The sequence below is a fragment of the Halomonas sp. IOP_6 genome (assembly GCF_021151565.1).
GTDB lineage: Bacteria > Pseudomonadota > Gammaproteobacteria > Pseudomonadales > Halomonadaceae > Vreelandella > Vreelandella alkaliphila.
On record NZ_JAIRBO010000004.1, the window covers coordinates 400,688 to 458,358 of the forward strand.

Below are 57,671 nucleotides of genomic sequence, written 5' to 3' on the forward strand. Positions count from 1 at the left end.
AGTGCATGAGGTACGGGTAGACCAGCAGGTAACTAGCCTTTGCCACCAACATGGCCAGCGACAGCCCCCAGAAAAGCGGAAGTGAAGTGACCAGCGCGCAGGACAGACTCAGGCCGCCGGCGACGAGTTGGGTGCCCACCAGCAGCTGCAGAGTGCCGAACCGTCGGGCCAGCAATGCCCAGATAGGCAGTGCCAGCATCACCACCAGGCAGCTCATGGCCAGGTAGCCGCCGACGTGGGCGGGGTCAGTCACACCGAATCTATCGGCAAAAAACTGCGGGTAGAAGGGCAGTAGCATGGAGTCGCTGACCACCGCCACGGCGGTGACACTTACCAGCCAGGGCGTCGGTCTCATGCAGGCTCCGCGTCCATCGGTTCAAAGACGGCCTCGCTCGGAGCGCCGAAGTGCTGGTAGGCGATGCGCTTCTCGATGGGGTAGACCTCTCTACCGGTCAAGGCGCGGATGATGCAGGCATTGCGATAGGGTCCCATGCCCAAATCCGGAGCCACCAAGCTGTGGGTGTGCAGTTCGGCGTTCTGCACGAAGAGTTCGCCGCGCCCGCCGTCGATGTCATAGAAGCGACCTACGGCGTAGCGTCCGGCGGTGTCGAAGGCGATGCGTGAGGTGATGGGCGCTAAGAAGTCTGGCACATGGTAGCGGTAGCCGGTGGCCATGATCAGCGCTGGGGTACGGTGACGGTAGTGGCGCCGCTGCTCGGTGTGCCACAGGGTCAGGTCGTACTCGCTGCGCTCGGCATCATAGCGGCAGGTTTCCAGGTTGGTGTTGGTGAGCAGGTCGGAACGGACCTTGCCGCCCAGCTCCTTGGCGTAGCGCAGGTCGTAAATCGCATCAATCAGCTCCAGGTTGATGCCCTTGTAGAGACTCTTCTGGCGCTGCATTAACCCGTTGCGGGTGGCTTCGGGCAGGGAGTGGAAGTAATCGATGTAGTCCGGCGAAGTCATCTCCAGGGTCAGCTTGCCGTACTCCAGTGGGAAGAAGCGTGGTGAGCGGGTTATCCAGTCGAGGCGATAGCCGAAGCGGTCGATGTCAGCGAGCAAATCATGGTAGATCTCGGCGGCACTCTGGCCGCTGCCAATGAGGGTGATAGCCTCCTGGCGCTGCAGCTCGGCCTTGTGCTGCAAATACTCGCTGGAGTGCAGCGGGCGTGGGTCTACTTCTCGGCAGCCCTCCGGCAGATAGGGGCTAGTACCGGTGCCAAGCACTAGTCGCCGTGCCAGATGGATCTGGGCCTCGCCGCTATGGGTGTCGCGGCAGCTCACCCGGTAAATTCCCGCGGGCTCGTCATAATCGATGCGAGTCACTTCGGTGCCGAAGCGGATGCTGTCTAGTTGGGCGGCTGCCCACTGGCAGTAATGGTTGTACTCCTTACGCAGCAGGAAGACGTTCTCGCGGATGTAGAAATTGTAGAGCTTACCCTGTTGTTTCAGGTAGTTGAGAACGCTGAAGCGACTAGTGGGGTCGGCCATGGTGACCAGATCTGACATGAAAGGCGTCTGCAGAGTGGCATCTTCAAGCAGCATGCCGGGATGCCAGTCGAAGCCGTCTTGGCGTTCTAGGAAGAGGCCATCAAGTTCATCAATTGGGTCGGTGAGGCAGGCTAAGCCAAGATTGAAGGGGCCAAGGCCAATGGCGATAAAGTCGTGGACAGTCTGTGTCATGATCATATCTCGCTGGAATCAGGAAGCTACTGCGCGGGTTGGCGTCTGGGCATCGCACCATGCTTGGCCGTGGTGAGAGATACGCTCGATGATGGCCACCAGATCTTTGAGACTGGTATCCGGGTTGAGTAGGGTGAACTTGAGATAAAGCCGCCCTCCGACGCGAGTGGCGGAAATTACCGCTTCGCCGTTGCGGGACAGTGTCGAACGCACGTGGGTGTTGAGCTCGTCTAGCTCTGTTTCGAGTAGCTCTGCTTCGAGTAGCTCTGTTTCCTGCAGGCTCGCCGGGCGGTAGCGGAACACCACGGTGCTCATGGGAGGATCGAGCAGCACCTCGAAGTCTGGGTGGCGGACCAGCTCGTTGTAAGCCTCGCTAGCCAAGTCGATGACCTGCTCGAACATCTCGCCGAGCGCATCGGCGCCCATGATGCGCAGGGTCAGCCATGGCTTGAGGGCGTCAAAGCGCTTGGTCGTCTGCAGGCTCTTGTTGACCTGGTCAGGGGTGCCCGCCTCGGCTTGGCATTGCGGGTTAAGGTAGTCGGCGTGATAGGTCACGTAGCGCAGGTCGCTGCGACGCCTTACCAGGAACGCGCTGCAGCTCACCGGTTGAAAGAAGGTTTTGTGATAGTCGATAGTGACCGAGTCTGCGTGCTCGATGCCCGCTAAACGGTGACGGTAGCGTCGCGAGCACAGCAGCCCACCGCCGTAAGCGGCATCCACGTGCAGCCAGATACCATGCTCCCGGCAAAGTGCGGCGATCTCCTCAAGGGGGTCGATGCTGCCGAAATCGGTGGTGCCAGCAGTGGCGACCACAGCGATGGGAATCAGGTTCATCGCCACACACTCTTCTAGGCGCGTCTTGAGGTACTCGGGGCTCATACGGTAGTGGTCGTCGCAAGCCACCGGCATCACCGCCTGATAGCCAAGCCCAAGAATTGCCGCCGACTTTTGCAAGCTAAAGTGACTGACCTCCGAGCCGAGAATGCGCAGTCGCCGAAAGTCTGCCGACAGGCCCTCATGCTTATTGCCGCCGTGCCCCTCAAGAGATGCGCCGTAATGGTCTCGGGCGATCATCAACGCCATCAGGTTCGATTGGGTACCACCACTGGTGAAGACGCCGTCGGCGTCCTGGCCTAAGCCAATGCGGGCAGCGGTCCAGTCGATGAGCGACTGTTCGACGAAGGTGCCTCCGGCGCTCTGATCCCAGGTGTCGAGGGATGAGTTGATCGGTGAGAGAATCGCCTCGGCGAGGATGCCTGGTAGCACAACGGGGCAGTTGAGGTGTGCCACGTAGCGAGGATGGTGGAAGTAAACGGCATCATCCAAATAGAGCCGTGACAACTCTTGCAGCGCAGGCTCTAGGCTGCCAAGCGGAGCGTCAAGATCGATGGCCTGGAACAATCCGCGCAGCTCTTCTGGGCGAGTGCCGGTGAAGGGGCGGTCTACTTGGGCGACCTTGCGCCTTACTAAGTCGATGCAACGAGTGGCCTGTTGCCAATAGGCTTCTGAATGGTCGGCATTGAACAGTTGGTTTGTTGCCAGCGGAGCGAATGCGCTGCTGAGGGACTTGCTCTCGTCTAGAACCTTTGTCGTCATGGTGTCATCTCGTTTATCCGTTGCGCTGCAAGGCAGTAGGTTCGCCGGTAGCTATTGATTGCGTCTCTTGCTGTGGCGCCGAGTGTTAGTAACGCCATTAAATTTAATGAAATGATAATCATTACATTTTGTTCATAACACACGACGTATCAGCCGTCGCTTTCTGAACCGGCAGAGGCAATTTTTTTTGTAAGGTGGAGGGCGCCAGCGTCTAACGAGGAAAAAGAGGGCACATGAATATCGCGATCTATAGGCGTCAGAAGACGCCTACCTGGCCATCACGAGTAGGTGTTAATTGATAATTGCTAGAGGGGCTTCTTAAAAGAGTTTAGTTTAATATCAGCTTAACCAATGCATACATTACTTTCCTGGTCTTCAAATACCGGTATTGCGTCAAGTTTATCGAAGGCGCCCGTTAAACAGTTGCCTGTTTTAATATCAAACGCTGCGCCATGGGCACTGCATAGCAAACGGCTTCTATCTGACGAAATGATACTCTCTGACCGGTAATTTAATGGTAAGTATTGGTGGGGGCAGGCATTGACGTAGCAATAAATGACACCATTTATGCGCGTTACAATGACGGGGAAAGATTCATCGTTACTAATAACTTCTATGCAGTGTGCATTGCCTTCTTCTATAAGGCTAGAAGGACAAACAATCGCCCCCTCTTGGGGGGCGTTTGCATAGTTACGCCAAGCGTCTTGCACAGTGTTTCCTTTTCGTCAGCGCTAATCTTGTTATTTAGCGTTTTTGCTATTCTGCAGTACTTTGCAACACGCCTCGGTTAATTTGATCCTCTTCGATGGATTCGAACAGTGCTTTAAAATTGCCCTCTCCAAAACCATCATCGCCCTTACGCTGGATAAACTCGAAGAAGATCGGGCCAATCACCGTTTTTGAGAAAATCTGTAGCAAAATTCTGGTTTCGCCACCGCCCACAACGCCTTCGCCATCAATCAAAATGCCGCGGTTACGAAGTTTATCGAGAGGTTCCTGGTGATCTTTTACGCGCTCAAGTGATTTTTCATAATAGATGCTCGGCGGGCCAGGCATGAATTCAAGCCCCGCGTCAGCGATTAAATCAGTGCCGGTGTAAATATCGTTCGTTGCAATGGCGATATGCTGAATACCTTCGCCGTTATACTCGCGCAAGTACTCTTCAATTTGGCTGTGATCGTCGGCACTCTCGTTAATCGGGATACGAATTTTGCCATCGGGAGAGGTTAATGCGCGGCTAGTAAGACCGGTGACTTTACCGGTGATATCGAAGTAGCGTATTTCACGGAAGTTAAAGGTGTCGTGATAAAACTTATACCACGTATCCATATTGCCGCGAATAACGTTATGAGTGAGGTGGTCAAGATAGTAAAAGCCAAACCCTTTAGGCTTAGGGTTTACCTCATCTAACCACTCAAACTCATTTGAATAACAGCTGCCTTTTTCGCCATACGTATCAATAAAGTAAAGCAGCGAGCCGCCAATACCAACAACTGCAGGCGCATCGATGGATTTATTGCCAGTGAACTCTTCAGCCCCTAACTCAACGGCACGTTTTAGGGCGTGCTGAGCATCAACAACGCGCCAAGCCATGGCCGGTGCACAGGGGCCGTGCGCCTCAATAAACGCTGATGCATGCGAGTTAGGCTCGCTGTTAAGCAGATAGTTAATATCACCCTGACGATAAACGGTGATTGACTTATCACGGTGCTTTGCAACGGGGACGAAGCCCATTTGCCGAAACAGGCTGTCTAACTTTTCCGGCTCAGGATGGGCAAATTCAACAAATTCAAACCCATCGGTGCCCGCTGGGTTTGCATCGCTTATGGTTACTTTTGGCGCGTCATGAGGAAAAGGTCCCATCGCTGTCTCTCCTATTATTGTCTTGTAAGTGAACAAGCTCAGTATAGGGAAGAGGCGGTGCAATTAGGTTGCAAACTAACCTAAGATAACGCCAAATAGTGCACATCTTGTGCGCAACTGGAGTGTTCTATGCACGGGATTTCTTTGGATCGATATGATTTTGCAATTTTATCAGTATTGCAGAAGAACTCAGCCCTCACCAATTCAGAGTTGGGAGAACGTGTCAGCTTGTCTCCCTCTCAGTGCTCCCGGCGCAAAGCGCGGTTAGAAGCCGAAGGGGTGATTAAGGGGTATTCGGCGAGGCTTGATGCCTCCAGCCTGGGGTTTGGCTTGCGTGCGATCACCCGCGTTAATCTCAAAGCGCATGGTGAGAGCATGGATGATGATTTTGTAACGTTACTGACGAAGCACGCCATGGTGCGTGAGGCTTATTCTGTGTCGGGGGATGCGGACTATGTACTGCATGTGATCGCCAAGGACCTCACCGAGTTTTCAGACTTTATTCATCATCATCTACTCCCTCATCCTAATGTCACCCAGGTTCGCTCTGAAATCATACTGCGGAGTATGAAAGAGGAGCAGGGGCTGCCGGTGAGTGGTGGCTAGGCGATGTCCGAAATCACTGACTTTTCAGGCAAAGCCTAAGTAGCTACGTTAGTTTTGTGCCGTGAGGGTTCTATGCGTCTTAAATTTTATTGTCAGAATCGTATCGGTATTCTTCGCGATATAGTGGCCCAGTTTGCTGACTACCGCATAAATGTCGCGCGGGGCGAAGTTGGGGGCGAGCAGGGCAATACCATCTATTTGCATGTCCCGAAGTTGCTTAATGCTCAACTGAGTACGCTTAAGCCGGTGCTGGAAGCTATCCCAGGCGTTTTTGGCGTCAAACGCGCGAGCTTGATGCCCAGCGAGCGTCGTCATTTGGAGTTAGATGCATTGCTGTCTTCGCTGTCTGACCCCGTTATGTCGATAGATATGCAGGGTCGCATTGTAGCGGCCAACCGTATCGCCGTTCAGGTATTGGGGGTGCGCGTTCAAGAAGTACCTGGGCTCTCGCTGGATCGTTACCTTGACGAAGTCGACCTTCCCGAGGTGATTCGCCGCAATAACTCACGTATCAATGGGCTGCGGATCAAACTGAAAGGCGACACCTATCTTGCCGATATTGCGCCACTGCACACCGAAGACACGAAAGTAGATTCATTAGCTGGGGCGGTGGTGACGTTGCACCGTGCCGACCGTATCGGGGCACGTATTTATCAAGTGCAGCGCCAGGAACTGCGTGGCTTTGAGGCCATCTTTCAGTCGAGTTCGCGATTGGCAGCCGTGATCAATGAGGCGCGGCGCATGGCGCCACTGGATGCCCCGCTGCTGATTGTAGGGGAAACGGGGACTGGGAAAGAGCTGGTCGCCAGAGCCTGTCATTTGGCAAGCCACCGCGGGCAAGCGCCGTTTGTGGTGCTCAACTGTGCTGGGCTGCCAGAATCAATGGCCGAGACAGAGCTTTTCGGTTACGCGCCCGGTGCTTTTGAAGGCGCTCGGCCAGAAGGCAAGCTTGGCTTGCTGGAGCTTAATGAAGGCGGCACCGTGTTTCTTGATGAAGTCGGTGAAATGAGCCCGCGGCTGCAGACAAAGCTGTTGCGTTTTCTTCAGGATGGAGGCTTCCGGCGTGTGGGTAGCGACGAGGAAACCTTCCTGGATGTCCGGGTGATCTGTGCCACTCAACAGAACCTGCCGCAGTTATGTAGTGAAGGGCTGTTTCGGCTGGATCTTTATCACCGGCTTAATGTGCTGTTGCTACAGGTCCCTCCCTTACGCGAATGTTTGGATGGTATCGAGGAGTTGGCTGCCTATGTGCTTGATCGTGCGGCGCGTCAGATAGGCTGCCCTTTGCCTGAACTTTCACCTGCTGCGTTGGAAAAAATCATCCGCTACGACTGGCCGGGCAATGTGCGTCAGTTGGAAAATGTGTTGTTCCAGGCGGTGTCGCTATGTGAAGAGAAAGCCATTCAGCCGGTGCATTTGCGTCTTCCTCACAGTGAAGTATCGCCTGAGCTGGCGGGTATTCCATTAGAGGGAAGCTTGAGCGACATGTTAGGCGAGGTGGAAAAGAATATCTTGAGTACGCTGTATCAGCAGCATCCCTCCAGCCGCCAGTTAGGCAAGCGGTTGGGTGTTTCCCACACAACCATTGCGAATAAACTCAAGCGTTACGGTATTGGTGCTCAAGATGGCACTTGAAACCGTACCTGGAACAGCACGTTAAGCCGTATTCAAGACTCTACTTAAGCAAAATCTTAAAAAAGTACGTATAGCAGGTGAATTAACTGTCACGATTTGTTTACAGCTTGTCAGAAAAATACAACGGCAAGACACCACTCTTCGGCATTTTTTTCTGGGTGTAACGATTACTTTACAGTTTTATGCCGCTTCCGCGGGTAGCGCCTCGCCGAATGCGATTTAACCCCATTCCTGCCCTATGGCTATCTCCATAGACTCTTTATAGATTGCTCTTTATGACTGATTGACCGCAGTTGGTTGGCTTTTATAGGCAGTTAATCGCTCTTAAGTAGCTGTTCTAGCTGCTCATAATAAATAGCCTAAAAAACAATATAAATTTATAAGGTTTCCCAATGACAACGACAAATACGCCCCCCAAAACGCTGTGGCTGGGCCGCTGGGGGTTTGTGCTGGCAGCCACTGGCTCTGCAGTGGGCCTGGGTAATATCTGGAAGTTTCCTTACATCACTGGCGAGTTCGGGGGTGGCGCTTTTGTGCTGGTCTATTTGGCCTGCATATTGGCAGTAGGTGTTCCTATCATGATGGCTGAAATCAGCTTCGGGCGTCGCGGTAGGGGTAGCCCGATTGATGCTATCCGTCGAGTGGTACATGAGTCAGGGCGCGGCAGTTTCTGGTCGATCTTCGGCTGGATGGCCATGCTGTGTGGTTTCATGATTCTGTCGTTCTACGTGGTCGTCGCTGGCTGGTCATTTTCCTATCTGTGGAAAATGCTGAGCGGCGGACTGGCCGGTAATAGCGTCGATGATATGGCAGCAATTTTTGCCGCTAATAATGCCAACCCTTTCACGTTAGGCGCCTGGAGCACGCTAGTGACGGTGCTAACCATGTTCATCGTCGGTAAGGGCGTACAAGCAGGTATTGAAAAGAGTGTCAGTTGGATGATGCCAGGCATGGTGATCATGCTGGGCATACTGATTGGCTACGGTGCTTTTTCTGGTGGCTTTGCCGAAGCTTGGTCTTTTCTGTTTTCTTTTAATGCCGAAGGGTTAAGCAGTGAAGGGCTCTTAGCGGCACTGGGGCATGCCTTCTTTACCTTGTCGCTCGCGTCTGGTGCCATTCTTACCTACGGCTCTTACCTGCCAGAAGGGCACTCCATTGCGCGCACGACATTCAGTGTGGCCATTGCCGATACCGTTGTCGCGCTGATGGCAGGCTTGGCTATTTTCCCGATTATTTTCGCTAACGGAATGAATCCCGGCCAAGGGCCAGGATTGATTTTCATGAGCTTACCGCTGGCCTTCCAAGCAATGCCGTTTGGTACGTTGTTTGGCGTCCTGTTCTTTGTGATGCTGTCGATGGCCGCGCTTACGTCGTCGATTTCAATGATCGAAGCGACAGTGGCCTGGCTAGTTGCAAGCAAAGGGATGACGCGCAAACGGGCATCCTGGGGTGTGGGCATCGTGCTGTGGTTGGTAAGCACCTTGGCAATGCTGTCTTTCAATATGGGCGCGGATTGGACGGTGGCAGGCCGCACTTTCTTCGATTGGCTGGATTACCTGACCTCCCGTTGGATGATGCCATTAGGCGGTTTAGGTACGGCACTGATGGCAGGCTTCCTGCTGCGTACTGAGCTATTTAGAGAGGAGCTAGGGCTCTCCCGTACCCAACACACGCTGTGGCTGTTTATGGTGCGTTACGTCAGCCCGTTAGGCATCGTGTTAATTTTCATCGATGCGCTGGGCCTTGCCACCCTTCAAGTAGGCACTCAGTGGCCGTGGCTGCTAGCCCTGCTGGTGGTTATTACCGTGGTGGGAGAGTTAGCTAGCCCACGACTGCGGCATCAGGCTTCCTGAAGCAACTCATTAGAATAAGACATTAAGAAGAGTCATCAAAGCGCTCTCATCGATAGTCGATGGGAGCGCTTTGCGTTAGAGAGATACGTTGCTGGTATGTTAATCAACACGCTTCACTGTGCCGCTAAGGCATCAAAGGCATTGGCGTTAGGGCATAAGCGGCGGCACTCATCAAGCTCGGCACTTGCCCGCATCGCTTTCCAACAATCGCCAACGGCTGCGCAAGCGTTGCAGGTGTCACGCAGTGTACGATAGTCGGCATGATTTATCAGACCATTTCCATGAAGCTCACTCTCTTTAAGACCGAAGCGCTGCATCATAACTGGCATTAAGGTTTTGGCTGGGCTGAAATGAGCGGGTTGGCCTGCTGCTAGCTGCCTTGCCACTGCCTGCTCAAAGCGTGGCTCTAGCGGTCTTTCCAGGTCGTTGATAAGTGCATCATAGCTAGCGCCTGCTTGCTGGTTTATGTTGCGGGCTAACGTCGCGGTTGATGCTGTATAGCAGCGCTCTGTGAGGCGGCCCCACCAAGAGGTGGTATCTGTATGCTGGGCAGTATCCATGGTCATTCTCCCTCGGCGGTTCTTGATGATGACATCAGTATCAACCGACGAGAGATAAACTATCTTGACGCGGATCAAGTTGGTTTCAAGTGAAACAAACAGGCGGGGCCATGGTTGCTACTAAGTGACGATGATAGCGTTACGAAGATCTTATCCTACTTACCAGCTTTGCAAAGTGCGACTAAGCCTGCCTTAGACGCTACGCCTAGCTTGGCGTAGGCACGCTTGCGGTAGGTTTCAGTGGTTGAAAAAGCGATATCGAGTTTAGCCGCCGCTGTTTTGAGCGTGTGGCCACGTAGCAGATAGAGACACAGCTGACGCTCGCGTTCGGATAGCGGGGCCAGCGCGGCAGCTTCGCAAGAACTAAGCCGCTCGGGCCTGGCGGGGGCATTGCTGTAATGGCGGCGAATTAAACTGGTCATCAGCGGCGCTAAGCTATTTAAGCAATCCAGATTAGCTGAGGTGAAAGGGCCTCTCCGAGTGCCTCGATAGAGATTAAGATAATAAGCGCCCTCTTTGGCGGCAATGTTGAGTGATACCTTGTCAATAAGGTCTGGAAACGCAAATAGATGACTACGATATGCCGGCGACATCGCTTCTACCTGCATGGTAGTTAAAACGTCGGTAGGTGTATTTTCCGGCTGGCCTGCCAGTTTGCTTAGCTGCAGGTAATTCGGATCTTGTCGGAACAGGCCACTTACGTAAATGTGAGCCAGACGATCAGCAACGCGTGGAAGCTGATGATTGGCGGCCAGCAAACAATCGATCTCACCGCTCGTCGAGTAGCCAAAAATCATACATTGTTCGATACCAACGGCTTGATGCAGTAACGCGAGCAGTTGGCATTCGAAGTTGTCTCTTTCCACGGCCTCGATGCAGGTCGCCACGCTTGGCAGAAGGTTTCCCCATTCGGTTAGCTGAGTATTAGCCGTTTCTTTCATATATCCCCCCGCCATCACGAGATGAGTTAAAGCTAACGGTCAGTTATGTCCCGTTTTTTACGGGACAACTCCCCCGCAACCTTCATTGTAGGCTAGCGCTCTATACGGCCCATATACCCTCCGTAAAACATCAATTTTAAAAATAACAGTAATTAGGAGTATGTCATGCGACCAGCAGGCAAGGGTGAGCTTGACTCGTTGTATTTTGATTATCCGCATTTCCCCTTTGTGTGTCCCGCTGAATTGATAGGTGAGAGGCAACAGCACCGGGTTGCCATTGTCGGGGCAGGTCCTGTCGGCGTCGCCGCTGCGCTGGAGCTGGCGCGTCAAGGTGTTCAGTCTGTACTGCTTGATGATAAGGCGACGCTCAATGACGGTTCCAGAGCGATCTGCCTATCCCGTCATAGCTTGGAAATACTCCAACAATTAGGCGTCGAGCAGCAATTTATCGACAAAGCGCTTGACTGGACGCGAGGGCGCTCCTATTTCCATGATCAGGAAGTCTATCGTTTTGAGATGCCACACTCAGAACACGAACGCTTTCTGCCGATGTACAACCTTCAGCAGCAGTATATTGAGCAGTTTCTGGTCGATAAAGCGCTGGAAAGCCCCTTAATCGAAATGCGCTGGCAGCAGGCAGTTAACGATGTCACGCAGCATGACACCGGCGTGACACTGCGTGTTTCCACTCCGCAGGGGGAGTACCAATTGAAGGCCGACTATCTGCTGGCGGCGGATGGTGGGCGCAGTGTTGTGCGCAAGTCGTTTGATCTTTCGTTACACGGTGAGTCCTATGAAGGACGCTATGTAATTGCTGATGTACGCATGAAGTCTGACTTTCCGACCGAGCGCAGGGCTTTTTTCAGCCCTTCAGTAATGCCTGAATCTACTCTGCTAGTGCATAAACAGCCTGATGATATTTGGCGCATTGACTATCAACTGTTGCCGAACGAGAGCCCCGAGCAGGCTGTTACCGAGAGCGCCATTCGTGAACGCGTTGGTATGATCATCGAGATGCTAGGCGAAGAGGGGAAGTGGGAGCTTGAGTGGTGGAGCCTTTACAAAGCCTACACGCTGGCCCTCGACGATTATCGCCATGGCCGTGTGCTGTTTATTGGCGACAGCGCCCATTTAGTCCCCATTTTTGGTGTGCGTGGGCTTAACAACGGGCTGGCCGATGCGATTAATGCCGCCTGGAAGCTAGCCTGGGTACTCAAAGGCGAGGCTTCCGAGAAACTGTTGGATAGTTATAGTCCAGAACGGCGTGGTGCCACATTAGAGGTCTTCGCGAATGCCGGTAAGAGCACCCGCTTTATGACCCCGCCCAGTCAGGGGTATCGGTTGATGCGAGATGCCGCACTATCGTTGGCTCTACGTAACGACTACGCAAGCCGCTTTGCCGATCCTCGGCAAGTTACGCCCTACACCTATGCTGAAAGCCTAGTGACGGCAGAGGATGACAAGAGTTTTAGTACAGGTCCGATACCTGGCGCACCGTTAATCAATCGCCGATTAGGCGAAAACAACTTCTTGCTCGACCACTTGGGAACGGGGTTCAACCTGCTGTTGTTTAGTGAGGATGGTAGCGTCACGCCTGAGCTACAGGCCGTCTTAGTTGACCTTCAGAAACACTACAGCAGTCTGGATGTATTGGTGATTGCCCGTCATGCCAGCCCGGCATTTTTTACTACATTGATTGATCACCAGGGTGCTTGTTTTGATGGTTATGACGCCAGTTCTGGAAGCGCTTACTTAGTACGCCCTGATCGTCATATCACCGCCCGCTGGAAAGCAGTTGATGCTGCTTCCCTTAGCGCCGCCTTCAAGAAAGCACTAGGAGAATAATGCTCATGACAGCGATATCGACATCAACAGCCTCTTCACAAGCAGTTTTACCGTTTGCCGACCTTGAACAGGTTTATGAACAGCTAGCCGTCATGCTTGATTCGGTACCTGAGACGCAGCACACACTACTGCTTGCCCAACTGGCGTTAGCGCTTGCGCACCGGATACCCGATATCAATCAGGTAGTCGCGGCGATTAATGAAGCGCGCGAGGGTACCCGACTTGATGAGAGGAAAAGTAAAGAGGCAATTAGAAGCGGGGATTAGCAGTAGGTAAGAGAGAAGCAGAAAGAGGGGAAATAAGTGTTTCCCCCTCTTTCATAGAATAGAGCGTATTTGATAACGAGTGTTTGACGACGAGTGTTGGATAAAGAGTGCTTAGCCAAGCACGTTTAATAATAAACGTTTAGTAAAGAACAGCTCAGTGACTAACAACACTCGCTTCGATACGCTCTTCGGCCGCTGCATTGACTAACTGTTCATGAAAGAAGGCAAGTGCGGCAGGCGCGTCAACACCACGACTCTTTATCGACTCACTCCAGGCATCTTGTAAGTTGGTAGCAACGCCCCTCAGGTAATCAATGTCTTGTTCCGATGCTTGGGTAAAGGTTGCGCCATTTTCTTCACCAAACTCAACGCCGCGCTGGTCGGAAATATCCATCATGTAGCCAAACAAGCGTGAAAGCCGTTCACCTGATACGCTTTCAATCGCCGCGCGGTCTTCGTCCGACACTTGGTCCCAGAACATCGGGTTCATAACAATCGCAAAGCTGCCGCGATAGAAACCGCCGTCTACGGTAAGGGTGTGCGGGGCAACTTCAGCCACACGGAAGCTGCGCAAGCTCTCAAGCGTTAGCATCGCACCGTCGACAACGCCCTGGGAGGCCGCTTCGTAGGTGCCTGTCGGAGGAATGGAAACCCCGGTCACTGACATTGCCTCGGCTAAGCCACTCATCACTCCGCCGCCCACGCGCAGCCGTTTGCCAGCAAGCTCATCAATTGAGCTTATTTGGTCACGGGTAAATATTTGCCCTGGCCCGTGTACGCCCATCGCAACGACATCAACACCGCGGTGCTCATTGGCTTGCTGCAAATACTCTTGGTGGGTATGCCAATAGGCAGCAGAAGCATCTTCTGAAGAGAACTCCTCAAAGGTGGGGAATTCAGGTAACTGCGTGGCTAGAAAACGACCCGCCATATGGGCGTGAAAAATCCAGCTGGCGTCTGCAATACCATCAGCAACGATCTCCATTTGTGCGGGAGGAGGCCCCATATCGTGTACCACTTCTACCGTGACACGGTCATCAGTGGCTTCTTCAATCCACGCCTTCCAGGTCGGCCAAACAATGGTATTAATTCCGTGATTCGGCCCACCCCACGTGCTAACGGTGATCGTTGCCTGGGCAAATGAAGACATGCTGAACGCCATGCTGGAAAGCGCGATAGCACCCACGAGTAAGCGAGCTGGTTGTTTCATGCGGAAACTCCAAAACGACGTTATTAACGTCTGTGTTGTTATTGGTAACGCCTAACACCGAGCAAGTAGCGCCTTCTCAGGAGGCGTAAATCACAACGCTTACCTTGCCTCTAGATAGTTTCAATAGCAACTAATTTAAAGTTGGTTGAGTTGATACTTAAGTCTTAATTTTGAAGTTTTGGAGGTTCATTCTAACGGGCAGTAAGGCTTGGTGGTCTCAATCGGCTGATTCAACGAATCGGGATAGCGGTCTCTTCTTTGATATTACGCAGCACGAAATTGGAGCTGACCTGGGAAATGCCCTCCAAGGTGAAGAGTTTTTCATTCAGAAATCGGTCGTAAGCCGCCATGTCCTCGATCACTACTCGCAATACGAAATCGGCGTTGCCGGTGGTGGCATAGCACTGCAGCACTTCTGGATATTGCAGAATGCGATTTTCGAACTCGACGGTGTTGTCGATGTGGTGGCGAACCAACGTCACCATGACCAGTGCTGATAGTGGTTGGCCCACTAGGCTGGGTTCCACCAACGCTGCAAAGCGGCGGATAACGCCACTCTCCTCCAGGGCTTTTACGCGTCGCCAGCAGGCAGCGGGGGAGAGCCCGATCTGTTCGGCGAGTTCATTGTTGGTAATACGCCCCTGTTGCTGAAGCAGGGTAAGAATGCGCTGATCATGCCTGTCTAAGGTGATTTCTTTGGTTACTTCTTTCATGGTGCCATTTCATTTATTTGTGGTTTATTGAATATCATTGCGTCAAAACTAAAAAAATGAAAGTAATGATTAATAACCAGACGTTTGAAGAGTTAATTAGCAAGCACCTTTAGTGCGCTCTTGGCTAGACTCAGATGTATTACAACCATAACTCTTCAACCGTACTGGTGAACTCTCATGACAACCCCCTCAATTGCTGAGCAGGCGGGTTCTATTACCCAGCCTCTCGAGATCGCACTCGATAATTATCAGCTGGCCGACCGCTATAGCCGAGGCGAAGGCCGTATTTTTCTTACTGGCACCCAAGCCTTGGTACGCATCGCCTTACGTCAGGCGGAGCTTGATCGCCACAATGGCCGCCAGACGGCAGGACTTATCAGTGGCTATCGTGGCTCGCCCTTAGGCGGTGTGGACCAAGAAATTTGGCGGGCGAAAGCCGCTATGGAAGCGCATCACATCGATTTTGTCCCTGCGATCAACGAAGACCTGGCCGCTACCATGATGCTGGGTTGCCAACAGGTAGAGACAGATCCTGAGCGGCAAGTCGAAGGCGTCTTCGGCATGTGGTATGGCAAAGGGCCAGGTGTTGACCGCGCGGGCGACGCGTTAAAGCACGGTAATGCCTACGGTAGCTCACCGACGGGTGGTGTGCTGGTGGTCGCGGGCGATGATCATGGGTGTGTGTCGTCCTCCATGCCACACCAGTCGGATGTCGCCTTTATGGCCTGGTTTATGCCGGTCGTAAGCCCTGCCTCATTGGCGGAATATGAACGCTTTGGGCTATGGGGCTATGCACTTTCACGCTTCTCTGGTTGCTGGGTGGGGTTCAAAGCCGTTTCCGAAACCGTAGAAAGTGGCGCATCGGTGGACGTGCCACCTTTGCCGGAATATGTCACGCCGGATTTCGAAATGCCGGAAGGCGGGCTGCACTACCGCTGGCCTGACCTGCCGGGACCGCAGCTTGAGACCCGCCTTGAGCACAAGCTGGCCGCCGTTCAGGCGTTTGCCACCGCTAACCCGATTGATCAGTATTTATTTCGCCAAGAACAGGCGACATTTGGGCTGGTTACCACAGGCAAGGGCCACCTGGATTTACTTGAGGCGCTGCGTTTGTTGGGGCTGGATGAAGCGAAGCTGCGTGAATTGGGGGTGGAAATATACAAAGTTGGGATGGTGTGGCCGCTCCATCGCCCCGGCATTCTTGAGTTTATTCATGGCAAGCGCGAAGTGCTGGTCATTGAAGAGAAGCGCGGCATTATTGAAAGTCAGCTTAAAGAGTACATGTCCGAACCCGATCACCCTGGCGAGGTGATCGTGACCGGCAAGCAGGATGAAACTGGCAAGCCCTTGATTCCCTTTGTTGGGGAGCTGGGCCCGCGTCTCTTGGCAGGCTTTGTCGCCGAGCGTCTCGCGCGCTTTTTCAACATTGATTTTAGCGACAAACTGGCAACCGTTGACGCTTGCCAAGCCGGCGTTAAGGAGCTTGGTGGTGTGCGCCGCATGCCGTATTTCTGCTCCGGTTGCCCACACAACAGCTCGACCAAGGTGCCGGAGGGCAGTAAAGCCTTAGCGGGCATCGGCTGTCATTTTATGGCGTCGTGGATGGGCCGCAACACCGAATCGTTAATTCAGATGGGTGGCGAAGGAGTTAACTGGGTGGGCAAGAGCCGCTTTACCGGCAACGGCCATATTTTCCAGAACTTAGGTGAAGGCACCTGGTTTCACTCGGGCTCAATGGCGGTGCGCCAGGCAGTGGCTGCCAACGTCAATATTACCTATAAAATCCTGTTCAACGACGCGGTTGCCATGACGGGCGGTCAACCCGTGGATGGGCAAATCAACGTGCCGATGATCGCCCGGCAATCGCTGGATGAAGGTGTTCGTCGGGTAGTGGTGGTCAGTGATGAACCCGAAAAATACCGTGGGCATGAAAAGGAGTTTCCTAAGCAGGTAACCTTCCACGGGCGCGAAGAGATGGACACGCTGCAGCGTGAACTGCGCGAAATTCCTGGCTGCACCGTGTTGATTTATGACCAGGCATGCGCGGCTGAAAAACGCCGTCGGCGCAAGCGTGGTTTGATGGAAGACCCCGCCCGCCGGGTGTTCATTAACCATCATGTTTGTGAAGGTTGTGGTGATTGTTCTGTACAGTCCAACTGTTTATCGGTGGTGCCTCGCGAGACCGAACTAGGTCGTAAGCGCAAAATCGATCAGTCGTCCTGCAACAAGGATATGTCCTGCGTCAGTGGCTTTTGCCCCAGTTTTGTCACTGTTGAAGGCGGCGGGCTGCGTAAAGGCCAAGGCGTCACCGCAGATAATGCCTTTTGGCAACGTATAGCGCATTTGCCTAACCCTGCCATTGCCACTTTGACAGCCCCTTATGACTTACTGGTGGGGGGCGTTGGTGGCACAGGCGTGGTGACTGTCGGGCAACTGATCACCATGGCAGCACACCTGGAAGGCAAGGGCAGCAGCGTGCTCGACTTTATGGGGTTTGCGCAAAAAGGCGGGGCAGTCCTTAGCTATGTGCGTCTGGCATCACAGCCTAGCGAGCTGAATCAGGTCCGTATCGAAGCCGGTCAGGCCGATGCGATGATCGCTTGCGATATGGTCGTGGCGAGTTCGCAGAAAGCACTGAATGTGCTGCAGCCGACCACGCGTATCGTGGCGAATCTGGCCGAGCTAGCCACGGCGGATTATGTCCTTTATCGCGATGCGGATATGCAGCCCAGTAAGCGCCTTAACATGTTGCGTGAAGCGGTAGGAGATGAACGCTTTGCTTCTCTGGATGCCAATCGCCTAGCCGAACAGCTGCTAGGCGATACGGTATTTTCCAATATGATGATGCTGGGATTTGCCTGGCAGCAGGGGCTGGTGCCACTTTCTGAACCTGCGCTGCAGCGTGCGCTAGAGCTTAATGGCGTCGCCGTTGAGAAGAACCGTCAGGCGTTTGCCTGGGGACGCTTAGCAGCGGTGGAGCCCGACTACCTTCAGCAGCATTTGGACACGCTGCCACTGTCCGCGAATGCCACACTGGACGACGTGGTTGCGCGTAATAGTCGCCACCTGGAGCGCTATCAGAACCGTGCCTGGGCTGAGCGTTACGTTACCCAAGTAGCGAAAGTGCGTGAGGCCGAAGCAGCACTAAACGGTGGCCAATCGTTGAGTGAAGCCGTCGCCCATCAGCTTTATCGCTTGATGGCGTATAAAGATGAGTATGAAGTGGCGCGCCTTTACACTCAGAGCGATTTTCTGGATGAGGTCAAAGCAACGTTCTCGGGTGATTACCAGCTAACCTTCCATTTGGCACCGCCGCTGCTGGGTGGTCGTAAAGATGCGCAAGGGCGTCCGGTGAAGCGCCGTTTCGGACCCTGGGTGCTGAAGGCAATGGGCGCGCTGGCCAAGATGCGAGGTTTGCGCAACACGGCGCTTGACCCTTTCCGCTTCAGCGCTGATCGTAAGCTCGACCGCGCTTTATTGGCTGGCTACGAGCAGTTGATTGATGAGTTAGTGACTCGTCTTGATGGCACGAATCACGCCACGGCCTTAGCGCTTGCTAAGCTGCCGGAAGAGATTCGTGGTTTCGGGCCAGTCCGCGAAACTGCCGCTGAGAAAGCCAACGAGCGCCGCGAGACGTTGTTGAAGGAACTACGTGAAGGTCGCTCGAAAACCATCGCTGTTGAAGCTGCTTAAGGCAACTCAATATAGGTAAAAAAGGCCACGCAATGCGTGGCCTTTTGCTAGGTAGCGAGACAGTGATTCAGCTACGCCTCTTTTCGGCGGCGTACCAGCAGCCAGTGGCTTAGTAAGGCGAGCAGCCCCATCAGCCCAATCGTCAAGGCCATGGTGCGCGAGCTGCCGTCGTGGAATTGCCCGACTAATCCACCTACCACAGCGGCAATCGTCATTTGCAGAAAACCAAACAAAGAAGACGCTGCGCCTGCACATTGGGGGTTGGGCGCCAGTGCACCGGCCATTGTTTGTGGCATCAAAATGCCTACTCCCAGCATGAACACCATATGCGGCCCCACCACCGCCCACGGATGATGAACGCCAACGGTGGCCAAGCCCGCCATGACGACGCCCCCAGTTGCGCAGATTACGCTGCCCAAAGTAACGAGGCGATCACGACCTAGGCGGTGGCTATAGCGGCCGCTGACCAGCGTGCCGAAGAAGAAGCCCGCGACAATCAGCGTGAACAGCACGCCATACAACGTAGGCGCGACACCCAGGTATTCGATGAGGACAAAAGATGAGCCCGAAAGATACGCGAATAGCCCGGAGAACGCGGCCGCATTCACCAAGGTGTAGCCGATAAAGGCACGCTGAGTCAGTAGTAAGCGGAAGTTAGCCAGTACTGTTTTCGGGTGGATCGATTGCCGTCGCTCCTTCGCCAACGGCTCGGGTAGCATAAATATCAGCACCGCCAGCATCACTGCCGCGTAGAGCGCCAGCACCACGAACACTGATTCCCAGCCAAAAAACAGCAGTAACCCTGCACCCACCACAGGGGCCAGAGCAGGGGCGAGGGCCATCGTGCTTGCCATATAGGAGAGAATGCGCCCAGCCTCGATAGGGCCATGAATATCACGCACCGATGCCCGTGCTAATACCGGCCCAGCAGCACCGCCGAAGGCCTGTAGGAAGCGGCCTACCAGCAACCACTCGACGCTCGGCGCCCAGGCACACAGTAGGCTCGCAGCGAGAAACAGCGATAAGCCCGCGATCATCACCGGGCGGCGGCCAAAGCGATCAGAGATTGGCCCGCACACTAGTTGGGCCAGAGCGAATCCAGCCATATAGAGGCTAAGGGTCAGCTGTATTCGGTCTGGGCCAGTATTCAGCGCTTCTGCCATCGCGGGCATGGCTGGCAAATACATATCCGTCGCCAGCGGGCCGAGTGCAGTCACCGAGGCCAGTGCCACTACGGTGGCGGTAGAGGGCAGCTTTAGCACCCCTTAACTCCTTTTGGTTGGATGTGATGCCCCTTCGGACACGAGTCGGGCGCCTTCCCGAGTGGAAAGACGCCCGCTTATGTTAGCCTGCTTAGTATAGCTTAATAGTATCGCTTTATTGGGCTTGGCTTCAGCTTAGTTGGCGTCAGGCTGTGCTCCGGGGGCGGCTTTTTCGAAGGCTGGCAGCGAACGACAATTGGCAGCGATACGCTGGATCGTCGGGTAGGCTGACAAATCGCACTCGAAGCGCTCTGCGTTATACACCTGTGGAATCAGGCAGATATCCGCAAGCGTTGGGGTGTCGCCATGGCAAAAGTCGCTGCTGCTGGGGTCAGTAGAGAGCGTCGCTTCCAGGGCTGCGAAGCCCTCGGTAATCCAGTGGCGATACCAGGCTAACTTGGCCGCCTCATCCACCCCCAGTTCACTGACGAGATACTTGAGCACCCGCAGGTTGTTGAGTGGGTGAATCTCGCAAGCCACCGACAGGGCAAGCGCACGAACCCTTGCGCGCGCTAAGGCATCAGCCGGTAGCAGCGCAGGCTTGGGGTGTATCTCATCGAGATACTCGCAGATCGCCAGCGACTGGTTAACTACTGAGCTATCGTCCAGTACCAGGCTAGGCACCATCCCCTGAGGGTTGCGAGTTAGATGCTCGCCACCCCGCTGCTCGCCTTTCACCAAATTGACCGGAACCTGATCGTAGTCCAGGCCTTTCAGGTTTAAAGCGATCCGCACCCGGTAAGCAGCCGACGAGCGGAAATAGCCGTAGAGCGTCGTCATGTTGCCTTCCTTATGTTGTCTTTCTCATATTGCTTTTATTTGGGCTGGTACTTTACGACTTGCTGATCGATGGTACCAAATACGTTGTTACCATCGCGGTCAAACATCTCGATGCGTACCCGGTCGCCAAAGCGCATAAAGGGAGTTTTCACCTGGCCGTACAGTATCTGCTCGACCATACGTACTTCAGCCAAGCAGCTATAGCCGACGCCGCCGTCAGCCACTGGCTTTCCAGGGCCGCCGTGGGGGTCTGGGTTGGAAACCGTGCCAGAGCCAATCACAGCGCCCGCGCCGAGGTAGCGGGTTTTAGCCGCATGGGCAACCAACTGTGGGAAGCTGAAAATCATATCTGGCCCGGCTTCTGGCTCGCCAAACTTCTCGTCATTCAGGTGCACGGTCAGCGGCAGGTGCACTTTGCCTTCTTGCCAAGCATCGCCTAGTTCATCTGGGGTCACCGCGATGGGCGAAAAAGCAGAGGCAGGCTTGGCTTGGAAAAAGCCGAAGCCCTTCGCCAGTTCGCCTGGAATCAGGCCGCGCAGGCTGACATCGTTAACCAGCATTATTAGTTTAATGTGCTTGGCGGCTTCCTCGGGGGTGACAGCCATCGGTACATCATCGGTAATGACCGCAATCTCACCTTCAAAGTCGATGCCATGCTCTTCACTCACCGCCTCGATATCTTCGGTGGGCGCCAGGAAGCAGTCGCTACCGCCCTGGTACATAAGCGGATCGGTCCAGAACGTTTCGGGCATCTCGGCATTACGCGCCTGGCGTACCAGTTGGACGTGGTTCAGATAGGCGGAGCCGTCGGCCCACTGATAGGCACGTGGTAACGGAGAGTGCAGCTTACGTTGATCAAGCTCAAAAGCGCCGTCGGCATCACCACTATTCAGTTGTACGTAGCGTTCTTCAAGCTGAGGGCTAACGGCTTCCCAGCTTTCAAGGGCCGCCTGAAGTGTGGGAGCAATATCAACAGCGCTCACCGCGCGGGAGAGGTCACGGGAGACGATGATGAGTTCGCCGTCGCGGCCTTTGTTAAGTGTTGCAAGTTTCATGGTCATTCAATCCTTGTCGTCAGGGGGCGATAAGTTTTAGGGCTGGTTTGGGTTGAAGTGCGAACGCAGCGTTGACCAAACATCCACATAGTCACGTTGGCGGAAGTCAGCATCCAGAGCCGCAGGGGTTGGGTGGAAGAAGTAGCGGCTTTCAAACATGAAGGCCAGCGTATCCCCCAGGAACTGTGGCTTCAGCTCAGCGTTGGAAGCTTTCTCAAATGTTTCAGCATCCGGGCCGTGTGGTGACATTGAATTGTGCAGGCTAGCACCACCTGGAGTGAAGCCTTCCGCTTTCGCATCGTATTCGCCATGAATAAGCCCCATAAACTCGCTCATCAGGTTGCGATGGAACCATGGCGGCCTGAAGGTGTTCTCGGCAACCATCCAGCGCGGCGGGAAGATCACAAAATCAAGATTGGCCATTCCCGGCGTATCGGAGGGTGACGTCAATACGGTAAAGATTGACGGATCAGGATGGTCGAAGCTCACCGTATTGATGGTGTTGAAGTTAGCGAGATTATATTTATACGGCGCGCAGTTGCCGTGCCACGCCACCACATCTAACGGCGAATGGTTGAGCTTTGTCTCCCAGAAACGACCAGAGAACTTAGCCACTAAGCGGTAGTCGCCTTCCAGGTCTTCATAGGCTGCCACGGGGCTTTGGAAGTCACGCGGGTTGGCTAAACCGTTAGCCCCGATGGGGCCGAGGCCGGGTAGCTCTAAAGGACTGCCGTAGTTCTCGCAAATATACCCCCGTGCAGCGTCAACACCCTGTGCTTTACGCACTTGGAACTTCACGCCACGTGGAATAACGGCAATTTCACCGTTATCGATCTCGAGTTCACCAAACTCGGTGCGTAGACGAATAGCCCCCATCTGCGGAACGAAGAGCAGTTCCCCGTCAGCGTTGTAGAAAAACCGCTCGGTCATGTCTTCATTGAACGTATAGACATGTACGCCCACGCCAGCTTGGGTTCCCGCATCCCCGTTGACTGCAATGGTAAACAAGCCATCGATAAAATCAGTCGGTGCATCCGGTATCGAAACGGGATCCCAGCGCATTTGGTTAGGGTCCGCTGCGGGCTTGTCTAGCGGGGCTGTGTGTACGTTGTTATTTTCCAGTGGCTGATACGCGCTCTGAACAACCGAAGGGCGAATGCGGTAAAGCCAGCTACGAAAGTTTTGATGCCGGGGCGCAGTGAATGCTGAACCAGTGAGTTGTTCTGCGTATAAGCCGTAAGCGCACTTTTGCGGTGAGTTTTGCCCAATCGGCAGTGCACTCGGCAGCGCTTCGCTTGAAAAGTGATTATGAAAGCCATTTTGATACTTCAATTGTTCAGTCATTGTTAAGACCCGCTTTGTTTGAACGTTACTTAAATAAAGCTATCTTTTTATAGACCTATCTTTTTATAGATCTAAGACGCGGCGATTAATCGCCATCACCAACCGCATGAGAAATCGCTTCTTCAAGCACGGTTTGGTCGCCGATATGATTAGCCAGTAACAGGATCAGGCGCGCATTGATGCGCTCGCTCTCTGCCTCGCTGCGGTCGCGATGTAGCGCGGTGAGCGCAGCGTAAAAGGCGTCCGGATCAGTGAAATTGGGGGTCAGTTCAAGCCTTTGCATGGCAACTTTCCTGGAAAGTAGTGTCAGCGGCACCCGCAAGATAAACGCCCAGCGCGCGGTATAATGCGTCTTCAACCTGTTGGGCAGTGATAGCGTGCCAGCGAGCAGCAATGTGCTGGTCAGGACGGATAAGGTATCCACCACCAGCTTTCAGGCCGTAGCGTTGCGTCACTAACCCTTCAACATCATCCACGACGGTAGTGCGCGGTAACGTGCTAAGCACATGTGGCGTGGGGCCAACGATCACTAGGTTTACATCAAGGCAGCGGTCTAGCAGGACACCCAGGTCTTTGAATAATGTGGCGGCATGCTCATCCTCAACGCGGCCGTCAAGCAGTAACGTAAAATCATTACCAAACTGATTGAGTAGCCAGGCGTTCTGTTCGCCCAATCGAATAGGCGCGTCTTTGGTTGGGCTGCCAGGGCGCACCTCGCTTGGGCCACCATCAGCATCGGGCGTATTAAGCGGTGAGCTGTCATAGCGACACGGCATGGAAAGGCGGCCGCTGTTGACTAGGCTGCGTGCGAAGGCATGTTTCTCCGCCAGTTCCAACGTCACATCGCGGAATACTTGGCTGATATGGCTCTTCGGGGTAATAAAGTCAGTGGCACGGGTAGAGTTAAGCAGGTTTTCTGCCGCGCCGTGCTGGCGCTCGGTGTTATACGTGGACAATAGTACTTTCGGCGCCTGGGCTTTGAGAACGCGAGCCAGTTTCCAGGCTAAGTTTTCCACGCCCTGCAGGGCACCATTCGCACCCCTGGCACCAAAGGGTGATACCTGATGAGCCGCATCGCCCATAAATATCACGCTGTGATGAATGAAGTTATCCATCTTACGGCAACGGAAGGTGTAAACACTGGCCCACTCAAGCTCAAACTCCACGTCTTGGCCAAGCATTGCCTGCACGCGCGGGCGAATGTTCTCTTCTTTCTTTTCCTCTTCCGGGTCAGCGTCCCAGCCTAGCTGGAAGTCGATACGCCAAACGTTGTCCGGCTCTTTGTGCAGCAACACCGATTGATTGGGATGGAAGGGTGGGTCAAACCAAAACCAGCGCTCTGTTGGGAAGTCAGCTTTCATCACCACATCAGCGATCAGGAAGCGGTCTTGAAATACCTGGCCTTTGCACTCAAGGCCCAACATGTCGCGGATGCGGCTGTTGGCGCCATCCGAGACAAGAAGGTAGTCACAGGTCAACTGGTAATCACCATCCTGAGTCGAGACTGTGAGGGCGGTGCTGTCAGGCTGAGCATCGACATCAATGACCTTATGTTTCCAGCGAAGATCAATTTGCTCAGCAAAGTCGTGGGCGCGGTTGACCAGAAACTCTTCAAAGTAATACTGCTGCAAGTTGATAAAGGCGGGAATGCGGTGGCCATCTTCTGGCAGCAGGTTGAAGTCATAGACCTCACGATCCTGAAAGAAAACGCGGCCATGTTGCCAAGTGACGCCTTTTTCAAGCATCGGCTCGACGCACCCTAAGCGGTCAATAATTTCCAGTGATCGCTTGGCAAAACATAGCGCTCGCGACCCCACGCTAACGGTGTTGTTATCGTCCAGGACAATTGAGTGAATGCCCTGCTTAGCCAGATCAATGGCGGCAGCGAGACCGCTAGGTCCGGCACCGACAATCACCACTGGGTAATGGCGAACACCTTGAACATCAAGTTCAGACGGGCGTCGGTAAGGATAGACAGGATTTTTATAGGTTGTTGGCATCTATTGCTCCCCTACAGCGTCGGGTGCATTACACCCGACAGCTGGGCATGATCAGTGGGTGTCTCTAGTAAGCACTTACTGATTTTCGACGGCGTCCTGCAGGGAGTGCCACATAGCGGTATCGCGCTCTGCCGTCCAGATACGTGGATCAGGGTATTCGCCACCTGCTTCGTCATAGCAGCGAGTGATATCGAAAGGCACACAGTGATCGAAGATGACCCAGTGGCCATACTTCGGTTTCAGAACCGCATAGGTCTCTGCGTAGCACTCGGAGAGTGATTTACCCGCCGCCTTCCCGGCTTTGACGCTTCCATACATATCATTCAAGAAGTCGCGGGTGCCTTGAATGGCTTCCTGGCACTGTTCGGCAGTTTGCAGCGCATCGCCACGGCCGGGAACGAGCTTCTGGGGCTGCATGGCCTGTAAGTGATCAAGTGTTGTAGGCCAGTCCTCATGGTAAGCATCGCCGGTGTATGGGGTAGCGCCATACTCAACGAGGTCACCGGAAAACATGATTTTTTCTTTCGGTAACCAGACAACGGTGTCGCCCTTGGTGTGTCCGCGGCCAAGGTGAATGATCTGCACCTCACGCTCGCCCATAAACACCGTCAGTTTTTCCTGGAAGACGATGGTTGGCCAGGTCAACCCAGGCACAGAATCGACCCCTTTGAACAGGCGTGGGAAGCGGCCAACCTCGGATTCATAGTCTTGCTGACCACGCTCGACAATCAGGTCATAGGTGTTCTGGCTAGCGTAGATATTCTCGGCATCGTATGCGGAAGCGCCGAGAACACGCACGGCATGGTAATGGGTCATGACCACATGCTTAATCGGTAGGTCAGTCACCTCGCGGATACGGCGGATAACGTCCTGGGCCATGATCGGCGTTGCCTGGGTGTCGATGACCATCACGCTGTCATCGCCAATCACTATGCCCGTATTGGGGTCACCTTCGGCCGTGTAAGCATAGAGCCCCTCTGCCAGCTTGGTAAAACTGATTTGTTTCTCTTCGGTATCGGCATGGGACGCGAATTTCTTACTCATGGTATCTCCGGTGCTAACAGGGTGGTTCAGGTGTTTATTGGAATGTTGTATGTCAGGAGGATAGTTTCTAATGAAACTAAATGTCCAGTACTCCATAGGCGAGTCAGGCGTCCTTATGCATGAATTCGACAATAACTCTCAATAAATCAGATGATTATTGCAAGATAATACCTAAGTATAATAATTAAAATCGGCAAATTAGTTGCAAGAGAGAGTATCTGTCGGCACTGTTTTGGCTTATTCTGACAGGGCTAGCCCTGAGCGTTGGCAACCTAACGCTGATGACATTTTTGTTTGATAAAGGCGAGTAAACGGTGAGTCGTTTTATTCGAAACAGCGTTATTGGATGGAGCTAAGAGGACTCTCTTCCTCAAGGTGGTCAGTATGATAGGCGCGTTGCTGGTGCCCATATTCCCAGCTATGGTGCTGATTTTTATCATCATCACCCCTGATTAAACGGTGGCTCTAGGAGAAACAAAATGACGATGGATAAAGCCGCAAGCGATGCGCCTCAGGAGTCTTCAGCCAGGGCAGAGCTGGATCTCAACCAATTTTTACCCTATCAGCTTAACCGCTTAGCTGACCGCATCAGTCAGGCGTTAGAGAAGCTATATGCCGAGTCTTATGAGCTCAACATTGCCCAGTGGCGTGTACTTGCGTGGCTTAGCCACTGTGATGATTTAACCGCTAAGAAGGTGTGTGCCTACACCAATATGGATAAGGCACGCGTGTCTCGGGCTATTCAGTCGCTGGAAGAACGTGGACTGATAAGCCGCATGCCATCCCAGCAAGACCAGCGACTGCATGACTTACATCTGACAGATGCAGGGCAAGAGCTGCTTAATAAGTTAGTACCTGAAGCTCAGGCGTGGGAAGCCGATCTGGTATCGACCCTAAGCGTTGGCGAATATCGTGACTTGCTCAATACCATGCGCAAGCTTGAGCGCCAGTTGGAGAGAATTGGTTAAAAGCGAGACACAGGAAAGACCAGCCAAGATAGTAGAAAGTGCCCATATTCCGTCAGAGGCGTGTCATTGATATCAATAATGATGTGATTTTTGTAACAAAAGATGGGCTCTAAATGATCTTCTAATAGCCGCTGGTAATGACTTAGGAAGGCGGCCATTTTTTATATAACTATTTGTAAATTAATAATTATATCAAGATTAATACTTAAGTATTAACATCTATTAGTCGATGGGTCGTTGCATGATCCACGTATCTGCAGGCATTGTGATAAATAACGTGATTCACTAGATTTGTAAAAGATAAAAATAAAGTATCATGTTTTGCGCTTCCACTTCGTGACGACCAGAGGAAAGAAAAGTGAATAAAACAACAAACCTGATGATTGGCGCTATCGCCGCTGCAACGCTGAGCACCACCGCCTTGGCGCAAACGACCATCACCGTGAGTACCTGGGCGGGCCCTAATCACGGCATCAACACCATTGTATGGCCTACGTGGAAAGCGTGGATTGAAGAGGCAACAGAAGGTCGCGTAACCGTAGACGTGATACATGATATGGGACCCCCAGCGTCACAAATGGAGATGGTCGCCGATGGTATCGCTGATGCTACCTGGGTTTTTCACGGCTATAACACTGGCCGCTTTCAGTTAACCAAGCTGCCGGAGTTTCCTACCTTTCAAGAGTTCTCATCAGAAAATGCCTCAAGTGCCTATTGGCAAACGCACCAAGAGTACCTGGCAGCCGCTGGTGAACACCGTGGTGTAGATGTTGTTGCTGCCGGTGTCCACGGGCCTGGCTGGATCTTCAGCAGCGAGCAGTATGAAACCTTAGAAGACCTTAAAGGTAAGCGCATTCGGGTTGGCGGTGGCGTGATGGGCGATCTCTCCAATGCCCTAGAGCTAACCGGTGTCGCATTGCCGCCCACAGGCGTTTATGAAGCAGGTTCTCAGGGCGTCATCGATGGGGCCATGCTTGTTCCTGAAGGGCTGCGCAGCTTCCGTGTCGCAGAGATTTTCCCCTACACCCTCACGGTAGACGGCGGTTTCTACCGCGGCAGCTTCACTATCGTCGTCAACCCGATGATCTGGGATGAAATGTCGCCCGAAGATCGTGAAGCCGTTGAATCCGTCTCTGGTGAGCGCTTGTCGCGTCTGTTCGGTTACATGATGGATGTCGTGGATGTCCGGGGCGTCGACTTTGCCGAAGAGCTTGGCCATACCTTTACCAAACTCGGTGACGAAGATCTCAATACGCTGAAAAGCATGAGTGACAGCATGATTGCTGAGTGGGCTGAGTCTGTTTCAGAGAACCGTAACGTAGATGCGATGGCCGCTATCGAGTTCTATCGTGAGCAACTCGTTGCTGCAGCGGAAGAAGAGAGCGTTAGCAGTCTAGTGCCAGACGAATTAGTACCAGACGACGCAAAGTAAATCCCCACTGGCGCTAGATGGAGAGTGACCATGCAAACCCAAATGGCACGTGCTACGCGCGTTAGTCGGGTTCTGCAGCTGATATTAGAGGGGGTGGCTGGCGCTACCCTCTTTGGCATGATGCTGTTGACCACTGCTGACGTAGGCGGCCGCTACTTTTTTAATTCCCCCATTCTAGGGGCTATTGAATTAACCCAGCTGATGTTGGCGGCATTGGTATTCCTGTCGCTGCCAGTCGTTTGTTGGCGTCAAGAGCATGTCAGCGTTGACCTGCTCGATGCGATATTTCCTGCAAAACTTATTTGGCTACGTGAGGTGATCGTCAATCTGATCGTAACGGCGGCTCTTTGGGTGATGGCGCAGCGTGTATGGGCACTGGCAGAACGCGCTTTTTCATGGGGAGATGTGACGGAATTTTTGCGCATTCCCTATGGCTATCTGATCGGGCTGATCGCCATCATGCTCGCGCTTTCAGCACTACTGACCCTTATACGAGCCGGTTTCTACCTGCTTGAGGGGCTTAAGGTAATCGAAAAAGGTGGCCCATTAAGTATAGGAGAGCCCCATGACTGAAGCGTTGTACGGTTTCGCAGTATTGTTAATACTTGTGTTCCTGCGTGTGCCACTGGCGTTCGCGATGGGGATCGTTGGTTTCGCCGGGTTCTATCTATTAACGGGTAACTGGAATGCTGCTGAAGCAATGGCGGCGCGCCGGGTAGTAGACACCGCCATGGATTATGGCCTGTCGGTGATTCCATTGTTCATTCTAATGGGTAACTTTGTTTCTCATGCAGGCCTGTCCGATGCCTTGTTTCGAGCATCAAATGGTTTCCTAGGTCACCGTAAGGGTGGTCAGGCAATGGCGACAATTGTCGCTTGCGGTGGTTTTAGCGCGATATGCGGATCGAGCTTAGCGACGTGTGCCACCATGGGCCGAGTCGCCATGCCGCAAATGCGCAAATATGGCTATAAGGATTCACTGGCTGCCGCTTCCATCGCGGCGGGTGGCACCTTGGGTATCTTGATACCACCCAGCGTCATGCTGGTGATTTATGGGATCCTGACCGAAACCAGTATCCGCGAGCTTTTTGCCGCTGGCTTTATCCCCGGCATTCTTGGCATCTTTCTTTATATTGGTGCCATCAAGTGGGTGCTTTGGCGCGACCCCACCGCTGGCCCTGCGGCAGAGAAAGTGCCATGGCCAGAACGGATCAAGGCGCTAAAAAGCGTAGGCAGTACGCTAGCACTGTTTGTACTGGTGATTGGCGGTATTTACCTCGGGGTGTTTACGCCCACTGAGGCGGCCGGTATCGGTGCAATGGGCGCTTTCTTAATCGCGCTAATGCGTCGGGCACTGACCCCACAAGTGTTAATGAACGTGTTAATGGACACCGTGCGCACCACCGCGATGCTGTTTGCCGTGGTACTAACGGCGCTGATTTTCGCCAACTTCATCAACCGTGCGGGGCTGCCTGGCGACCTGCTAGCACTGGTTAATGGCCTGAATGTTGCGCCTTTTGTGGTCATCCTGGTGATTATCGCGATCTATGTCGTACTGGGCTGTGTGTTCGAAAGTATGTCGATGCTGCTGCTCACCGTACCGGTATTTTTCCCGGTAGTGGCGGGGCTGGGTTATGACTTGGTATGGTTTGGCATTCTGGTCGTTATCGTCATTGAGATTAGCCTGATAACACCTCCCGTCGGTATGAACGTGTTCGTATTGCGAGCCGTATTGCCGGACGTATCCACAGGCACAATCTTCCGTGGCGTCACCCCTTTCTGGGTTGCGGGTACCATACGTGCGTTGTTGGTGCTTATCTTCCCCGCCATCGTGCTGTTCCTACCACGACTGATGTATTAAAACGCTTTTATTAACTTTCGTACGATACAAAAAGATGACAGGGCGTTTGCCCTGTCATTTTTTTTGCCTTGCTTTTATGTCTGGCTATTAGGCTGAGCCGTTACTGGCGCTTTGCGACCAGCGTTAGAATGTCATAGCTGGCGACCAGCTCATCATGTTGATTGGTCACTGCCACGTCCCACATCACCACGCCTTGCGGGTGGCCGTCAGGAGATGCCCGGCCCTGGTCAATCTTACGCTTACAGGTGAGGCGAGCGCGGATGGTGTCGCCAACCAGCACAGGCGTAATAAAGCGCAGCGTATCCAGGCCGTAGTTAGCTAATACGGGACCTTCACCTGGGTAAACGAACAAGCCAGCGGCTGCTGAAAGTACAAAGTAGCCGTGGGCAATGCGTTGGCCAAATTGGGTCTCTTTCGCGGCAATGTCGTCGAAGTGCATGTAAAAGTGGTCGCCGGAAAGGCAGCCAAAATTGACGATATCGGCTTCAGTGACGGTGCGGCGGTGGGTTAACAGTGACTCGCCAACCTGCAGGTCGTCGAAATGGCGGCGGAACGGATGAATATCGTTCTCGATCACCTTCGCGCCACGCACATACTCCCCTGTGACGGCCGCGAGCATGGTCGGAGAGCCCTGAATGGCGGTGCGTTGTAGGTAATGGTGAACAGCACGAATACCGCCGAGCTCTTCGCCGCCGCCTGCGCGGCCGGGGCCGCCATGCTTGAGCATCGGTAGCGGAGAGCCGTGACCAGTGGACTCCTTGGCTGCCTGGGCATCCAGAATCTGCAAGCGGCCATGCTGGGCGGCCAGCACGGGGATCATTTTAGCAGCAATGGCGGGGTCTTTGGTGGTCAGCGTGGTTACTAGGCTGCCCTTGCCTTTGGCGGCGATGGTTAAAGCTTCGTCGATGCCGTTGTAGGGCATTAGCGTCGCGACGGGACCGAAAGCTTCGATGTCGTGCGCACCACCGTCGTTCAGTGGGTTGCGGTTGATCAGTAAGTGAGGAGAGATGAACGCGCCGTTTTCCACCTCCTGGCCGACAGGTTTGAAGCTGCCGTCTCTGCCAAAGACGCACTCACTAGTTTCCAGCAGCTGTTCGATCGCATGATTCACGTCTCTCAACTGGTCACGGGAAGAGAGTGCGCCCATGCGCACGCCTTCTTGATGAGGATCACCGACGACGATGTTGGCAAGGCGCGCCGTGATTGTGTCTGCCAATGCATCGAGATGCTCGGCAGGCACTAAAATTCGGCGGATCGCGGTGCATTTCTGGCCTGACTTGGCGGTCATCTCCTTGACCACTTCTTTGGCAAAAATCTCGAACTCTTCGTCTTCAGGACTTACATCTGGCGCCATAATGGCGCTGTTGAGCGAGTCCGCCTCGGCGTTAAACGGAATGCTCTTGGCCATGATGTTAGGGTGGCTTTTCAGCATTAGGGCAGTGCTTGCCGAGCCGGTAAAGGTGACAAAGTCCTGCTCTTCCAGGTGGTCGAGTAGGTCACCGGCTCCACCGATCACTAGTTGCAGCGCACCTTCCGGCAGCAGGCCAGAATCGTTGATGACGCGTACGGCGGCTTCGGTTAAGTAGCTCGTCGCCGTTGCCGGTTTGAAGATACACGGCATGCCTGCCAGAAAGGCGGGCGCGAACTTCTCCAACATACCCCAGATAGGGAAGTTGAACGCATTAATATGCACCGAGACGCCGCGGCGGGGTACCAGAATGTGGGTGCCGTTGAAGTGGTTCTCTTTGCCTAATTGGGTCACTGGGCCTTCGTGGGCCACATTGCCTGAGGGCAGTTCCTTGCGGCCCGTGGAAGCGTAGGTAAACAGGGTGCCGAAACCGCCGTCGATGTCGATCCAGGAGTCGGCCTTGGTGCAGCCGGTGTGGTGAGAGATGGCATAGAGCTCACGCTTACGCTCTTGGATATAGGCGGCCAGCGCCTTAAGAATGGCGGCCCGCTGCTGAAAATCCAGCGCCAGAATGTTCTTCACGCCGGTGTTGCGGGCGTACGCCACCGCTTCGCGGAAATTGATCTCTTCTTGGTGAGTATGCGCAACGGTGGTGCCGTTGATGGCGCTGATAAGGGCTTTGGACTCGGTTTGTCCGAGCCACTGGCCTGCGATGTAACTTTGCAAAACTGGCATTGCGTGTTCTCCCGTACAACATAAACAAAGCCGACGCAGTCGCCGGCTTGGAAGTAGGTGGACTAGGGGTTATACCTCGTCAAAATCGAGCACCACTTTGTCACTGATCGGATAGCACTGGCAGGACAGTACGTAGCCGGCATCTATTTCGTAATCTTCCAAGGCGTAATTGGCGTCCATTTCCACCTCACCTTCGATGACTTTTGATTTGCAGGTGGAACACACGCCCGCCTTGCATGAGAACGGCAGGTCGGCGCCGTGCTCGTTACCCGCGTCCAAAATGTTTTGGGTATTGCGGGACAGGTTATATTCGATGGTGCGGCCGTCGATAATCACCTTGATATGCGAAGTTTCAGCCTCAAGTTGACCAGCTCTGGCTGCCTGGTGGCGCTTGGCGCCCGCTGTCGGCAGCCCAGTGGTGAACAGCTCGAAGTGCACCTTCTCCTTTGGCATTCCATGTTGGGTCAGGACATCACGCACGATCTCGGTCATCTCTTGCGGGCCACAGATAAACGCAGCATCGAGCTTGGGTACGTCTACCCAACGGTCAAACAGGGCATTGCACTTATCGGCATCGATACGACCGTTGTAAAGATCGATTTCCTGCTGCTCGCGGCTGAACACGTAAATGATATTAAGGCGTTCGAGATAACGATCCTTGAGATCCTGCAGACGTTCGCGAAACAGCGTGCCCGTGGTAGAGCGGTTGCCATAAATCACGGTAAAACGACTTTTCGGCTCGCTTTCCAACGTAGTGGAAACAATCGACATGATGGGGGTGACGCCACTGCCTGCGGTCACCGCCAGATAGTGCCCTTCACGACTGGGGTCGAGAGGCACGAAGAACTTGCCCTGTGGTGGCATCACTTCCAATTGCTCCCCAGGCTGCAATTGCTGGTTGGCAAAGGTGGAGAAGCTACCACCTGGGACTAGCTTGACGGCGACTCTTAGCTCGTGTTCGTGGACGCCGGTGCAGATTGAATATGAGCGGCGGACATCCTCACCGTCGATGTCGCGGCGCAGTGTCAGGTACTGGCCTTGGGTAAAGCGAAAGGCGTCCAGCAGATCGTCGGGAATATCGAAAGCAATGGAAACGGCATCATGGGTTTCCTTGCGTACATCCTTGACGGTCAGGGCGTGAAATCGGCTCATGGGAAATGGTCTCGTCGTTTTACAGACACTTGAAATAGTCGAAAGGCTCCAGGCAATCGCGGCAGCGATAGAGCGCCTTGCAAGCCGTAGAGCCGAATTCGCTGACGCGTTCGGTTGTGTTGCTGCCACATAAAGGGCAGGGCACTACCGGGTCAGACTGGCCCGTCAGGCTGCGCTTGCTGGCGCTCCCTACCGGCGGCGCGATGCCGTAAGCGCGCAATTTTTCGCGCCCGGCGTTGGTCAACCAATCGGTGGTCCAGGCAGGTGACAGGCGGCGCTGAATCAGCGGGTCTGAGTAACCAGCGGCCACCAACGCTTCATGAATATGCTGTTCGATAACTTCCGTCGCCGGGCAGCCGGAGTAGGTGGGGGTCACATTGACCGCCAGCCGATCGTCCACCCAGTCGATATCGCGCACAATTCCCAGTTCAACCACGCTGACCACCGGCACTTCTGGGTCTGGCACTTGCTCTAAAACCGCCAGCACGGCGTCGATATCGCCTTTTTCACCAGCGGGTGGCAGCCCGCGACGGTCGCTGCCGATCAAGTCACTTGAAGGCCAGTCATCGGTAGGCCAGTCATCGGTAGGCCTGTTATCGATAGGTCTGTTATCGATAGGTCCATCACTGACAGGCGCAGGCGGTGGGTTACCAGACGGTCGCATCGGGATATGCCCTCGGCAGGTATTGCATTTCCGCCAACAGAAAGCCCAGGTGCTCGGTGTGATGGCCGACTTTGCCGCCGGTATACATCCAGGCGTCGTAGGAAGGTCGCTCAAGCGTGGCTTCCTCAAGCACCTCTTCCACCGTTGCTTTCCAGCGAGCGGCAATGGTTTCAGGATCAGGCGCGATGCCGGCCTCTATCATGGCCTGATCAATCTCGTCGACCTGCAATAGCTCGCCGGTGAACTGCCAAAGGTTGTCGAGCGCGCGCTGCATACGCGTGTGGCTTTCTTCGGTGCCATCGCCCAGGCGAATCACCCATTCAGAGGAGCGGCGAAGGTGGTACGTTGCTTCTTTAAGCGATTTAGCAGCCACTTCGGCAATTCGCGGGTCGCTGGACCCAGCCAAGCCATCAAGTAGATGAACGTGCCAAGCATCGAACAGGAACTGACGTCCTATGGTGTCTGCAAAGTCACCGTTGGGCTGCTCGGTGATCAACAGATTACGAAAGTCCTGGGCATCGCGGCGAAAGGCCAGATGATCGGCATCGATATTGTCAGTTACCAGGTCAGCAACCATCAGTTCAGCCGCATAGCCAAGCCAGTTGCGTGCCTGTCCGAAGAGGTCGAGCCCTACATTCATTAAGGCCAGCTCTTCTTCCAACGCTGGAGCTTTGCCACACAGCTGTGCGTGCCGCTGGCCAAGCACCAAGGCGTTGTCGCCAAGGCGTAGCAGGTAATCGGTCAGCGGTGCTTGTGTTTTTTGAGCCATGTTTTTCAGAGCAGTGTTTTTCAGTGCCATGTTTTGCATCACAGCCTCCCTTACATGTGGCCGACTTCTTTCGGCAGTTTGTAGAAGGATGCGTGGCGATAGACCTTATCGTTAGACGGGTCAAACAGCGGCTCTTTCTCATCAGGAGAAGACGCAGTGATTTCGCTGGCCGGAACCACCCAGATGCTCACTCCTTCATTACGACGGGTGTAAAGCTCGCGGGCATTTTCGATTGCCATGCTGCGATCAGCGGCGTGTACGCTGCCGACGTGCTTGTGGTTAAGGCCGTGCTTGCTGCGTATAAAAACTTCGAAGAGGGGCCAGTCAGCCATGAGAGATGCCTCAGTGGTCATAGGAGTCTCGCGAGACTCCCTATTGTTCTAAAAAATAGTGTTTTAAAAGTCGGGTTTTAAAAATAAGACGTTGCCAGCTTAGGCTGCTCGGCGTTGACGCTTGGCGGCATAAGCCACGGCGGCTTCACGCACCCAGGCACCGTTATCAATGGCGCTACGACGTGCTTCAATGCGCTCGCGGTTGCAGGGGCCGTTGCCTTTCACGACGTCGAAAAATTCCTGCCAGTCGATTTCACCGAACTCGTAGTGGCCGGTCTCTTGGTTATATTTGAGATCCGGGTCGGGAGCGGTGCAGCCCAGCAGCTCTAGCTGCGGTACGGTTTGGTCGAGGAAGCGCTGGCGCAACTCATCGTTGCTGTGGCGTTTGATCTTCCAGGCCATCGACTGAGCACTGTTGGGTGAGTTTTCGTCGGATGGCCCGAACATCATTAGCGATGGCCACCAGAAACGGTTGATGGAGTCCTGCACCATGGCTTTCTGGTCGTCAGTGCCCTCTTGCATCATGGTCAACAGAATTTGATAACCCTGGCGCTGATGAAAGCTCTCTTCCTTGCACACGCGAATCATGGCGCGCGCGTAGGGGCCGTAAGAGGTGCGCTGTAGCGGTACCTGATTGACGATGGCTGCGCCGTCGACCAGCCAGCCGATGGTGCCCATGTCAGCCCAGTTTAGCGTTGGGTAGTTGAAGATACTGGAGTACTTGGCGCGGCCATCGTGAAGCTTGTCGATCTCTTCGTCGCGGTCGGCACCCAGAGTTTCCATGGCGCTATAGAGGTACAGGCCATGACCCGCCTCATCCTGAATCTTGGCCATTAGCTGCAGCTTGCGCTTAAGGGTCGGCGCACGTGTCAGCCAGTTACCTTCCGGCAGCATACCGACGATCTCGGAGTGTGCGTGTTGCGAGATCTGACGGATCAACGTCTTGCGATAGGCGTCCGGCATCCAATTCTTAGGTTCTATTTTGATTTCATCATTGATGCGCTCCTGGAACTGGCGTTCCTCAGGACCCATCTCATCAAGCGTTTTAAGTTTTTTAGAACCGGTTTCAACGAGCTGCGCGTACATAGAGACCTCCGCGGCGTCGGACTATCAGGGGGTTGACTTATCTTGCTTAAAGTATAGTGACACAAAATATTTTATCAATAACTATTTTTATGTGTCACTTTAAGACTTTATGATTACGGATAAAGCCAGTGTGGTTGGTTTATAAAGGAAAAGTGGCTGAGCATAAGTGATTCTTAATGTGGAGTTTTTTATTATCAAAATTGGCTATGTGGGTATAAAAAGGCCCTTGCAGGGTTGCCTGCAAGGGCGTCGTTCTAACGTCTCAGTGTATGGCTAAACCAACCGGTTAAGGCGCTAAGGAGTGAATCAGCGAAGGTCCTTGACGCGTCTGGCCTTACCCAGCGAACGCATCACGCTCTCTACCTGACACACTTCAACCTGGGTGCTAATGCCAATGTACGTCTTAATGGCATGCTGAAGCTGTTTTGCTGCTTGCTCACAGGCTACTGGATCGCGGGCGATGTCATGATGGCTCGCCTCGACCCGCACAAGCACCATATCCATATTGCCTTGGCGGCTGACTTCGATCTCGTAGTGGGGCGAAAGCGTCGCAATCTTGAGCAGTTGCTCTTCGATCTGAGTGGGGAACACATTCACGCCGCGGATGATCAGCATGTCGTCGCTGCGACCAGTGATTTTGTCGATGCGGCGCATGGGGCGGGCGGTGCCCGGCAGTAAGCGGGTCAGGTCGCGGGTGCGGTAGCGAATCACCGGCAGGCCTTCTTTGGTTAGGGTGGTGAACACCAACTCGCCGTATTCGCCGTCTGGCAGGACGTCACCGCTGATTGGGTCGATGATCTCGGGGTAGAAATGATCTTCCCAGATGGTCGGGCCATCTTTGGTTTCCAGGCACTCCATGCCCACGCCGGGCCCCATTACTTCAGAGAGGCCGTAAATATCGAGGGCGTCAATGCCCAGGCGCTGCTCTAAGGCCGTGCGCATGCTATCGGTCCAGGGTTCGGCACCGAAAATGCCAGTGCGCAGGGGCAGTGTGCGCGGGTCGATCCCTTGTCGCTCCATCTCGTCTGCGATGTTGAGCATATACGAGGGGGTGACCATGATGATGTCCGGCTGGAAATCACGAATTAACTGAACCTGTTTCTCAGTCTGGCCGCCCGACATGGGGATGACCGCGCAGCCCAGGCGCTCGGCACCGTAATGCGCGCCCAGTCCGCCGGTGAACAGGCCGTAGCCATACGCCACATGTACTTTGTCGTTGCGGCTGCCGCCAGCGGCACGGATCGAGCGCGCCACCACATCGGACCACACATCAATGTCCTTCTGGGTGTAGCCCACCACCGTCGGTTGTCCGGTGGTGCCGCTGGAGGCATGGATGCGAACGATCTCGCTCATCGGGGTGGCCAACATGCCAAATGGGTAGTTGTCGCGCAAATCAGCCTTGGTGGTGAACGGCAGTTTGGCGAGATCTGCCAGCGTGTGGATATCGTCGGGATGTACCCCAGCCTTGTCGAAAGACTGACGGTAGAACGGCACATTGTCGTAAGCGTGCTTCAGGCTCCACTTCAGGCGCTTGACCTGAGTGGCGCGCAGCTCGTCGACGCTGGCGGTTTCCAAGGGGTCGAGAGTCGCAGTGTCGATACGCGTAGCGGGCTGATTCATCAGGGTCTCCGGTCAAGCAAATTGTTATTGGGCTAACGTTTTATGAGCGAGCCATGGTTAGGGTAACGATTTGATTAATGGTTTGAATAATGGGCCTATAAGCGCTCGATGATCAGAGCAATGCCCTGTCCGACACCGATACACATGGTGCATAGTGCAAAGCGTCCTTGCCGACGTTCGAGCTCATGCAGTGCCGTGGTGACCAACCGAGCGCCGCTCATGCCCAGCGGATGGCCAAGTGCAATGGCTCCTCCGTTGGGGTTGACGTGTTCGGCATCATCGCTCAGGCCCAAATCACGCATGACCGCCAAGGCTTGAGCAGCAAAGGCTTCATTGAGTTCGATAACGTCCATTTGGTCGAGGGTCAGCCCGGTCTGGGTGAGCACCTTGCGGGTAGCGGGAGAGGGGCCGAACCCCATAATGCGCGGCTCCACGCCAGCGGTGGCCATGCCTACCACACGAGCGCGAGCCTTGAGTCCGAAACGTTCAGCCTGCTCGGCAGATGCCATCAGTAGCGCACAGGCGCCATCGTTAACCCCAGAAGCATTACCCGCTGTCACGCTGCCGCCGTCGCGGAAGGGCGTGGGAAGCTTGGCGAGCTGCTCTGCGGTCGTATTGGCGCGCGGGTGCTCATCGGTATCCACCACCAGCGGGTCTTGTTTGCGGCGGGGTATTTCGACCGGAACAATCTCTTCGGCCAAGCGGCCAGCCTCGATAGCGGCGGCGGTACGCTGCTGGCTGCGCAGGGCGAAGGCGTCCTGGTCTTCCCGGGAAATGCCAAATTGTTCAGCCACGTTTTCAGCGGTTTCGGGCATTGAGTCCACGCCAAACTGAGCTTTCATGGCGCGATTGATAAAGCGCCAGCCGATGGTGGTGTCGAAAATATCGGCTTGGCGTGAGAAGGCTTGTTCGGCCTTGCCCATCACGAAGGGTGCCCGGGACATCGACTCCACCCCTCCGGCGATCATCAACCCTGCTTCGCCGGTCTTAATTGTGCGGGCGGCATTGCCTATTGCATCCATACCAGACCCGCAAAGCCGGTTAATGGTGGTGCCGGGCACCTCGACCGGCAGCCCGGCCAGCAGCGCGGACATGCGCGCCACGTTACGGTTATCTTCACCCGCCTGGTTGGCGCAGCCGTAAAAGATATCGTCAATCAGCGACCAATCGACGCCTGGATTGCGTTCCATCAGGGTGCGCATGGGAATGGCCCCCAGGTCATCGGCACGCATACCCGAAAGCGCGCCGCCGTAGCGACCTATTGGGGTGCGAATGGCATCAATAATCAGCGCGTCTTTCATTGGGTATCTCCAGCAGCAGTATTTTCTGCGTCAGTATCTTCCAAGCGGCGTACGCTGCCGCGAATTTTGTAGGAACGCCCGCGGAACAAGGCAACGGTATCGCCGTGCTGATTGCGCAGCGTGATGTCATAAATGCCGGTGCGCCCACGGCGGCTGCGCTCTTCGGCGGTGGCGGTCAGTTCGTCACCTAGCTGGCCAGGGCCGAGATAGTCGATGCTGCAGCCTGAGGCTACCGTGGCCTCATCGTAGCTGTTGCAGGCAAACGCAAAGGCGGAATCGGCCAGGGCAAACAGAAACCCGCCATGGCAGTTGCCGTGACCCTGCACCATATCCTGGCGCACGGTCATGGTCAGTTCTGCAAAGCCGGGGGCGACACGGGTAATGCGCATGCCCAACCCTTGGCTGGCATGGTCACGGGCAAACATTGCCTCGGCACAGGCTTCCGCCAGCTGCTGTGGGGTCAGTTGGGAATCACTCATGAAAGCTTTCCTCGCTCAGGGCGTTGCGACGCAGCAGGAACGAGCTGCGATAACGCTCTTCGCCGTAACTCTGCTGTAGATGCATAAGGGTGCGGTGAACGAAGGGCAGGCCCAGTGAATCTACCCAGGCCAAGGGGCCGCGGGGATAGTTGACGCCAGCCTGCATGGCCAGGTCGCCATCCTTGGCACTGCAGACACCCTGCAGTACGGCATCGGCAGCTTCATTGGCGAGCATGGCTACGGTGCGCAGTACCACCAGTCCCGGGGTGTCGGTTAGCCAGGCCACGTCCATTCCCATGTGCTGGAAGAATGCCGTTGCTAGTTGGCGGGCCTCGGGCGATGCCGTGTGACTGGCAGCAAGCGCGATGGCGCTAGCGTTGCGGTAGTCCAGGCATAGATCGAACAGTACCAGAGCATCGAGCCCTTCATTGACCGCACGTTCAGCGGCGCAACGACCGTCGCTGAGGGCCAGTACCAGGTCGCCTAGGTATAGGCGAGGGGAACCGTCTTGCTGTAGCGATTCGCGGTACACCACGTCGAGCCCAGCTTCTTGAGCGCGTTCCAGCAGTGGCGCGATCACACCAGGGTCGCCCTGTACGACAAGTGCTGGCAATTCCGCGTTTGCTGGTGCTGCAAAGGTAGGCTGTGGCTTAGCAGCGCTTTCAGCGTAGTCAAAGAAGCCCTTGCCAGACTTACGTCCCAGGCGCCCGGCTTCCACCAACGCTTGCTGTACTAAGGAGGGCTCGAAACGAGTATCGCCGTAGTAAGCGTCAAACACCGAGCGGGTCACCGCGTAGTTAACGTCATGACCGATCAGATCCATCAGCTCGAAAGGCCCCATGCGGAACCCACCAGCTTGACGCAGCAATGCATCGATAGTGGCGGCATCGCTGGCACCTTCCTGCAGCAGGCGTAGGCCTTCGGCATAAAATGGCCGTGCCACGCGATTAACAATGAACCCAGGAGTGGAGCTGGCGTGCACCGCGACCTTGCCCCAGGCAACGGCGGTGTCATAAAGGGTGTCGGCAACCTCGGTGGTGGTGGCTAGGCCAGACACCACTTCCACCAGTTTCATGACCGGTGCGGGGTTAAAGAAGTGCAGCCCCGCCATGCGCTCAGGACGCTCAAGATTCGCAGCAATAGAAGTGATCGATAGTGACGAAGTGTTGCTGGCGAGCAAGGTGTCCGGCGAACACAAAGCTTCTAGCTGGGCGAACACCTGACGTTTGATCTCAAGGTTTTCGACAATAGCTTCGATAACCAAATGACTGTCGGCCAAGGCATCGATAGCATCGGCAGGCTGTAGGCGAGCAATAATGTTATCCACATCCCCTTGGATCATCTTACCCTTGGCAACACGCTTTTCCAGCTGACGGCGAATGTTATCAATGCCCGCTTTGGCAGCGCCGGGTTGATTGTCATGCAGAATGACCGAGTGGCCAGCCTGGGCGGCAACCTGAGCAATGCCGGCACCCATGGCACCTGCGCCAATCACACCAATAACGGCAGACGTGGGAAGGGCTGGCATATCACTCTCCCTTGAAGGTGGGGCGACGTTTCTCGATAAAAGCGCTGACGCCTTCGCGGTAATCTTCCGTGCGTCCGGCAAGGCGCTGCAGGTCGCGTTCCAGGTCGAGCTGCTCGTTGAAACTGTTATCGCTGCTGGCGTGCAGGGCACGTTTGATAAGCGCCAAGCCGCGCGTTGGTTGAGTGGCCAAGTGGCGAGCCATGTTCATGGCTTCTTCCTGAAGCGCCTCATCATCGACGCAGCGCCAGATCATGCCCCACTGTTCGGCAGTCTCGGCGGGCAGCTTGTCGCCAAGCATTGCTAGACCCTTGGCACGCGCCATACCCACCAGATTAGGCAGTGTCCAGGTGCCGCCAGAGTCGGGAATTAATCCAATCTTGCAGAAGGCCTGAATGAAGCTTGCCGAACGAGCAGCCAATACGATGTCGCAGGCCAGGGCGATGTTGGCACCGGCTCCTGCCGCCACACCATTCACCGCACAAATGGTTGGGAACGGCATGTCTTTAAGAGCGCGCAACATAGGGTTGTAGCGTTTTTCAAGCGACTCGCCGAGGTCGGGGGCTTGTTCGCCGGGCGCAACGCTGCGGTCGGAAAGATCCTGGCCAGCGCAGAAGCCGCGGCCGTTACCGGTCAATAACAAAGCGCGAACGCTTGAGTCCTGGCGCACGGCTTTTAGCGCCTTGCGCATCTCGGCATGCATCTCTGTATTGAAGCTGTTCAGGCTGTCGGGGCGGTTTAGCGTAATACAGGCAACGCCATCTTCCACGGTGTACAGCAGGGGCGCTTGGCTCATGGGTAATATCCTTGTGTCAGTGCCCTTGAAAAGTGGCAGGTCGTTTTTCTTGGAAGGCGCGAATGCCCTCTTCGCGGTCGGCGGTGCCCGCCAATAAGGTGAACGCATGGCGTTCAAAGCGCAGGCCAGTGGCTAGGTCGGTATCCATCGCCTTGTGTAACGACTCCCTTGCTAAGCGCACGGCCAGCGGTGCCTTGGCGGCAATGCGCGTTGCAATGGCCATGGCGCGCTCAAGGGTTAATTCGGGCTGGGTAATCTCGCTAATCAGGCCTGCTTCAAGGGCGCGGCGAGCGGAAATTGGCTCGCCAGTCAGCACCATCTGGGTAGCCAGTGATTTACCCACCGCTCTAAGCAGACGCTGGGTACCACCAGCACCGGGCATGATGCCCAGATTGATTTCAGGCTGGCCGAACAGGGCACTTTCACCGGCAATAATGATGTCGGCATGCATGGCTAGCTCACAGCCACCGCCCAAGGCGTAGCCGTTAACGGCAGCAATGATTGGTTTGCGGAAACGCGTAATGGTGGCCCAGTGGTGCTGGCGAGGATCTTCCAGCATGCCGACTAGGTCACGTTCAGCCATTTCATTAATATCCGCACCGGCGGCGAATGCTTTCGCACTTCCGGTGATCACCACGGCGCGAACGTTGTCGTCACTATCGGCGCTGTTCAGGGTGTCGGCGAGTTCGCCAAGCAGCTGGGTATTCAGCGCATTCAGTGCTTCAGGGCGATTCAGCGTGATGCATAAAACGCCTTCCAGGGGCGGAGTTATTTTTAGAGTAGTGGGCATTGTTACCTCAGTTCGGCCTGTGGCGCACAGGATGAATATCTGCCGAGTATAGGTTTATTTTGATACACATCAATATTGTTTGACTGTTTTTAGTGTGTCACTTGTTGGTGTTTTTGATAATTTATGTCTTGTTAACAATGACTTGTATGTATTTATAGCGAGTAAGTGATAGTTATTAGACCATGGTATGAAAGGTGGAAAGTTGGCCCGAAAAGTGATCTTTAGCCCGTATATATCGAGTTTATTGATCGTGGTGGGCTAATTCTTAAGCAAGCGGTGCCAGGGAAAGCGTTTGATGTTTTGTTACGGGAAAGATAGTCTTTGTTCTTATAACGTATCAAAAAAATAAGTGAGTGCAGGAGCGCCCCATGACGCAATCAGCGCAGCAGATGTTTGACCTTCACCGTGACATTCTTGACCAGGCTGTCGGCGCCATCTCTAGCCGTAATTTTTGGACGCCCTACCCAGAAAGTATGCGCAAATACCCCGAAGATGCCGTTAAAGCGGCACCATCGAGATTTGAGTCACTGCTTAATCAACCATTTACGCTGAATAGTGTTGGCAGCACTCACCACGTGGGCGGCGAAGTCTCACCTTATGGTTTTGAACTCGGCATTACTTATAACCAGCCAAGCCCCGACGAGCTGATAGTGGCCATGCAAGTAGCAATGCGTGACTGGCGAGATGCTGGGGCGCAAGCGCGCGTGGGGGTGTGTTTGGAAGTCCTGTCGCGCCTTAATGCCATGAGCCCGGAGATCGCCCAGGCGGTGATGCATACTAGTGGTCAGGGGCCGTTGATGGCGTTTCAGGCAGGTGGGCCGCATGCTCAGGATCGCGGCCTTGAAGCCGTGGCCTATGCCTGGCAAGCGATGGCGCAGATTCCTGCTACCGCACAGTGGGTTAAGCCCCAAGGCAAGCATGATCCCATTGTCATGGATAAGCGTTTTCACATCGTGCCACGTGGTATCTCGTTGGTGGTGGCCTGCTCTACTTTTCCCACCTGGAATACTTATCCTGGCTTGTTTGCCAGTCTGGCGACGGGCAACCCCGTCATTCTTAAGCCGCATCCTGGCGCTATTTTGCCTGTGGCGATGACCGCACGGGTTGTTCAACAGGTACTGGAGGAAGCTGGCTTTGACCCTTGTCTGGTTAGCCTGGTACCCGACACTGTCGATGCGCCGCTGACGAAAACGCTGGCGCTTGACCCTGCGGTAAAGCTGATCGATTTCACTGGCTCCAATACCTTTGGCGATTGGCTAATAGATAACGCCACTCAGGCTCAGGTGTTTGCTGAGAAAGCCGGTGTCAACACGGTCATTATCGACAGCGTGGATAACCTTAAAGCGGTCACGGCGAATCTTGCCTTCTCGCTGAGCCTTTATTCCGGGCAGATGTGCACGACCCCTCAGGCTATTTATGTACCCAAAAACGGTATTGAAACAGCGGATGGCCATTTGAGTTTTGACGACGTGGCGGCAGCGCTTGCGAAGGCTGTACAGGCATTTCTGAGTGACAATGACCGCGCCTGCACGGTGTTAGGTGCCCTGCAGTCAGTAGACACGCAAGCACGGATTGATGCGTGCCGTGGCTTGGGCGAAATAGTCCTGGATAGCGAGTCACGAAAACACGCCCAATACTCTGACGCCCGCATTCACACGCCGCTTATCCTCAAGGTAGATGCAGCACAGAAGGCTACCTATGGTGAGGAACGCTTCGGCCCCATCAGCTTTGTTATCGCGACTGAGAACACCGCGCATAGCATTGAACTGGCCCGTGACGTGATCCGGGAAAAGGGCGCGATAACCCTAGGTGGCTATACGACTGATGAGGCAGTGGCCGAGCAGTTCGAAGAGCTGGCGATGGAAGTGGCGACGCCGCTTTCGTTGAACCTGGATGGGGGGATATTCGTCAACCAGTCGGCTGCTTTCAGTGATTTTCACGCCACAGGCGGTAATCCGGCAGCTAATGCCTCGCTATGTAATCAATCCTTTGTTGCCAGTCGCTTTGTGGTGGTGCAAAGCCGTCGCCACGGCCAACCGAACTAACGGAGAACGTGATGCCTTACTATCGACTTGAAGGGGTGACGCCAGTGGTGGACCCGACCGCTTATGTCCACCCGACCGCGGTGCTCATCGGGGATGTGATTGTTGGCCCCAATTGTTACGTTGGCCCCGGCGCGGTGATGCGCGGTGACTTCGGACGCCTAGTGCTGGAAGAGGGTGCAAACCTTCAAGATACCTGTGTCATGCACGGTTTTCCTGGCTGCGTCACTAAAGTGGAAAAAGATGGCCATATCGGCCACGGTGCGGTTTTGCATGGCTGTGTAATTGGGCGTGATGCCATGGTGGGTATGAACGCCGTGGTGATGGACGGTGCTCATATTGCTGAGCGCTCTATTGTTGCGGCAGCAGCATTCGTCAAGGCAGGCTTCGAGTGTGAGCCACAGTCGCTGGTGATGGGGGCTCCTGCAAAGGTTAAACGACCGCTGAGTGATGAGGAGTTTGCTTGGAAGCAGCAGGGTACTCAAGAGTATCAGCGTTTAGTGACCCGTTGCCGTGACAGCTTGGAACCTTGTGAACCGCTGGCAGAGCTCGATGCTGACCGGCCAACCTTGCTAGCCGGTGATACACAACCTAAGCAGCAGAGCATAGCGTAGCGAGGCGATACTTATAGTATGGCTCGCTACCACCGCGCCCCCTGGCGAGCCATCCCCCACCCAACCACAGGTTGGTAGCCTCAAGTGGTCTTTGTAGTCGCCCCATCCTCCCCCCCTTCCTTCCTGAGCGCCAAGTCTCAAACCTGAGTCGACCGAAACTCCGGGTGCCGTCACGGTCAATGATGATCAAATTTGAAGAGGCAAAGTGTTTCAAGTCCATACGCAACTGTTGCAAGTTGGGGCACCGATTGCTGCCGGTTGATTGAAAATCTAAAAAAACTCAGATAAGTAAATAACTTTAACTACATGAATAAAAAGAAATAGTTGATAGTCGGCGCGGTCAATGCAAGTTGAATGGTACTGGCACACACCTTCTATGTTCGTCCGCGAAGAGAACCGCAGGTGAACATAACGACAACAATAATGCGTGGAGAACCCTCCGTGATGAGACATGCACTTCCTACAGGGCTCTGTAGCCTAGCCCTGCTGCTGCCTACCGGCGCCGTCTTGGCCTCTGCTGGCAGCGAGGCTATCGACAGGCACTGTTCAGCCTGCCATCAGGCCCAAAGTGGCCCCCAGAGCTGGAGTCGCATTAGTGCGCAGCGTAAGACCCCGGAAGGCTGGGACATGACGATCGCGCGCATGCAGACCATGCACGGCCTGGAGCTGCCCCAGGAGGCTCGCCGGGATATCGTCAAGTTCCTCGCTGATACCCGCGGCCTAGCGCCCGAGGAGAGCGCGTCTCAGCGTGAACTGATCGAGCGACGCCTCAACCGTATCGAGTCCTTTGATCATCCTAGCTATCAGGAAATGTGTGCCCGCTGTCATACTGGCGGCCGCGCCCAACTACAGCGCCGTCCCCAGGAAGAGTGGGAGAGACTGGTGCACTTCCATGTGGGCCAGTTCCAGACCACTGAGTACCAGTCCATGGCACGGGATCGTGACTGGTTCGATCTCGCCCTGAGCGAGATCGCTCCCTGGCTGGCCGAGTCTCAAAGTCTCGAAAATGAAGCTTGGGAGTCATGGCAGCAGGCCGAACAGACCTCTCCTGAGGGTGACTGGCAGCTCTGGGGGCACTGGCCCGGAGAAGGCGACTTTTATGCCGACGTTACTATTAACACCGATGAAGGCGAGGATGCCTACTCCCTTAGCCTGGACGGCGCTTTCACCAGTGGTCGTCCGCTCAGTGGCGAAGGCCAGGCCATCGTTTATACCGGCTATGAGTGGCGCGCCAACCTGAACCTCAACGGTCGTGATCTCAAGCAGGTACTGGATCTCTCCGGTGCGCATCCCAGCGGGCGCATCTTCGATGATCATGACGATGCTTTTGGAATGATGGTGGAAATGGTGCCTCACGAAGCGGCCGAGTCTGCGGTGTTAGCCAGCCTGCCCGCCTCACTCAAGGCCGGTGAGCGTAGCCGGCTGGTGCTACTGGGCCACGGCCTTGGGGAAGGGGAAATCAGTCTTGGGGAGGGCGTCACCGTGCGTAAGGTGATCGAACGTAGCGACATGCGCCTGGTGCTGGACGTTGAGGCCAGCAACGATCTCACACCCGGCTGGCTGGCTATGCAGATCGGCGAGATCAGTGCCGAGAGGCTGCTGGCTGGCTATCGCACGGTAGATCGTTTGGAGGTAAGTCCAACGCTGGGAGTTGCTCGCATCGGTAACGATAAGACTCCGCCGGTGAGTGGCGTCTTCACCGCCGCCGGATATCTGGACGGGGCTGATGAGACCATCCCGCTGGGGCAGGTACCGGTACGTTGGAGCGTTTCCCCCTGGGACGAGATCGCCGAGCGCGACGAGGATGTCAGGTTTGCGGGCATACTGGACGCCGCCACAGGGATCTTCTCACCTGCCGGGGCTGGGCCCAACCCGCTGCGTCAGTACAACGCCAACAGCGTGGGCAACCTACGGGTGACCGCCAGTGTGGTAGGACAGGAGGCGATACAGGACGAAGCCCAACTGATCGTTACCGTACAACGCTGGAACAACCCGCCGCTTCGCTAGGAGATCACCATGGGAATCTTACAAGCCATACCCGAGAACCTGCATCGGATGGAAGTAGAAGGCCAGCCGTTGTGGTTTCATATCCCCACCACGAGTTTGTTCGCCCCGGACGCACTCAGCGAGGAGCTGCTGGCACTGGCCGGGCGAAAGGAGGGGCTCAATAGCCGGGCGCTGCCGGGCCATCTGATACATCAGGCCAGCGGCGACGATATCCAGGAGCGGCTGCTACAGCTTAAGGCACTGAAGCTGATCACCGATGGTGTTGTCCAGGCCTATAATCCCAGCGTAAAGGTGGAGCAGTTCCCGCTCTCTACTGTGGTGCTCAATGTCAACACTGGCTGCAACCTTAGCTGCAGTTACTGCTACAAGGAAGACCTGGATAACCCCCGGGACGGTAAGAAGATGGATCTGGCCACCGCCCAGGCCTCTATCGAGATGATGATGCGCGAAGCCCCGCAGCGGGATCGCTACAACATCGTCTTCTTTGGCGGCGAGCCGCTCAGCAACATGCCCTTGATCCGCCAGGTGGTGGACTGGGCCGAGGCGCGCATTCATGGGCTTGGTAAGGCAGTAGATTTCACGCTGACCACCAACGCCACGCTACTGAACGAGGAAAAGATCGCTTTCTTCGACGCCCATCGCTTTGGGCTCACGGTGAGCATGGACGGCCCCAAAGCGGTCCACGACAAAAACCGTATTGCGGTCAACGGCCAGGGCACCTATGACCTGGTGGCCAAACGCATTAAGCCGCTGTTGGCCAGCTATCGCTCACGACCGGTGGGAGCCAGGGTGACCCTGACTCGTGGCATCACCGACGTTATCGGTATTCACGATCACCTGGTCAACGAACTGGGCTTCGCCGAGGCGGGCTTCGCCCCAGTCACCTCCGGTGATATGGCTGACTACAATCTTACCAGCGATGAGCTTAAGCGGGTCTTCGACGGTATGGTCGAGCTCGGTGAGCGAGCCGTGGCAGCCGCCATTCAGGGGCGCGATATCGGCTTCGGTAACTTCAACCAACTGCTCACCGATCTTTGGGAAGGGCGCAGCAAGGCGGTGCCCTGTGGGGCTGGCTTAGGGCTGGTTTCGGTGGATCATGCGGGCGATGTGCACCTCTGTCACCGTTTCACCGGCTCCGAGATGCCCACCTTTGGCAGCGTCCAGGAGGGGCTCGATCACGCAGGCCTCAAGCAGTTTATCGAGGCCAGGAGTGATCGCTCCGAGCGTGGCTGCAGCAACTGTCGGATCCGCAACCTTTGCTCCGGCGGTTGCTACCACGAGAGCTACGCCCGCTATGGCGACCCTATGACTCCCACCTACCACTATTGTGACCTGATGCGCGACTGGGTCGATTTCGGCATTCAAGCCTACGCTCGAATCCTGCGTCATAACCCCGATTTTCTCGACGGCCCCCTGGCCGGGAGGCAGACAGCATGACAAATAACAAGAAGAACTTGACCGCACTGGGGTTGGCACCCCTCAACCGCAAGGCCCGCGAAATGGAGCGGGCCGCTAGCCCAGAGGCCCTGGAAGAAGTGCAGGCCATGCAGACCATTGCCGGGTGCACGTCTAGCTTTGACCCGGGCTGGGAAGTGGACCCCTTCGGCGGCGTGGCTTCGCTGTGCCAACCTATGGAAGCGGATCTCTATGGCTGCGCTGACCCCTGCTGGTGGCCTGCTCAGGTGCCGGACACTATGAACACCTACCCCAACTGGGGGGATGGAGCCGACCGCGCTGAGGATGATTGGCGCAAGTTCGATAGTGTCTATCCGGGAGACGATAAGTGATGAATAGCTCAGAAATTAAGCTGCTCAATTTGACCCTAATGGGGCTGCTGGCCTTCGCTGCCCAGCCTCTGGTGGTTAATGCTGCTGTCGCCGATGAAGCCAGCGCTGACGAAGTACGCGAGTATCTGGTGACCATGGTTCGTCCCAACCAGCTCTACGTGATCGATCCGGAGGCCCAGGAGGTGGTGCGTACCTGTGACGTAGAAGGCGCCTTTGGCTCCGGCACCCTGCAGCTATCGCCGGATGAGCGGATCGCCTATGTGCTGCACAACCGCTGGGAAGACGTAGTGGGCATCGACCTCACTAGTTGTGAGGAAGTCTTTCGCGCCAGCGGCTCAGGCAATTCAATACGCGCTAAATCCATCGCTTCCCTTGCCGTGAGCCCCGACGGCAGCCGTCTCTATAGCATTTGGGATCGGGCGCGGCTAGGCCTCGACCACTACGAAGTATTGGAGCCACAGCTAGCGGTCTATGACACCGCAGCAGGTCTAGCTGCCGAGCCCCTGGCTACCTTCCCAGCACCGCGCCAGGTGACGACCATGGGGGCCGCCGAGGACGGTAATCTCTATCTGGCTGGTGCTGATATCTATCGGGTCGACCCGGAAAACGGCGAGACCGAGATCGCCATTGCCAACCGAAATTGGGATCGCCCCAGCTTTAGCCCGCCAGACTCCTTAGCCATGTGGTCGATGGGCGAGGTAGCCAACGAGTTCCTGCGTCCCTACACGGTAGCTGAGCATCCCGGCGAGAAGAACGAAGCTTGGCACTGGGGCATCAGCCGCGTCGACCTAGCCACCGGCGAGACCGAGAACAAGGAGATAGCCCCTTTTGAGTTCATCATCTTTTCCATGGTTTCTGATCCCCGGGAGCGGGACGTCTTTTATGGCGTCTACACTCAGCTCAGCAAGCTGGATGCCCGCACCCAAGAGATAGTGAAGGTGATCGATCTTGATCATACTTACTACAGTGTTAATACTTCCTATGACGGCTCGCGGATCTACCTGGGCGGCGCTTCCAGTGATATCGCCATCTATGATGATGACTTCAATGATCTGGGGCGCATTCGCTTGCCCGGTGATATGAGCACCGCAACGCTGAAGGTGGCACGCTTCTAGATTGCCGCTGCATGATCCTTCTGGCCGGCGCTTGTGAAAGCGGTCGGCCATTTTTGCTGGGGGCAGCCCTTATGGTTGATGAATGAAGAGAGCGTCGATGCGCGAGCCTGACTTCACCCGTGACACAGGGGCGCTGCCCTGGGGCTGGCTCTACCGCCCCCTCAAGGCGCGGCGCATAGCGCTGGCCCGGCTGCTGACGCTGAGCCTAGTGGCGACCCTGCTGGCGCTGTTGCCTCCGTTGCTCACCCAGCGTTTGATCGATCACGGCCTTATGCAGGGGGACTTCAGCACCGTCGCTGCCTACGTCGCCGCCTTGGTGGTGTTGGGGCTCTCTACCCTGGCCCTACAGGGGCTAACCCGGCTGCAGCATGTGGCGCTCTCTGCCCGACTATTGCTCTCGCTGCGCCGCTCCTTGCTTCGCCATCTGCTGCGCCTGGCACCGGCCCGTTGGCAGGCGCGAGGGCGAGGCGATCTGATGAGCCGTCTAGATGGCGACCTGTCTATCCTCCAGGGCTTCGCCCTGGACGGCTTGCTTAGCGGACTCTCCAATCTGTTAGGGCTGGTGGGGGCGCTGGCTATGATTGGCCTATTCAGTCCCATGCTAATGGCCCTGGTGGCCGTGCTAGTACCCATCCAATGGCTGTGGCTGCGCGCTTGGCGCCCGGCGCTGACTCTCCGTCAGCAGGCACTCCGTGAACAGAGCGGCGAACTCTCTGGCTTCTGGCAGGATACCCTGGCCCATGGCCCCTGGTTTCAAGGTCAGGCGCTGGAGTCGTCGCGACTCAATCGTCTCCAGGGACTTGGCCACGAGCAGTTGCGACGCCTGTTGGCGGTGCGTCGGGTGGGCTTTCTCAGCGACGTGGGGCCCCAACTGATCCTCTCTCTGGCCCGGGCCGGGGTGCTGCTGTTGGGCGGCTATCTGGTGATTCAGGGGCAGTTGCAACTCGGTGAGCTGGTAGCCCTGTTGGCGTACCTCGGTATGGTGATGGCCCCCATCGGTGGCCTGCTGGGTCTCTATGGGGGGTGGCAGCGGGCCCGGGTCAGCGCTTGCCGCTTGGCCGAGCTCTTCAATGAGCCCGCCATGCGTGATCCCTACCAGGGCGGCCGTCCTGTCGGGCCTGGTGGGCTTTGCTTGGAGGGTGTGCGTTTCCGCCATCCCGGCCAATCCGGTTGGCTTCTGGATGATATTGATCTCGCGCTTCCGCCGAGCAGCAAGGTGCTGATTGCCGGTCCCTCCGGGGCAGGCAAGAGCAGCCTAATCCGTCTGTTGCTAGGGCTGGAGACGCTCGAGTCGGGTGAAATCCGTGTCGATGGCGTGCCGCTTGATGCGCTCTCCCGCCATCATTGGCTCAAGCAGGTTGCTTGGGTGGAACAGCACCCCAGCCTGCTACGCGGCAGCTTGGCCGAGACCCTGCGCGCCCTGGCACCTGAGGCAAGCGATGCCGAGTTGATTGACGCGCTTTCCCGCGTTGGGCTCGCCGACTGGCTGACCGCCCTGCCGGAAGGGTTAGAGAGCGAGTTGGGTGACTTGGGTGGCAAGGTCTCTGGCGGCCAGCGTTCACGCTTGGCCCTGGCTCGGGCACTGCTAAAAAAGCCTCGCTTGGTGCTGCTGGACGAGCCAACTGCGGCGCTGGATCCAGCGGCTGCCCGAACTTTCGATGCCTTGCTTGATGAGGTGCTGGGAGATAGCACTCGGCTGATTATCAGCCACCAAAGCGACCACTTTGGCAATCTGGATGCCTACTATCGGCTCCAGCAAGGGCAACTGGTTGCAGTGGAGGCGTCGTCATGTCTCTAATTCCGGCCAGCAGCCCGACTCTGGGGGTTATCGATAGTGGTGTGCCTCCTGGTTTGCCTCTGACGCGCTTCCACTCGCTCAGTGGTGCTGACCCCGAAGATCACCTTGGTCATGGCCGGGCGATCCTCGCCACCCTGGGCCACTATTTGCCGCTCACGCGGCTTGAAATCGCCTACTACAAGCTATTTGAGGAGCGTCTCACCGCCAATGCTGCTGCCCTGACTGCGGCCTTCGAGTGGCAAGCAGAGGTGCCACCGGTTTGGCTGCTGTGTAGTTTGGGGTTGCCCCGAGCCGACACGCGACTGCAGGAGGCGGTGGAGAGGCTACAGGCCGCAGGCACCCGCATCGTTGCTGCCAGCCCGCGCTTCGGGGCGCCGGTCTACCCAGCCGCTTGGCCCGGGGTGATAGCAGTGAGTGGCGCCGCGGGACTGATGCCGGGCTCGCCACGGCGTGATTGGAATGGCCACTGGTACGCCTGCGTCTGGGCGGGCCGAGATCTCCCCGAGGAAGGCCGAGTTTGGCAGCCCTGGCAGGTGGGGCCACCACCGGTGGAAACTCCTCCTGCACTGGGCGGAGCCAGCTTCGCTGCGGCCCATGCGCTGGGCTATTGGCTGGCGGAGTCAATCGGTGAAAGGGGGGCACCGCCAAGAGAGTGGGGCTCGGGCAGCGCTGGCCAGTCAGGGTGATCGGCCCACCAGCGGATGATCGCCATGGCCGCGGGGCCAGCGGCGGCCAATAGTGCCCGAGCCGCTGCGTGGTCGCCATCCTGCATAGCCTTGACCAGAGGCGCTAGGGAGATTCCCGCCACTGCCTGAATTCCCATTGGCTGGTCCTGGGTAAACACCAGCTCCCGTTCGGCCAAGTGGTTACCAATGATAGCCAGGCCGCGTCTCACTCGTACTTGAGCCCAGGGCTCTGGTAGATGTAGCGGTTGATGATCGGGCCAGTGACAGCGCTCCGTCCAGTAGGGTGCCGGATCGGCGTCTATCGACTCTTGATAGGCAGCCTGACGGTAGAAGTCACGGCCAGCCCGGGCGAAACGCCAGTACTGGGCATCCTGGCGGCGTTGGTGGAAGCGCTCTAGGGGCGCCGCGATGCTGGTTTCCTCAAAGAGACTATTGAGAACTGGTGCTAGGCCGTGGGCTGAGGAGAGCGCATTGAAAATGCCCTGTCCGGAGAGGGGATCGATGGCCATAGCGGCATCCCCGAGGCGCCAGAGGCGCCCCTCTCTCACTTGGGTGCGCCCCAGTAGGCTAGGGCGCTGGTAGTGATGACAAATCTTGGCTTGGCCCCAGAGCTGTGCCAGGTCGGGCTGGGCGGCTAGCCAGATGTTGGGGTCATGCCGTGCCCGGCGTAGCGTTGCTTCCGGTAGGGCCAACTGCAGATACTGCTGGCCTTTAAGCCGTGACCACCAGGCCCAGCCTCCGCCGGGCAACGACAGGGCAGCGCTGGCAGGGTCTGAGTCGGCGGCCTCGCCGCGTAGGATCCAAGCAGGGGTTGACCAGGGAGCTGCGTCGCGGAACTGGCGCCGCGCCGCCGCCCGGCCCCGGGCCTCCACGCCCCAGGGAGCGGTCAGTATGCGACCATCTGCCAGGCCCAGATGAACTTCACTTTTCTGGCTCTCCAGGAACGTGATCCTCGCTTTGATCATGGGGATACCAGCCTCGTGAAGATCTTCCAGCAGGGCAGCATCGAAGGATGGACGCGGCAGCAGCCATTCGGCGTTGGGTGCCCGAGCCTTACCACCCCAGATAACTCGTCGCGGCAAAGGACCCACCGCGCAAGCGGCAGCCCGGTGCAGCCCCAGGCTTTGTAAGGCCTGGAGGCTGCGCCGGGCAATGCCCTCAATGGCCTGGTAATCGCGGACACGCCCCACCAGGGTGACTCGTCGACCAGCGCGATGCAGCAGCATGGCCAGAGCGGCACCAGCGGGGCCGCTTCCGGCGATCAATATCTCGCTATCCATGTCTTGGCGCATTAGATGAATCCCCTTGGGGCTGGTACGGTGCCAGGACTTGGTTATATCAAACGATCATCACAACCGATTTCTGCTCTGTGTAATGCTCGATCAGTGAATCGCCGAGCTCGCGGCCAATGCCTGACTGTTTGAAGCCGCCGAAGGGCATGCAGGCATCCAACAGGTTGTGGCCGTTGACCCAAATACTACCGGCCTCTATTTCTGGTACCAGGCGATTGACCGCGGCAAGATCGTTGGACCAGATGCTGGCGGCCAGTCCATAAGGAGAGTCGTTGGCCAGTAACACCAGTTCGTTAAGATCGCGGAAGGTCTGGACCACGACCACCGGACCGAAGATCTCCTCTTGCACACAGCGGCTTTCCTGGGCCAAGCCGGTGATCACCGTCGGCTCGACGAAGTAGCCGATTTCACTGCCTTTACCACCGCCGGTGACGATGGTGCCGCCGTCGCTGCGCGCTTGTTCGATATACGCCAGCACCCGGTGCTGCTGTTTAGAGGAGACCAGCGGGCCGAGGGTGCTGGTGGGTTCCCAGCCCGGCGCTAGCGTCAGCTTCTGGGCCTGTTCGGCGAGTTTGGTGACGAAGGTATCGTGGATCGACTCATGTACATAGATCCTCGACCCAGCGGTACACACCTGCCCCTGGTTAAAGAAGATTGCCTGAGCCGCGCCGGTAGCGGCTGCCTCGATATCCGCATCGGCCAGCACCATCACCGGCGATTTGCCGCCCAGTTCCAGGGTGGTACGGGTCAGGTTCTCCATGGCGGAATGCCCGATTTGCTTACCCACGGGGGTCGATCCGGTGAAGGCTATCTTGTTGATTCCTGGGTGGCTGGCCAGCGCTGCTCCAGCGGTGTGCCCCAGACCAGTGACGACGTTGAGAGTGCCAGCCGGGAAGCCTACTTGCTCGGCCAGTTCTGCCAATAATATGGCGGTTAGCGGGGTGTCCTCGGCGGGCTTGAGTACGATACTGCAGCCAGCAGCTAGGGCCGGAGCGACCTTCCAAGTTGCCATCAGCAGTGGGAAATTCCAGGGGATGATGGCACCCACCACGCCTATGGGCTCGCGGCGGGTGTAGGCGATAATGTGCTTGTCTTCGGGCACGAAAGGCATCGAGGGTGTCATGCTACGCCCCTCGATTTTGGTGGCCCAGCCCGCAGTATAACGGATAAAGTCGATGGCGAGAGCTACGTCCATATGCCGCGAAAAGGTCACTGGCTTGCCGTTGTCTAGTGTCTCGAGTAGGGCAAAGTCATCGGCGCGGGCCTCCAGAGCATCGGCAAGATCCAGCAGCAGCTTTTCACGCTGGGCTGGCCGCGACTTGCGCCAGTCACGGAAGGCCTCTCGGGCAGCACCGACTGCAGCATCAATATCGGCGGCATCACCCGCCGGAACCTGACTGATCACTTCCGCGGTGGCGGGATTATAGACATCCAGCATCTGGCCGCTGGCGGCGGTGCGCCACTGGCCGCCAATAAAAAGAGCGTGGCTCTTGTCCAGCCAAGCTTGAATGGCAGTTGAGGGCTGCGTCATGGTTGTGCTCCTGTCAGGCTGATTTATGATTGTTTTGAGTGCGTGCTAAGCATTGCACGCCTCCAATACTCCCTAGCAAGCCCCGTGCCAGCTCAGGGAAATAATATAATCACAACAATATCAGTGAGTTGAAGGTTGGTTATGACGATATTCTTCCGCCGTTTTGTCGCCGGATACGACGGCTGTCGCATTCTGGGACAGCTCGCTAACCTCGCTGGGAGAAGCCCATGATCTCCAAAACAGTCCTGAGAACCCCCGACGTGATTCTCCAGGCCCGTGAACATCTGCTCCGTGGCCAGCAACTACCGATGGGCATGCTCGATGCCAGTATCGACCGTTCTTGGCAGCGCTGCATTGAGCATGGACTGCAGCTTGGTAGCCTACCCGAGTTGCCGCGGCTCGACAGTGGCGAACTCCGCGCTCAGCGCGAGATGCATCGTCGCCTTATTGAACTGGCTGACCCGCTGATCAGGCGAGTGACTGAGGACCTGCGTGGCTGCCAATTGCTGCTGGCCACCCCGGATGCCACCGTGCTCAAGAGCTACGGCCAGCGATTCGTGCTTAATGATCGCTTTCACATCGGGGCTGGCATCAACCTGGATGAACGCTGGTTCGGGACCAATGCACCTGCCCTAGCGCTCATCGAGCGGGCACCGGTGCTGGTCAAGTCCTGCGAGCATCTGCTGTTCCCCGACAACCCTGTTTCCTGTGTAGCCGCCCCGTTGTTTGATCTCAACGGCGACTGTTTAGGATTGATCGACCTTACCTTCGAGGCCAATCACCCTCGACCAGAAATTTTCCTGCGCCGAGTGCAGCAGCTCACGGGGGCGTTGGAGCAACGGCTGTTTTTCCACCACTACCAGCAGCGTTGGGTGCTCCAGGTGCACGCATCGCTGGCTGAGTTGGACGGCGTGAGTTGTGGTCTAGTGGCAATGAACGACTCGGGGCTGATCTTGGCGGTTGATTCTCAGGCCGCCCAATGGCTGGGCGAGGCCTCTGTCTCACTAATTGGTCGCCATATTGAAGAATTATTGGGCAATTCCTGGAAGGAAATCTGTCGTCAATGCGAACGGTGTTCGGTCTTGCTGGGGCTGCCGCTTACCGGCGCCCAACTGGTGGGGCGGCTCAATCCCCCGGATCAGTGGCAGCCGGCAATTTTTAGCGGAGAAGCCACGGTGATGCCGGCGTCACCCGAACCATTCCTCTCTCGTGGGCTTGAGGCGCTGGTGGAGGACTGGCCCATGGCGCTGGCCCGGGAGGCTCGCCGAGCTAGCCGGGCACTGGAAGCGGGTTTGCCTGTACTGCTGCAGGGCAAAACTGGCACCGGAAAAGAGCAGTTGGCTCGAGCACTGCATAGCAGTCTCGGTGAGCAGCGGCCCTTCGTGGCACTTAACTGCGCAGCGCTGCCCGAAAGCCTTATCGAGGCGGAGCTATTCGGCTATGTGGAAGGCGCCTTTACCGGCGCCCGTAAGGGCGGGTACAGCGGGCGTCTGGTACAAGCTAATGGTGGCACTTTGATGCTCGACGAGATCGGTGACATGCCGCTGGCGCTGCAGGCCCGTCTGCTGCGGGTGTTGCAGGAGAGAGTGGTGACGCCTCTGGGCGATCACCGCGAGGTACCCATCGACTGCCGAGTAATAGCCGCTAGCCATCGCGATTTGGAAAGTCTGGTGACAACCGGTGACTTCCGCGAAGATCTTTTTTATCGTCTGGCTGGGGTGGTAGTAGAGCTTCCCACGCTGAACGAGCAGGCTGATCTCGCGGGACAGATTCGTCAACACTGGGCCGCGCTATGTCGCCAACATGGCCGCTCTCTGGCGCTGGATGAATCCTTATTAGAGTGTTTGACTGCCTACCTTTGGCCCGGCAACTGGCGGGAACTAATACACTGTTTAGAAGCGGCTCTGGTGGGAGCTGAGCCAGAGTGCCAACGGC

The 57,671-nt window shown here is 55.9% G+C and carries 49 protein-coding genes (2 of these 49 running past the window's edge); 19 read left to right on the top strand and 30 right to left on the bottom strand.

Annotation, left to right across the window (positions count from 1 at the left end; all coding sequences use genetic code 11):
• The 5 genes from K7H08_RS10255 to hppD form a co-directional block, all read right to left on the bottom strand.
• A protein-coding gene (locus K7H08_RS10255; RefSeq protein ID WP_231657846.1) for an MFS transporter crosses the window boundary here: on the bottom strand, window positions 1–355 show its beginning. Its footprint begins 818 nt before the window's first position; only the first 355 of its 1,173 coding nucleotides appear in the window; its start codon is at window positions 353–355; its stop codon lies beyond the left edge, outside the window.
• Complete coding sequence (locus tag K7H08_RS10260; RefSeq protein ID WP_231657847.1) at window positions 352–1,680, bottom strand: lysine N(6)-hydroxylase/L-ornithine N(5)-oxygenase family protein; 1,329 nt, start codon at window positions 1,678–1,680, stop codon at window positions 352–354. Before K7H08_RS10260 ends, K7H08_RS10255 begins: the two co-directional genes overlap by 4 nt.
• Before the next feature lie 18 nt (window positions 1,681–1,698).
• Window positions 1,699–3,276 carry a pyridoxal phosphate-dependent decarboxylase family protein gene (locus K7H08_RS10265; protein ID WP_231657848.1) on the bottom strand — a complete coding sequence of 526 codons (1,578 nt, stop codon included), beginning with the start codon at window positions 3,274–3,276 and terminating at the stop codon, window positions 1,699–1,701.
• A gap of 344 nt (window positions 3,277–3,620) precedes the next feature.
• On the bottom strand, window positions 3,621–3,986 hold the full coding sequence (locus K7H08_RS10270) for a Rieske (2Fe-2S) protein (protein WP_231657849.1): 366 nt from the start codon (window positions 3,984–3,986) through the stop codon (window positions 3,621–3,623).
• A 46-nt stretch (window positions 3,987–4,032) separates the two neighbouring features.
• On the bottom strand, window positions 4,033–5,139 hold the full coding sequence (gene hppD, locus K7H08_RS10275; protein WP_038479155.1) for a 4-hydroxyphenylpyruvate dioxygenase: 1,107 nt from the start codon (window positions 5,137–5,139) through the stop codon (window positions 4,033–4,035).
• Window positions 5,140–5,268: 129 nt separating this feature from the next.
• Here hppD and K7H08_RS10280 point away from each other — a divergent pair, with 129 nt between their 5' ends.
• The 3 genes from K7H08_RS10280 (at window position 5,269) to K7H08_RS10290 (ending at window position 9,233) form a co-directional block, all read left to right on the top strand.
• Window positions 5,269–5,745, top strand: a complete 477-nt coding sequence (locus K7H08_RS10280; protein ID WP_231657850.1) for an Lrp/AsnC family transcriptional regulator — start codon at window positions 5,269–5,271, stop codon at window positions 5,743–5,745.
• Window positions 5,746–5,817: 72 nt separating this feature from the next.
• Window positions 5,818–7,380, top strand: a complete 1,563-nt coding sequence (locus K7H08_RS10285) for a sigma-54-dependent transcriptional regulator (protein WP_231657851.1) — start codon at window positions 5,818–5,820, stop codon at window positions 7,378–7,380.
• Window positions 7,381–7,772: 392 nt separating this feature from the next.
• On the top strand, window positions 7,773–9,233 hold the full coding sequence (locus K7H08_RS10290; RefSeq protein ID WP_038479146.1) for a sodium-dependent transporter: 1,461 nt from the start codon (window positions 7,773–7,775) through the stop codon (window positions 9,231–9,233).
• A 113-nt stretch (window positions 9,234–9,346) separates the two neighbouring features.
• On the opposite strand, the gene K7H08_RS10295 is transcribed toward K7H08_RS10290, so the two are convergent.
• On the bottom strand, window positions 9,347–9,793 hold the full coding sequence (locus tag K7H08_RS10295; RefSeq protein ID WP_231657852.1) for a DUF6455 family protein: 447 nt from the start codon (window positions 9,791–9,793) through the stop codon (window positions 9,347–9,349).
• Window positions 9,794–9,948: 155 nt separating this feature from the next.
• Window positions 9,949–10,734, bottom strand: coding sequence for a helix-turn-helix transcriptional regulator (locus tag K7H08_RS10300; protein ID WP_231657853.1), 786 nt, complete (start codon window positions 10,732–10,734; stop codon window positions 9,949–9,951).
• 165 nt (window positions 10,735–10,899) lie between these two features.
• On the opposite strand from K7H08_RS10300, the gene K7H08_RS10305 reads away from it, so the two are divergent.
• Both K7H08_RS10305 and K7H08_RS10310 read left to right on the top strand, forming a co-directional pair.
• Window positions 10,900–12,579 carry an FAD-dependent monooxygenase gene (locus K7H08_RS10305; RefSeq protein WP_231657854.1) on the top strand — a complete coding sequence of 560 codons (1,680 nt, stop codon included), beginning with the start codon at window positions 10,900–10,902 and terminating at the stop codon, window positions 12,577–12,579.
• A 5-nt stretch (window positions 12,580–12,584) separates the two neighbouring features.
• Window positions 12,585–12,845 carry a hypothetical protein gene (locus K7H08_RS10310; RefSeq protein WP_231657855.1) on the top strand — a complete coding sequence of 87 codons (261 nt, stop codon included), beginning with the start codon at window positions 12,585–12,587 and terminating at the stop codon, window positions 12,843–12,845.
• Window positions 12,846–12,999: 154 nt separating this feature from the next.
• Here K7H08_RS10310 and K7H08_RS10315 read toward each other — a convergent pair whose 3' ends face one another.
• Window positions 13,000–14,055 carry a TRAP transporter substrate-binding protein gene (locus K7H08_RS10315; protein ID WP_231657856.1) on the bottom strand — a complete coding sequence of 352 codons (1,056 nt, stop codon included), beginning with the start codon at window positions 14,053–14,055 and terminating at the stop codon, window positions 13,000–13,002.
• Window positions 14,056–14,285: 230 nt separating this feature from the next.
• Complete coding sequence (locus K7H08_RS10320; protein ID WP_231657857.1) at window positions 14,286–14,768, bottom strand: Lrp/AsnC family transcriptional regulator; 483 nt, start codon at window positions 14,766–14,768, stop codon at window positions 14,286–14,288.
• Window positions 14,769–14,945: 177 nt separating this feature from the next.
• Here K7H08_RS10320 and K7H08_RS10325 point away from each other — a divergent pair, with 177 nt between their 5' ends.
• Window positions 14,946–18,461: an indolepyruvate ferredoxin oxidoreductase family protein gene (locus K7H08_RS10325; RefSeq protein ID WP_231657858.1), complete on the top strand. Its 3,516-nt coding sequence runs from the start codon at window positions 14,946–14,948 to the stop codon at window positions 18,459–18,461.
• A 71-nt stretch (window positions 18,462–18,532) separates the two neighbouring features.
• Here K7H08_RS10325 and K7H08_RS10330 read toward each other — a convergent pair whose 3' ends face one another.
• The 7 genes from K7H08_RS10330 to K7H08_RS10360 all read right to left on the bottom strand — a co-directional run bounded on the left by K7H08_RS10330 (window position 18,533) and on the right by K7H08_RS10360 (window position 25,946).
• On the bottom strand, window positions 18,533–19,723 hold the full coding sequence (locus K7H08_RS10330; protein ID WP_231657859.1) for a multidrug effflux MFS transporter: 1,191 nt from the start codon (window positions 19,721–19,723) through the stop codon (window positions 18,533–18,535).
• 135 nt (window positions 19,724–19,858) lie between these two features.
• Complete coding sequence (gene maiA / locus K7H08_RS10335; protein WP_038479129.1) at window positions 19,859–20,503, bottom strand: maleylacetoacetate isomerase; 645 nt, start codon at window positions 20,501–20,503, stop codon at window positions 19,859–19,861.
• A gap of 35 nt (window positions 20,504–20,538) precedes the next feature.
• On the bottom strand, window positions 20,539–21,558 hold the full coding sequence (locus tag K7H08_RS10340) for a fumarylacetoacetate hydrolase family protein (protein WP_095603566.1): 1,020 nt from the start codon (window positions 21,556–21,558) through the stop codon (window positions 20,539–20,541).
• A 36-nt stretch (window positions 21,559–21,594) separates the two neighbouring features.
• On the bottom strand, window positions 21,595–22,902 hold the full coding sequence (gene hmgA / locus K7H08_RS10345; protein WP_231657860.1) for a homogentisate 1,2-dioxygenase: 1,308 nt from the start codon (window positions 22,900–22,902) through the stop codon (window positions 21,595–21,597).
• 85 nt (window positions 22,903–22,987) lie between these two features.
• Window positions 22,988–23,185, bottom strand: a complete 198-nt coding sequence (locus K7H08_RS10350; RefSeq protein WP_231657861.1) for a DUF2783 domain-containing protein — start codon at window positions 23,183–23,185, stop codon at window positions 22,988–22,990.
• Window positions 23,172–24,902 (bottom strand): FAD-dependent oxidoreductase, encoded by a 1,731-nt coding sequence (locus K7H08_RS10355; RefSeq protein ID WP_231657862.1) that lies wholly within the window; start codon window positions 24,900–24,902, stop codon window positions 23,172–23,174. Before K7H08_RS10355 ends, K7H08_RS10350 begins: the two co-directional genes overlap by 14 nt.
• Before the next feature lie 75 nt (window positions 24,903–24,977).
• Window positions 24,978–25,946, bottom strand: coding sequence for an MBL fold metallo-hydrolase (locus K7H08_RS10360; protein ID WP_231657863.1), 969 nt, complete (start codon window positions 25,944–25,946; stop codon window positions 24,978–24,980).
• A gap of 479 nt (window positions 25,947–26,425) precedes the next feature.
• Here K7H08_RS10360 and K7H08_RS10365 point away from each other — a divergent pair, with 479 nt between their 5' ends.
• The 4 genes from K7H08_RS10365 to K7H08_RS10380 all read left to right on the top strand — a co-directional run bounded on the left by K7H08_RS10365 (window position 26,426) and on the right by K7H08_RS10380 (window position 30,207).
• Window positions 26,426–26,914: a MarR family winged helix-turn-helix transcriptional regulator gene (locus K7H08_RS10365; RefSeq protein WP_038479112.1), complete on the top strand. Its 489-nt coding sequence runs from the start codon at window positions 26,426–26,428 to the stop codon at window positions 26,912–26,914.
• A gap of 358 nt (window positions 26,915–27,272) precedes the next feature.
• Entirely contained in the window at window positions 27,273–28,346 is a 1,074-nt protein-coding gene (locus K7H08_RS10370) for a TRAP transporter substrate-binding protein (protein ID WP_231657864.1), read from the top strand.
• A gap of 30 nt (window positions 28,347–28,376) precedes the next feature.
• On the top strand, window positions 28,377–28,919 hold the full coding sequence (locus K7H08_RS10375; RefSeq protein WP_231657865.1) for a TRAP transporter small permease: 543 nt from the start codon (window positions 28,377–28,379) through the stop codon (window positions 28,917–28,919).
• On the top strand, window positions 28,912–30,207 hold the full coding sequence (locus K7H08_RS10380; protein ID WP_038479103.1) for a TRAP transporter large permease: 1,296 nt from the start codon (window positions 28,912–28,914) through the stop codon (window positions 30,205–30,207). Before K7H08_RS10375 ends, K7H08_RS10380 begins: the two co-directional genes overlap by 8 nt.
• A gap of 100 nt (window positions 30,208–30,307) precedes the next feature.
• Here K7H08_RS10380 and paaZ read toward each other — a convergent pair whose 3' ends face one another.
• From paaZ to paaF, 12 genes are all read right to left on the bottom strand, one after another.
• The gene (gene paaZ, locus K7H08_RS10385; protein ID WP_231657866.1) at window positions 30,308–32,350 is read right to left on the bottom strand and encodes a phenylacetic acid degradation bifunctional protein PaaZ; all 2,043 of its coding nucleotides are present in this window, start codon (window positions 32,348–32,350) and stop codon (window positions 30,308–30,310) included.
• 69 nt (window positions 32,351–32,419) lie between these two features.
• Complete coding sequence (gene paaE / locus K7H08_RS10390; protein ID WP_231657867.1) at window positions 32,420–33,502, bottom strand: 1,2-phenylacetyl-CoA epoxidase subunit PaaE; 1,083 nt, start codon at window positions 33,500–33,502, stop codon at window positions 32,420–32,422.
• Between the two features lie 19 nt (window positions 33,503–33,521).
• The gene (paaD, locus tag K7H08_RS10395; protein ID WP_231657868.1) at window positions 33,522–34,166 is read right to left on the bottom strand and encodes a 1,2-phenylacetyl-CoA epoxidase subunit PaaD; all 645 of its coding nucleotides are present in this window, start codon (window positions 34,164–34,166) and stop codon (window positions 33,522–33,524) included.
• Entirely contained in the window at window positions 34,150–34,974 is an 825-nt protein-coding gene (gene paaC / locus K7H08_RS10400) for a 1,2-phenylacetyl-CoA epoxidase subunit PaaC (protein WP_198348882.1), read from the bottom strand. Before paaC ends, paaD begins: the two co-directional genes overlap by 17 nt.
• Before the next feature lie 11 nt (window positions 34,975–34,985).
• Window positions 34,986–35,267, bottom strand: coding sequence for a 1,2-phenylacetyl-CoA epoxidase subunit PaaB (gene paaB, locus K7H08_RS10405; protein ID WP_009723077.1), 282 nt, complete (start codon window positions 35,265–35,267; stop codon window positions 34,986–34,988).
• 99 nt (window positions 35,268–35,366) lie between these two features.
• Window positions 35,367–36,353 carry a 1,2-phenylacetyl-CoA epoxidase subunit PaaA gene (gene paaA, locus K7H08_RS10410; RefSeq protein ID WP_038479094.1) on the bottom strand — a complete coding sequence of 329 codons (987 nt, stop codon included), beginning with the start codon at window positions 36,351–36,353 and terminating at the stop codon, window positions 35,367–35,369.
• Between the two features lie 306 nt (window positions 36,354–36,659).
• On the bottom strand, window positions 36,660–37,973 hold the full coding sequence (paaK, locus tag K7H08_RS10415; protein WP_231657869.1) for a phenylacetate--CoA ligase PaaK: 1,314 nt from the start codon (window positions 37,971–37,973) through the stop codon (window positions 36,660–36,662).
• 95 nt (window positions 37,974–38,068) lie between these two features.
• A complete protein-coding gene (gene pcaF, locus K7H08_RS10420) occupies window positions 38,069–39,274 on the bottom strand; it encodes a 3-oxoadipyl-CoA thiolase (protein WP_231657870.1) in 1,206 nt (401 codons plus the stop codon).
• Window positions 39,271–39,753, bottom strand: coding sequence for a hydroxyphenylacetyl-CoA thioesterase PaaI (gene paaI / locus K7H08_RS10425; RefSeq protein ID WP_231657871.1), 483 nt, complete (start codon window positions 39,751–39,753; stop codon window positions 39,271–39,273). The genes pcaF and paaI overlap by 4 nt, the downstream gene beginning before the upstream one ends.
• Window positions 39,746–41,281, bottom strand: a complete 1,536-nt coding sequence (gene paaH / locus K7H08_RS10430; RefSeq protein WP_231657872.1) for a 3-hydroxyacyl-CoA dehydrogenase PaaH — start codon at window positions 41,279–41,281, stop codon at window positions 39,746–39,748. The genes paaI and paaH overlap by 8 nt, the downstream gene beginning before the upstream one ends.
• A gap of 1 nt (window position 41,282) precedes the next feature.
• Window positions 41,283–42,074 (bottom strand): 2-(1,2-epoxy-1,2-dihydrophenyl)acetyl-CoA isomerase PaaG, encoded by a 792-nt coding sequence (gene paaG, locus K7H08_RS10435; protein WP_009723071.1) that lies wholly within the window; start codon window positions 42,072–42,074, stop codon window positions 41,283–41,285.
• 16 nt (window positions 42,075–42,090) lie between these two features.
• Complete coding sequence (gene paaF / locus K7H08_RS10440) at window positions 42,091–42,864, bottom strand: 2,3-dehydroadipyl-CoA hydratase PaaF (RefSeq protein ID WP_038479077.1); 774 nt, start codon at window positions 42,862–42,864, stop codon at window positions 42,091–42,093.
• Between the two features lie 368 nt (window positions 42,865–43,232).
• Here paaF and paaN point away from each other — a divergent pair, with 368 nt between their 5' ends.
• The 8 genes from paaN to K7H08_RS10480 all read left to right on the top strand — a co-directional run bounded on the left by paaN (window position 43,233) and on the right by K7H08_RS10480 (window position 52,913).
• Window positions 43,233–44,909, top strand: a complete 1,677-nt coding sequence (gene paaN / locus K7H08_RS10445) for a phenylacetic acid degradation protein PaaN (RefSeq protein WP_231657873.1) — start codon at window positions 43,233–43,235, stop codon at window positions 44,907–44,909.
• Between the two features lie 11 nt (window positions 44,910–44,920).
• Window positions 44,921–45,520 carry a phenylacetic acid degradation protein PaaY gene (paaY, locus tag K7H08_RS10450; RefSeq protein WP_231657874.1) on the top strand — a complete coding sequence of 200 codons (600 nt, stop codon included), beginning with the start codon at window positions 44,921–44,923 and terminating at the stop codon, window positions 45,518–45,520.
• Between the two features lie 444 nt (window positions 45,521–45,964).
• Window positions 45,965–47,527, top strand: coding sequence for a quinohemoprotein amine dehydrogenase subunit alpha (peaA, locus tag K7H08_RS10455; protein ID WP_231657875.1), 1,563 nt, complete (start codon window positions 45,965–45,967; stop codon window positions 47,525–47,527).
• Between the two features lie 9 nt (window positions 47,528–47,536).
• Entirely contained in the window at window positions 47,537–48,964 is a 1,428-nt protein-coding gene (gene peaB, locus K7H08_RS10460; protein WP_038479065.1) for a quinohemoprotein amine dehydrogenase maturation protein, read from the top strand.
• Entirely contained in the window at window positions 48,961–49,314 is a 354-nt protein-coding gene (gene qhpC / locus K7H08_RS10465; protein WP_051626386.1) for a quinohemoprotein amine dehydrogenase subunit gamma, read from the top strand. Before peaB ends, qhpC begins: the two co-directional genes overlap by 4 nt.
• On the top strand, window positions 49,314–50,429 hold the full coding sequence (peaD, locus tag K7H08_RS10470) for a quinohemoprotein amine dehydrogenase subunit beta (RefSeq protein WP_038479062.1): 1,116 nt from the start codon (window positions 49,314–49,316) through the stop codon (window positions 50,427–50,429). The genes qhpC and peaD overlap by 1 nt, the downstream gene beginning before the upstream one ends.
• Before the next feature lie 97 nt (window positions 50,430–50,526).
• Window positions 50,527–52,227, top strand: a complete 1,701-nt coding sequence (locus K7H08_RS10475) for an ATP-binding cassette domain-containing protein (RefSeq protein WP_198348889.1) — start codon at window positions 50,527–50,529, stop codon at window positions 52,225–52,227.
• Complete coding sequence (locus tag K7H08_RS10480) at window positions 52,218–52,913, top strand: S8/S53 family peptidase (RefSeq protein ID WP_150112557.1); 696 nt, start codon at window positions 52,218–52,220, stop codon at window positions 52,911–52,913. The genes K7H08_RS10475 and K7H08_RS10480 overlap by 10 nt, the downstream gene beginning before the upstream one ends.
• Here K7H08_RS10480 and qhpG read toward each other — a convergent pair.
• Together qhpG and K7H08_RS10490 are read right to left on the bottom strand one after the other, a co-directional pair.
• Window positions 52,832–54,205: a flavin-dependent monooxygenase QhpG gene (gene qhpG, locus K7H08_RS10485; RefSeq protein WP_231657876.1), complete on the bottom strand. Its 1,374-nt coding sequence runs from the start codon at window positions 54,203–54,205 to the stop codon at window positions 52,832–52,834. The two genes, K7H08_RS10480 and qhpG, sit on opposite strands and share 82 nt — an antisense overlap.
• A 46-nt stretch (window positions 54,206–54,251) precedes the next feature.
• Window positions 54,252–55,736 carry an aldehyde dehydrogenase family protein gene (locus K7H08_RS10490; RefSeq protein ID WP_038479057.1) on the bottom strand — a complete coding sequence of 495 codons (1,485 nt, stop codon included), beginning with the start codon at window positions 55,734–55,736 and terminating at the stop codon, window positions 54,252–54,254.
• A gap of 227 nt (window positions 55,737–55,963) precedes the next feature.
• On the opposite strand from K7H08_RS10490, the gene K7H08_RS10495 reads away from it, so the two are divergent.
• Window positions 55,964–57,671: the 5' portion of a sigma-54-dependent Fis family transcriptional regulator gene (locus tag K7H08_RS10495; RefSeq protein WP_198348891.1), read on the top strand. Its footprint extends 242 nt past the window's final position; 1,708 of the gene's 1,950 nt are visible here — the first part of the coding sequence; it begins with the start codon at window positions 55,964–55,966; its stop codon lies off the right edge, out of view.

Bases quoted from the DNA above. Each gene is read 5' to 3' on its own strand.
- K7H08_RS10260 (WP_231657847.1), bottom strand. From the start codon at position 1,680: ATGACACAGACTGTCCACGACTTTATCGCCATTGGCCTTGGCCCCTTC.
- K7H08_RS10265 (WP_231657848.1), bottom strand. From the start codon at position 3,276: ATGACGACAAAGGTTCTAGACGAGAGCAAGTCCCTCAGCAGCGCATTC.
- hppD (WP_038479155.1), bottom strand. From the start codon at position 5,139: ATGGGACCTTTTCCTCATGACGCGCCAAAAGTAACCATAAGCGATGCA.
- K7H08_RS10280 (WP_231657850.1), top strand. From the start codon at position 5,269: ATGCACGGGATTTCTTTGGATCGATATGATTTTGCAATTTTATCAGTA.
- K7H08_RS10285 (WP_231657851.1), top strand. From the start codon at position 5,818: ATGCGTCTTAAATTTTATTGTCAGAATCGTATCGGTATTCTTCGCGAT.
- K7H08_RS10290 (WP_038479146.1), top strand. From the start codon at position 7,773: ATGACAACGACAAATACGCCCCCCAAAACGCTGTGGCTGGGCCGCTGG.
- K7H08_RS10295 (WP_231657852.1), bottom strand. From the start codon at position 9,793: ATGGATACTGCCCAGCATACAGATACCACCTCTTGGTGGGGCCGCCTC.
- K7H08_RS10300 (WP_231657853.1), bottom strand. From the start codon at position 10,734: ATGAAAGAAACGGCTAATACTCAGCTAACCGAATGGGGAAACCTTCTG.
- K7H08_RS10305 (WP_231657854.1), top strand. From the start codon at position 10,900: ATGCGACCAGCAGGCAAGGGTGAGCTTGACTCGTTGTATTTTGATTAT.
- K7H08_RS10310 (WP_231657855.1), top strand. From the start codon at position 12,585: ATGACAGCGATATCGACATCAACAGCCTCTTCACAAGCAGTTTTACCG.
- K7H08_RS10315 (WP_231657856.1), bottom strand. From the start codon at position 14,055: ATGAAACAACCAGCTCGCTTACTCGTGGGTGCTATCGCGCTTTCCAGC.
- K7H08_RS10320 (WP_231657857.1), bottom strand. From the start codon at position 14,768: ATGAAAGAAGTAACCAAAGAAATCACCTTAGACAGGCATGATCAGCGC.
- K7H08_RS10325 (WP_231657858.1), top strand. From the start codon at position 14,946: ATGACAACCCCCTCAATTGCTGAGCAGGCGGGTTCTATTACCCAGCCT.
- maiA (WP_038479129.1), bottom strand. From the start codon at position 20,503: ATGACGACGCTCTACGGCTATTTCCGCTCGTCGGCTGCTTACCGGGTG.
- K7H08_RS10340 (WP_095603566.1), bottom strand. From the start codon at position 21,558: ATGAAACTTGCAACACTTAACAAAGGCCGCGACGGCGAACTCATCATC.
- hmgA (WP_231657860.1), bottom strand. From the start codon at position 22,902: ATGACTGAACAATTGAAGTATCAAAATGGCTTTCATAATCACTTTTCA.
- K7H08_RS10350 (WP_231657861.1), bottom strand. From the start codon at position 23,185: ATGCAAAGGCTTGAACTGACCCCCAATTTCACTGATCCGGACGCCTTT.
- K7H08_RS10355 (WP_231657862.1), bottom strand. From the start codon at position 24,902: ATGCCAACAACCTATAAAAATCCTGTCTATCCTTACCGACGCCCGTCT.
- K7H08_RS10360 (WP_231657863.1), bottom strand. From the start codon at position 25,946: ATGAGTAAGAAATTCGCGTCCCATGCCGATACCGAAGAGAAACAAATC.
- K7H08_RS10365 (WP_038479112.1), top strand. From the start codon at position 26,426: ATGACGATGGATAAAGCCGCAAGCGATGCGCCTCAGGAGTCTTCAGCC.
- K7H08_RS10375 (WP_231657865.1), top strand. From the start codon at position 28,377: ATGCAAACCCAAATGGCACGTGCTACGCGCGTTAGTCGGGTTCTGCAG.
- K7H08_RS10380 (WP_038479103.1), top strand. From the start codon at position 28,912: ATGACTGAAGCGTTGTACGGTTTCGCAGTATTGTTAATACTTGTGTTC.
- paaZ (WP_231657866.1), bottom strand. From the start codon at position 32,350: ATGCCAGTTTTGCAAAGTTACATCGCAGGCCAGTGGCTCGGACAAACC.
- paaE (WP_231657867.1), bottom strand. From the start codon at position 33,502: ATGAGCCGATTTCACGCCCTGACCGTCAAGGATGTACGCAAGGAAACC.
- paaD (WP_231657868.1), bottom strand. From the start codon at position 34,166: ATGCGACCGTCTGGTAACCCACCGCCTGCGCCTGTCAGTGATGGACCT.
- paaC (WP_198348882.1), bottom strand. From the start codon at position 34,974: ATGCAAAACATGGCACTGAAAAACACTGCTCTGAAAAACATGGCTCAA.
- paaB (WP_009723077.1), bottom strand. From the start codon at position 35,267: ATGGCTGACTGGCCCCTCTTCGAAGTTTTTATACGCAGCAAGCACGGC.
- paaA (WP_038479094.1), bottom strand. From the start codon at position 36,353: ATGTACGCGCAGCTCGTTGAAACCGGTTCTAAAAAACTTAAAACGCTT.
- paaK (WP_231657869.1), bottom strand. From the start codon at position 37,973: ATGAATCAGCCCGCTACGCGTATCGACACTGCGACTCTCGACCCCTTG.
- pcaF (WP_231657870.1), bottom strand. From the start codon at position 39,274: ATGAAAGACGCGCTGATTATTGATGCCATTCGCACCCCAATAGGTCGC.
- paaI (WP_231657871.1), bottom strand. From the start codon at position 39,753: ATGAGTGATTCCCAACTGACCCCACAGCAGCTGGCGGAAGCCTGTGCC.
- paaH (WP_231657872.1), bottom strand. From the start codon at position 41,281: ATGCCAGCCCTTCCCACGTCTGCCGTTATTGGTGTGATTGGCGCAGGT.
- paaG (WP_009723071.1), bottom strand. From the start codon at position 42,074: ATGAGCCAAGCGCCCCTGCTGTACACCGTGGAAGATGGCGTTGCCTGT.
- paaF (WP_038479077.1), bottom strand. From the start codon at position 42,864: ATGCCCACTACTCTAAAAATAACTCCGCCCCTGGAAGGCGTTTTATGC.
- paaN (WP_231657873.1), top strand. From the start codon at position 43,233: ATGACGCAATCAGCGCAGCAGATGTTTGACCTTCACCGTGACATTCTT.
- paaY (WP_231657874.1), top strand. From the start codon at position 44,921: ATGCCTTACTATCGACTTGAAGGGGTGACGCCAGTGGTGGACCCGACC.
- peaA (WP_231657875.1), top strand. From the start codon at position 45,965: ATGAGACATGCACTTCCTACAGGGCTCTGTAGCCTAGCCCTGCTGCTG.
- peaB (WP_038479065.1), top strand. From the start codon at position 47,537: ATGGGAATCTTACAAGCCATACCCGAGAACCTGCATCGGATGGAAGTA.
- qhpC (WP_051626386.1), top strand. From the start codon at position 48,961: ATGACAAATAACAAGAAGAACTTGACCGCACTGGGGTTGGCACCCCTC.
- peaD (WP_038479062.1), top strand. From the start codon at position 49,314: ATGAATAGCTCAGAAATTAAGCTGCTCAATTTGACCCTAATGGGGCTG.
- K7H08_RS10475 (WP_198348889.1), top strand. From the start codon at position 50,527: ATGCGCGAGCCTGACTTCACCCGTGACACAGGGGCGCTGCCCTGGGGC.
- K7H08_RS10480 (WP_150112557.1), top strand. From the start codon at position 52,218: ATGTCTCTAATTCCGGCCAGCAGCCCGACTCTGGGGGTTATCGATAGT.
- qhpG (WP_231657876.1), bottom strand. From the start codon at position 54,205: ATGCGCCAAGACATGGATAGCGAGATATTGATCGCCGGAAGCGGCCCC.
- K7H08_RS10490 (WP_038479057.1), bottom strand. From the start codon at position 55,736: ATGACGCAGCCCTCAACTGCCATTCAAGCTTGGCTGGACAAGAGCCAC.